At 74.2% G+C, this 55,934-nt stretch carries 51 protein-coding genes and 3 tRNA genes (1 of these 54 running past the window's edge); 24 read left to right on the plus strand and 30 right to left on the minus strand.

The window, feature by feature from the left end:
* Nucleotides 1-34: 34 nt before the first annotated feature.
* On the plus strand, nt 35-1,066 hold the full coding sequence (locus tag ACH9EU_RS14555; RefSeq protein WP_396414151.1) for a 6-phosphofructokinase: 1,032 nt from the start codon (nt 35-37) through the stop codon (nt 1,064-1,066).
* A 20-nt stretch (nt 1,067-1,086) separates the two neighbouring features.
* On the opposite strand, the gene ygfZ is transcribed toward ACH9EU_RS14555, so the two are convergent.
* The 3 genes from ygfZ to ACH9EU_RS14570 all read right to left on the minus strand — a co-directional run bounded on the left by ygfZ (nt 1,087) and on the right by ACH9EU_RS14570 (nt 3,509).
* Entirely contained in the window at nt 1,087-2,184 is a 1,098-nt protein-coding gene (gene ygfZ / locus ACH9EU_RS14560; protein ID WP_396414634.1) for a CAF17-like 4Fe-4S cluster assembly/insertion protein YgfZ, read from the minus strand.
* Nucleotides 2,185-2,187: 3 nt separating this feature from the next.
* The gene (locus ACH9EU_RS14565; RefSeq protein WP_396414635.1) at nt 2,188-2,787 is read right to left on the minus strand and encodes an FABP family protein; all 600 of its coding nucleotides are present in this window, start codon (nt 2,785-2,787) and stop codon (nt 2,188-2,190) included.
* 116 nt (nt 2,788-2,903) lie between these two features.
* Nucleotides 2,904-3,509, minus strand: a complete 606-nt coding sequence (locus ACH9EU_RS14570; RefSeq protein WP_396414636.1) for a hypothetical protein — start codon at nt 3,507-3,509, stop codon at nt 2,904-2,906.
* 160 nt (nt 3,510-3,669) lie between these two features.
* On the opposite strand from ACH9EU_RS14570, the gene ACH9EU_RS14575 reads away from it, so the two are divergent.
* From ACH9EU_RS14575 to ACH9EU_RS14615, 9 genes are all read left to right on the plus strand, one after another.
* Nucleotides 3,670-4,353: a winged helix-turn-helix domain-containing protein gene (locus ACH9EU_RS14575; protein WP_396414637.1), complete on the plus strand. Its 684-nt coding sequence runs from the start codon at nt 3,670-3,672 to the stop codon at nt 4,351-4,353.
* A gap of 43 nt (nt 4,354-4,396) precedes the next feature.
* A complete protein-coding gene (mshD, locus tag ACH9EU_RS14580) occupies nt 4,397-5,332 on the plus strand; it encodes a mycothiol synthase (RefSeq protein ID WP_396414638.1) in 936 nt (311 codons plus the stop codon).
* Nucleotides 5,333-5,363: 31 nt separating this feature from the next.
* Nucleotides 5,364-7,625, plus strand: a complete 2,262-nt coding sequence (locus ACH9EU_RS14585; RefSeq protein WP_396414639.1) for an RNA degradosome polyphosphate kinase — start codon at nt 5,364-5,366, stop codon at nt 7,623-7,625.
* A gap of 85 nt (nt 7,626-7,710) precedes the next feature.
* Entirely contained in the window at nt 7,711-8,694 is a 984-nt protein-coding gene (locus ACH9EU_RS14590; RefSeq protein ID WP_396414640.1) for an NUDIX hydrolase, read from the plus strand.
* Nucleotides 8,695-8,813: 119 nt separating this feature from the next.
* Complete coding sequence (locus ACH9EU_RS14595; protein WP_396414641.1) at nt 8,814-9,650, plus strand: thymidylate synthase; 837 nt, start codon at nt 8,814-8,816, stop codon at nt 9,648-9,650.
* The gene (locus ACH9EU_RS14600; protein WP_396414642.1) at nt 9,647-10,198 is read left to right on the plus strand and encodes a dihydrofolate reductase; all 552 of its coding nucleotides are present in this window, start codon (nt 9,647-9,649) and stop codon (nt 10,196-10,198) included. The genes ACH9EU_RS14595 and ACH9EU_RS14600 overlap by 4 nt, the downstream gene beginning before the upstream one ends.
* 125 nt (nt 10,199-10,323) lie before the next feature.
* Entirely contained in the window at nt 10,324-10,710 is a 387-nt protein-coding gene (locus ACH9EU_RS14605) for an N-acetyltransferase (protein WP_396414643.1), read from the plus strand.
* Nucleotides 10,711-10,719: 9 nt separating this feature from the next.
* On the plus strand, nt 10,720-11,862 hold the full coding sequence (gene asd, locus ACH9EU_RS14610) for an aspartate-semialdehyde dehydrogenase (protein ID WP_396414644.1): 1,143 nt from the start codon (nt 10,720-10,722) through the stop codon (nt 11,860-11,862).
* Between the two features lie 4 nt (nt 11,863-11,866).
* On the plus strand, nt 11,867-12,235 hold the full coding sequence (locus ACH9EU_RS14615) for a GntR family transcriptional regulator (RefSeq protein ID WP_396414645.1): 369 nt from the start codon (nt 11,867-11,869) through the stop codon (nt 12,233-12,235).
* A 21-nt stretch (nt 12,236-12,256) separates the two neighbouring features.
* Here ACH9EU_RS14615 and ACH9EU_RS14620 read toward each other — a convergent pair whose 3' ends face one another.
* The 8 genes from ACH9EU_RS14620 to ACH9EU_RS14655 form a co-directional block, all read right to left on the minus strand.
* Complete coding sequence (locus ACH9EU_RS14620) at nt 12,257-12,652, minus strand: PGPGW domain-containing protein (protein WP_396414646.1); 396 nt, start codon at nt 12,650-12,652, stop codon at nt 12,257-12,259.
* Nucleotides 12,653-12,661: 9 nt separating this feature from the next.
* Nucleotides 12,662-13,777, minus strand: a complete 1,116-nt coding sequence (locus ACH9EU_RS14625) for a UDP-N-acetylmuramate dehydrogenase (RefSeq protein ID WP_396414647.1) — start codon at nt 13,775-13,777, stop codon at nt 12,662-12,664.
* 70 nt (nt 13,778-13,847) lie between these two features.
* Nucleotides 13,848-14,327: a MaoC family dehydratase gene (locus tag ACH9EU_RS14630; RefSeq protein WP_396414694.1), complete on the minus strand. Its 480-nt coding sequence runs from the start codon at nt 14,325-14,327 to the stop codon at nt 13,848-13,850.
* Between the two features lie 2 nt (nt 14,328-14,329).
* On the minus strand, nt 14,330-14,779 hold the full coding sequence (locus ACH9EU_RS14635; protein ID WP_396414648.1) for an FAS1-like dehydratase domain-containing protein: 450 nt from the start codon (nt 14,777-14,779) through the stop codon (nt 14,330-14,332).
* 111 nt (nt 14,780-14,890) lie between these two features.
* A tRNA-Met gene (locus ACH9EU_RS14640) sits at nt 14,891-14,964 on the minus strand.
* 60 nt (nt 14,965-15,024) lie between these two features.
* Nucleotides 15,025-15,096, minus strand: a tRNA-Thr gene (locus ACH9EU_RS14645).
* Nucleotides 15,097-15,389: 293 nt separating this feature from the next.
* Nucleotides 15,390-17,261 carry a DEAD/DEAH box helicase gene (locus ACH9EU_RS14650; RefSeq protein ID WP_396414649.1) on the minus strand — a complete coding sequence of 624 codons (1,872 nt, stop codon included), beginning with the start codon at nt 17,259-17,261 and terminating at the stop codon, nt 15,390-15,392.
* A 238-nt stretch (nt 17,262-17,499) separates the two neighbouring features.
* The gene (locus ACH9EU_RS14655; RefSeq protein WP_396414650.1) at nt 17,500-18,882 is read right to left on the minus strand and encodes a DUF2079 domain-containing protein; all 1,383 of its coding nucleotides are present in this window, start codon (nt 18,880-18,882) and stop codon (nt 17,500-17,502) included.
* A 120-nt stretch (nt 18,883-19,002) separates the two neighbouring features.
* On the opposite strand from ACH9EU_RS14655, the gene ACH9EU_RS14660 reads away from it, so the two are divergent.
* Entirely contained in the window at nt 19,003-19,995 is a 993-nt protein-coding gene (locus ACH9EU_RS14660; RefSeq protein WP_396414651.1) for a DNA-3-methyladenine glycosylase family protein, read from the plus strand.
* Between the two features lie 52 nt (nt 19,996-20,047).
* A complete protein-coding gene (locus tag ACH9EU_RS14665; protein ID WP_396414652.1) occupies nt 20,048-20,767 on the plus strand; it encodes a VIT1/CCC1 transporter family protein in 720 nt (239 codons plus the stop codon).
* 94 nt (nt 20,768-20,861) lie between these two features.
* On the opposite strand, the gene ACH9EU_RS14670 is transcribed toward ACH9EU_RS14665, so the two are convergent.
* The 4 genes from ACH9EU_RS14670 to ACH9EU_RS14685 all read right to left on the minus strand — a co-directional run bounded on the left by ACH9EU_RS14670 (nt 20,862) and on the right by ACH9EU_RS14685 (nt 22,873).
* Complete coding sequence (locus ACH9EU_RS14670) at nt 20,862-21,239, minus strand: thioredoxin domain-containing protein (RefSeq protein ID WP_396414653.1); 378 nt, start codon at nt 21,237-21,239, stop codon at nt 20,862-20,864.
* Between the two features lie 102 nt (nt 21,240-21,341).
* Complete coding sequence (locus tag ACH9EU_RS14675) at nt 21,342-22,037, minus strand: class F sortase (RefSeq protein ID WP_396414654.1); 696 nt, start codon at nt 22,035-22,037, stop codon at nt 21,342-21,344.
* 339 nt (nt 22,038-22,376) lie between these two features.
* Nucleotides 22,377-22,458 (minus strand) — tRNA-Tyr (locus ACH9EU_RS14680).
* Nucleotides 22,459-22,564: 106 nt separating this feature from the next.
* Nucleotides 22,565-22,873: a hypothetical protein gene (locus ACH9EU_RS14685; RefSeq protein ID WP_396414655.1), complete on the minus strand. Its 309-nt coding sequence runs from the start codon at nt 22,871-22,873 to the stop codon at nt 22,565-22,567.
* 138 nt (nt 22,874-23,011) lie between these two features.
* On the opposite strand from ACH9EU_RS14685, the gene ACH9EU_RS14690 reads away from it, so the two are divergent.
* Entirely contained in the window at nt 23,012-23,503 is a 492-nt protein-coding gene (locus ACH9EU_RS14690; protein WP_188536264.1) for a YajQ family cyclic di-GMP-binding protein, read from the plus strand.
* A gap of 32 nt (nt 23,504-23,535) precedes the next feature.
* Here the strand turns inward: ACH9EU_RS14690 and ACH9EU_RS14695 are convergent, their stop codons facing one another.
* The 4 genes from ACH9EU_RS14695 to ACH9EU_RS14710 form a co-directional block, all read right to left on the minus strand.
* Entirely contained in the window at nt 23,536-24,852 is a 1,317-nt protein-coding gene (locus ACH9EU_RS14695; RefSeq protein WP_396414656.1) for a hypothetical protein, read from the minus strand.
* 75 nt (nt 24,853-24,927) lie between these two features.
* Nucleotides 24,928-25,428, minus strand: coding sequence for a hypothetical protein (locus ACH9EU_RS14700; RefSeq protein ID WP_396414657.1), 501 nt, complete (start codon nt 25,426-25,428; stop codon nt 24,928-24,930).
* Between the two features lie 216 nt (nt 25,429-25,644).
* Nucleotides 25,645-26,529 (minus strand): zinc metalloprotease HtpX, encoded by an 885-nt coding sequence (gene htpX, locus ACH9EU_RS14705; protein WP_396414658.1) that lies wholly within the window; start codon nt 26,527-26,529, stop codon nt 25,645-25,647.
* Between the two features lie 175 nt (nt 26,530-26,704).
* Nucleotides 26,705-28,432 (minus strand): zf-HC2 domain-containing protein, encoded by a 1,728-nt coding sequence (locus tag ACH9EU_RS14710; protein ID WP_396414659.1) that lies wholly within the window; start codon nt 28,430-28,432, stop codon nt 26,705-26,707.
* 298 nt (nt 28,433-28,730) lie between these two features.
* Between ACH9EU_RS14710 and ACH9EU_RS14715 the strand changes: the two genes are divergently transcribed.
* Nucleotides 28,731-29,213, plus strand: a complete 483-nt coding sequence (locus ACH9EU_RS14715) for a transcriptional repressor (protein ID WP_396414660.1) — start codon at nt 28,731-28,733, stop codon at nt 29,211-29,213.
* A gap of 6 nt (nt 29,214-29,219) precedes the next feature.
* On the opposite strand, the gene ACH9EU_RS14720 is transcribed toward ACH9EU_RS14715, so the two are convergent.
* A complete protein-coding gene (locus ACH9EU_RS14720; RefSeq protein WP_396414661.1) occupies nt 29,220-30,728 on the minus strand; it encodes an SseB family protein in 1,509 nt (502 codons plus the stop codon).
* 214 nt (nt 30,729-30,942) lie between these two features.
* On the opposite strand from ACH9EU_RS14720, the gene ACH9EU_RS14725 reads away from it, so the two are divergent.
* Nucleotides 30,943-32,229 (plus strand): DUF6882 domain-containing protein, encoded by a 1,287-nt coding sequence (locus ACH9EU_RS14725; protein ID WP_396414662.1) that lies wholly within the window; start codon nt 30,943-30,945, stop codon nt 32,227-32,229.
* Nucleotides 32,230-32,250: 21 nt separating this feature from the next.
* Complete coding sequence (rarD, locus tag ACH9EU_RS14730) at nt 32,251-33,183, plus strand: EamA family transporter RarD (RefSeq protein ID WP_396414663.1); 933 nt, start codon at nt 32,251-32,253, stop codon at nt 33,181-33,183.
* Between the two features lie 123 nt (nt 33,184-33,306).
* Here the strand turns inward: rarD and ACH9EU_RS14735 are convergent, their stop codons facing one another.
* From ACH9EU_RS14735 to ACH9EU_RS14755, 5 genes are all read right to left on the minus strand, one after another.
* Nucleotides 33,307-33,456: a methionine/alanine import family NSS transporter small subunit gene (locus tag ACH9EU_RS14735; RefSeq protein ID WP_396414664.1), complete on the minus strand. Its 150-nt coding sequence runs from the start codon at nt 33,454-33,456 to the stop codon at nt 33,307-33,309.
* On the minus strand, nt 33,453-35,225 hold the full coding sequence (locus ACH9EU_RS14740; protein WP_396414665.1) for a sodium-dependent transporter: 1,773 nt from the start codon (nt 35,223-35,225) through the stop codon (nt 33,453-33,455). Before ACH9EU_RS14740 ends, ACH9EU_RS14735 begins: the two co-directional genes overlap by 4 nt.
* 93 nt (nt 35,226-35,318) lie before the next feature.
* Nucleotides 35,319-36,386, minus strand: a complete 1,068-nt coding sequence (locus ACH9EU_RS14745) for a polyprenyl synthetase family protein (protein WP_396414666.1) — start codon at nt 36,384-36,386, stop codon at nt 35,319-35,321.
* An 11-nt stretch (nt 36,387-36,397) separates the two neighbouring features.
* Complete coding sequence (locus ACH9EU_RS14750) at nt 36,398-37,693, minus strand: geranylgeranyl reductase family protein (RefSeq protein WP_396414667.1); 1,296 nt, start codon at nt 37,691-37,693, stop codon at nt 36,398-36,400.
* Nucleotides 37,690-38,409 (minus strand): demethylmenaquinone methyltransferase, encoded by a 720-nt coding sequence (locus ACH9EU_RS14755; protein WP_396414668.1) that lies wholly within the window; start codon nt 38,407-38,409, stop codon nt 37,690-37,692. Before ACH9EU_RS14755 ends, ACH9EU_RS14750 begins: the two co-directional genes overlap by 4 nt.
* 76 nt (nt 38,410-38,485) lie before the next feature.
* Between ACH9EU_RS14755 and ACH9EU_RS14760 the strand changes: the two genes are divergently transcribed.
* The 4 genes from ACH9EU_RS14760 (at nt 38,486) to ACH9EU_RS14775 (ending at nt 43,315) form a co-directional block, all read left to right on the plus strand.
* Entirely contained in the window at nt 38,486-39,964 is a 1,479-nt protein-coding gene (locus tag ACH9EU_RS14760) for an isochorismate synthase (protein ID WP_396414669.1), read from the plus strand.
* A gap of 91 nt (nt 39,965-40,055) precedes the next feature.
* Nucleotides 40,056-40,850 carry an ABC transporter permease subunit gene (locus ACH9EU_RS14765; RefSeq protein WP_396414670.1) on the plus strand — a complete coding sequence of 265 codons (795 nt, stop codon included), beginning with the start codon at nt 40,056-40,058 and terminating at the stop codon, nt 40,848-40,850.
* A gap of 10 nt (nt 40,851-40,860) precedes the next feature.
* Nucleotides 40,861-41,667, plus strand: a complete 807-nt coding sequence (locus tag ACH9EU_RS14770) for an ATP-binding cassette domain-containing protein (RefSeq protein ID WP_396414671.1) — start codon at nt 40,861-40,863, stop codon at nt 41,665-41,667.
* A 262-nt stretch (nt 41,668-41,929) separates the two neighbouring features.
* The gene (locus ACH9EU_RS14775; RefSeq protein ID WP_396414672.1) at nt 41,930-43,315 is read left to right on the plus strand and encodes an MFS transporter; all 1,386 of its coding nucleotides are present in this window, start codon (nt 41,930-41,932) and stop codon (nt 43,313-43,315) included.
* A 269-nt stretch (nt 43,316-43,584) separates the two neighbouring features.
* On the opposite strand, the gene menD is transcribed toward ACH9EU_RS14775, so the two are convergent.
* From menD to ACH9EU_RS14790, 3 genes are all read right to left on the minus strand, one after another.
* On the minus strand, nt 43,585-45,288 hold the full coding sequence (gene menD, locus ACH9EU_RS14780) for a 2-succinyl-5-enolpyruvyl-6-hydroxy-3-cyclohexene-1-carboxylic-acid synthase (RefSeq protein WP_396414673.1): 1,704 nt from the start codon (nt 45,286-45,288) through the stop codon (nt 43,585-43,587).
* Between the two features lie 62 nt (nt 45,289-45,350).
* The gene (locus ACH9EU_RS14785; protein ID WP_396414674.1) at nt 45,351-47,549 is read right to left on the minus strand and encodes an alkaline phosphatase PhoX; all 2,199 of its coding nucleotides are present in this window, start codon (nt 47,547-47,549) and stop codon (nt 45,351-45,353) included.
* Between the two features lie 168 nt (nt 47,550-47,717).
* Entirely contained in the window at nt 47,718-48,716 is a 999-nt protein-coding gene (locus tag ACH9EU_RS14790) for an o-succinylbenzoate synthase (protein ID WP_396414675.1), read from the minus strand.
* Between the two features lie 187 nt (nt 48,717-48,903).
* Here ACH9EU_RS14790 and ACH9EU_RS14795 point away from each other — a divergent pair, with 187 nt between their 5' ends.
* The 3 genes from ACH9EU_RS14795 (at nt 48,904) to ACH9EU_RS14805 (ending at nt 52,691) form a co-directional block, all read left to right on the plus strand.
* On the plus strand, nt 48,904-50,022 hold the full coding sequence (locus ACH9EU_RS14795) for an NAD(P)-binding domain-containing protein (protein WP_396414676.1): 1,119 nt from the start codon (nt 48,904-48,906) through the stop codon (nt 50,020-50,022).
* A 38-nt stretch (nt 50,023-50,060) separates the two neighbouring features.
* The gene (locus ACH9EU_RS14800; protein ID WP_396414677.1) at nt 50,061-51,686 is read left to right on the plus strand and encodes a LuxR C-terminal-related transcriptional regulator; all 1,626 of its coding nucleotides are present in this window, start codon (nt 50,061-50,063) and stop codon (nt 51,684-51,686) included.
* Nucleotides 51,687-51,842: 156 nt separating this feature from the next.
* Nucleotides 51,843-52,691 carry a phosphatase PAP2 family protein gene (locus ACH9EU_RS14805; protein WP_396414678.1) on the plus strand — a complete coding sequence of 283 codons (849 nt, stop codon included), beginning with the start codon at nt 51,843-51,845 and terminating at the stop codon, nt 52,689-52,691.
* Here the strand turns inward: ACH9EU_RS14805 and ACH9EU_RS14810 are convergent.
* Entirely contained in the window at nt 52,624-53,517 is an 894-nt protein-coding gene (locus ACH9EU_RS14810; protein ID WP_396414679.1) for an MBL fold metallo-hydrolase, read from the minus strand. The genes ACH9EU_RS14805 and ACH9EU_RS14810 overlap by 68 nt on opposite strands.
* Before the next feature lie 40 nt (nt 53,518-53,557).
* On the opposite strand from ACH9EU_RS14810, the gene gluQRS reads away from it, so the two are divergent.
* Nucleotides 53,558-54,505 carry a tRNA glutamyl-Q(34) synthetase GluQRS gene (gene gluQRS, locus ACH9EU_RS14815; protein ID WP_396414680.1) on the plus strand — a complete coding sequence of 316 codons (948 nt, stop codon included), beginning with the start codon at nt 53,558-53,560 and terminating at the stop codon, nt 54,503-54,505.
* Here the strand turns inward: gluQRS and aceB are convergent.
* Nucleotides 54,481-55,934, minus strand: the 3' portion of a protein-coding gene (gene aceB, locus ACH9EU_RS14820; protein WP_396414695.1) for a malate synthase A. The gene runs 229 nt beyond the window's last position; only the last 1,454 of its 1,683 coding nucleotides appear in the window; its start codon lies off the right edge, out of view; its stop codon occupies nt 54,481-54,483. The two genes, gluQRS and aceB, sit on opposite strands and share 25 nt — an antisense overlap.

The following is a 55,934-nucleotide window of genomic DNA, read 5'->3' on the forward strand; positions in this document are numbered from 1 at the left end:
CCCTCACGCCTCGAGACCCCAGGAGACTGCACGGATGAAGATCGGACTGCTGACCAGCGGCGGGGACTGCCCCGGCCTCAACGCCGTGATCCGCGGGGCGGTGCTGCACGGGATCAAGACCTACGGCCACGAGTTCGTGGGCTTCCGCGACGGCTGGCGCGGGGTCGTGGACGGCGACATCATGGACCTGCCCCGCACCCGGGTCCGCGGCCTGGCCCGGGAGGGCGGGACCATCCTGGGCACCTCCCGCACCAACCCCTACGAGGGCCCCGGCGGCGGCCCCGAGAAGATCGCGGTCATGCTCGAGCGCCACCACATCGACGCGATCGTCGCCGTCGGCGGGGAGGGCACCCTGGCCGGGGCCAAGCGCCTGGCCGAGGCCGGGCTGCCCGTGGTCGGGGTCCCCAAGACCATCGACAACGACCTGCAGGCCACCGACTACACCTTCGGCTTCGACACCGCCGTGTCCATCGCCACCGACGCCATGGACCGGCTGCGCACCACCGGGGAGTCCCACCACCGGGCCATGGTCGCGGAGGTCATGGGCCGCCACGTCGGCTGGATCGCCCTGCACTCCGGGATGTCGGCCGGGGCCCACGCCGTGCTGATCCCCGAGCAGCAGGTCTCCATGGACCAGGTCTGCGCCTGGGTGAGCGAGGTCCACGACCGCGGCCGCTCCCCGCTGGTCGTCGTGGCCGAGGGCTTCATCCCCGAGGGCGCCGACGACGTCGTGGCCGGCAGGGGCACCGAGGCCTCCGGCCGGCCCCGCCTGGGCGGGGTCGGGGAGCACGTCACCGAGCAGATCGAGGCGCGCACCGGCATCGAGACCCGCAACACCATCCTGGGCCACATCCAGCGCGGCGGGGCCCCCACCGGCTTCGACCGGGTCCTGGCCACCCGCTACGGCCTGGCCGTGGTCGACCTCGTCCACGCCAAGCAGTGGGGGAAGATGGTCGCCATCCGCGGCACCGACATGGTCCGCGTCCCCTTCGAGGACGCCCTCGCCGGACTCAAGACCGTCCCCCAGCACCGCTGGGACGAGGCCAAGGTCCTCTTCGGCCGCTGACCGGGCCCCGGGGGCGTGCGCTAGCCGTGCGCCCCCCGGGGCCCGCGCAGGAAGCCCGAGCGCCGCCCGACGACCTGCCCGGCGTCCGGAGCGACGACGACCTGCTGCGCGGCGGCCCAGCGCTGCCCGTCCTCCGTGACGACGAGGTCGACCGCGGGGTCGACGGTGCGCTTGAGCACGGCCAGCGCGATCGGTCCCTGCTCGTGGTGCAGCTGCACGGAGGTCACCCGCCCGACGGTCCGCTCCCCCGCCACGACGTCCGCGCCCGGGGACGGCAGCGTGTGCTCCGAGCCGTCGAGGTCGAGCAGCGCCAGCCGGCGGGGCGGGTGGCCGAGGTTGTGCACGCGCGCCACCGTCTCCTGCCCCTTGTAGCACCCCTTCGCCAGGTGCACGGCGGTGCGCAGGAGGTCGAGCTCGTGCGGGATCGTCCGTTCGTCCGTCTCCGCGCCCCAGCGCGGACGCCACGCGGCGATCCGCAGGGCCTCCGCCGCCCACACGCCGGCGAGCGGCAGGTCACGGGTCACGGCGTCCAGGCGGTCGCGGGGCACCAGGTGCTCACACCACGTCCGCTCCTCCCCCGGGTGCGGGCCCTCGAGGGCGGCGTAGCTCCACCCGCCCGGGCCGATCTCCGGCCACGGGTCCCGCCAGACGACGGGGGCCTCGAGACCGGGCACGGGGCCCGCCGCGCCGAGCACGGCCCACTCGGCGGTGCGGTCGGCGACCTCCACGCGCAGGGCGAAGCGCATGGACTCCAGCCACGTGACCAGGGGCGCGGTCTCGCCGGCCTCGGTGACGAGCCAGGTCGTGACGCCGTCGTCGACGACGTGGGGGGCGGTCTCGATCCGCCCCTGCACGGACAGGAAGAGGGTCTCGGTGCTCGCGCCGGGCTCGAGGCCGGTGAGCACCTGGGAGGACAGCGTGGTGAGCCAGCTCAGGCGGTCCGGGCCGGTGACGGTCACGACGCCCTTGTGGGAGAGGTCCACGACGGTGCCCGGGGTGCGAACGAGAGCACGCTGCTCCCGCACGGGGTCCCCGTAGTGGGCGGCCACGCCGCGGTCGAGGCCGCCGGCCTCGACCGCCCCGGGCCGTGCGAGCAGGGGGGAGCGCTGGTCGGTCACGGGTCAGCCGATCTTCCGGAGCTGGGCGGAGGCGTGCGTCGCCAGGGGCCCCCCGAGGGCGGCCATGTCCCAGGCCCAGAAGAGGTCGCCGTGGACGAGGCCGTACATGCGGGTCGAGGAGCTGTACTCCTTGGCGCCGCGGGCGCGGACCACGGCGTCGGTGGAGAGGTCGATCCGGGGTCCCTTGATCTGCCCGACGTACAGCTCGGCGACACCACCGGGGTGGGTGAGCGTCACGAGCACGTCGAAGCCGCCGTCGGCGTTGCGCAGCCGTTCGACGTCCTCGGCGCCCTTGAGCACGGGCACGAGGTCCGGCGGGAGCATCCCGGGTCCCACGTCGCCGTCCTCGAGGGTGCGGTCGAGCTGCCAGAACCCCTGTTCCACGGTCGCCGGGCGCATCGGCTGCCCCTCCTCGTCGAGGAGCGTCGTGCTGGCCCGGTACTCCAGGAACGGCAGGCCGTTCTGCTCGAAGCTCACGCGCTGCCGGAAGGGCCGCTGCTCGACCTCTCCGTAGCCCATGAATCCGTCACCCTCCCACGTGCCCAGCAACCAGGCGAAGGGAACGAGCTCGGGGGTCAGATCGGAGGGGATCTCGATGGGCACGGAACTAGTGCTGGCCCTTGAAGAGGCCGAAGATCACCTTGAGGGAGATCCCGGCGATGAACAGGCCGGAGATTCCGAGCAGGACGAGGTAGAAGATCTCGAGTGCAAGCATGGTCCTAAACTACCACGGTGCTCACGAGGCGGGCCGTGAAGAGGGCGCCCACGCCGAGGAACGCCACCGGCGTCACGCCGAGGGCCACGACCCCGCGCAGCTGCGAGCGCTTCGGGGCCGCGGCGATGACCCGGGCGCCCACGAGGGCGACGACGGCGGCCACCACGGCACCGACCACCACGAGCACCCCGGGCTCGGGGCCCACGGCCTGGTAGTCGCCGGCCAGCGCGATCCACCCCGAGGAGCTGACGGCCGCGAGCACCCCGGCCGTGGAGGCGATCGTCGACTCGAGCCGCTGCTCCGCGCCCTCCCCCCGGACGAGCTCCGCGGCGAACACGACCATGAGGGCGACCCCCACGACCGCCGGCACCCACACGAGCCGCTGGCCGGGCAGGAGGTGGACGAGCAGGGCCGCGACCACGCCGGCGGCGCTCATGACGACGTTGTGCCGGTGCCGCGCCTCGATGCCGGTGGCGGCGGGCCATCCGAAGCCGATCACCACGGACATCACGACCGCCAGGAGCAGCGGCACGGGCCCCCCGGCCACGACGGCGGCCAGCGCGGCCACGAGGCTGAGCACGGCGCACGCGGCGATCATGGCGTATCTCATGGCGTTCGGGTTCCTGGACTCTCGGCGGTCGGGACCGGGCTCGGGCGGACACGAGCAACGATAGCGGCTCCCCCGCCGGCCGCGCCGGGACCGCGCGGGCGCCTCCGGGCCCCGACCTATACTGACAACTCAGCCCGTACCCGAGAGCGGAGAAGCACGCGTGTTCCAGATCCTGATGCTGACCGACGCGGGCGGACCCTCGGCGTCGGTGCTGCCGGCCCTGGACCTGCTCAACCACAAGGTGGCGGTCGCCCCGACCCGCACCGCGTCGGGCAGCCTCGAGGGGCGGGACCCGGACATCGTGCTCCTGGACGGGCGCAGCGAGCTCATCACCGCGCGCAACCTCGCGCAGCTGCTCACGACGAAGGGCCTCGCGGCCCCGCTGCTCATGGTGCTCACGGAGGGCGGGATGGCCGCGGTCTCGGCCAGCTGGATGGTCGACGACGTCGTGCTCGACACCGCCGGGCCGGCGGAGGTGGAGGCCCGGCTGCGCCTGGCCTCCTCCCGCACCGAGGAGGCGCCCGAGGACGACACGCGGATCCGCGCGGGCTCCGTGGTCATCGACGACGCGGCGTACTCGGCCCACGTCAACGGGCAGCCGCTGAACCTGACGTACAAGGAGTTCGAGCTGCTGAAGTTCCTGGCCCAGAACGCCGGGCGGGTCTTCACCCGCGCGCAGCTGCTGAGCGAGGTCTGGGGCTACGACTACTACGGGGGCACCCGCACCGTGGACGTCCACGTCCGGCGGCTGCGCGCCAAGCTCGGCGCCGACCACGAGCATCTGATCACCACGGTGCGTAACGTGGGCTACAGCTTCGCCACGAGCCGGGCGCGGGAGAGCTGAGAGGCCCACCGCACCGGCCCCCGCCCGTCCCGCAGGAGGTCCCATGTCCCCGTCCGCGCCGCACGACCTGGAACGCCCCGGCACCCCGCCGGTCGAGGAGATCATCGCCCTCGCCGCCCGCGCGGAGGTCGAGGACGGCGACCCGCCGTTCTCCGACCAGACGCTCGTGGACCTGCGGCGCCCCGACGGGCGGGTCCGCACCGTGCTCGTCCGCGCGGCCGGGGGCGCGCTCGCGGGGGCGGCAGTGCGGGTGCGCGGGTCCGGCGACGACGACGCGCACCTCGTGGAGCTCGTCGTGGACCCCGGTCACCGCCGCCGCGGCATCGGCTCGGCCCTGGCCGCCACCGTGGCCGGGGAGACCACCGGCGCGGTCCGGGCGTGGGCGCACGGCGGCCACCCGGGCGCGGCCGTGCTGGCCGCCCGGCACGGGCTGGCCCCCGTCCGCGAGCTGCACCGGCTGCTGCGCCCCCTGCGCGACGCCACGGACCTGCCGCTGCCGGCCGCGGTCCCCGCCGGCTTCGTGCTGCGCGCGTTCGAGCCGGGCCGCGACGAGCAGGAGTGGCTGCGGGTCAACGCGGCCGCGTTCGCCGACCACCCCGAGCAGGGCCGGATGACCCTCGAGGACCTCCGGGAGCGGGAGGCCGAGCCCTGGTTCGACCCCACGGGCTTCCTGCTGGCCGTCCGGGCGGAGGACCCGCGCACCGTGGCCGGCTTCCACTGGACCAAGGTCCACGCCGGGGACGGCGAGCGCGAGCCGATCGGGGAGGTCTACGCGGTGGGCGTGGCCCCCGAGCAGCAGGGCACCGGGCTCGGCCGCGCCCTGACCGCGGCCGGCGTGAACCACCTCGCGCGGCTGGGCCTGCCCGAGGTCATGCTCTATGTGGACGGGGACAACACGGCCGCCCTGAGGCTCTACGAGCGTCTCGGCTTCCGGCCGTGGCACCTCGACGTCATGTACGCCGGCACCCTCCCCGCCTGACCCTCCCCGGACCGCTACCGACAGGACCGCGATGACCACGCACCAGCAGGACACCCCGCCGGCCGACCCGGCGGCCGACGAGCCCGGCCCGGCGACCGGGCCGGTGGAGCTCGCCGCGCCGGAGGACGCCGCCCGGGGCCACGGGGACCGGGACCGGATCGACGACCCGGTCCCGGCGGCGCGCCAGGTCCTCGAGGGCGACCACGGCCCCGAGCGCTTCCTGGACCGGGAGGAGAGCTGGATCGCGTTCAACACCCGTGTGCTGGAGCTCGCGGAGGACCCGGACCTCTTCCTGCTCGAACGGGTCCACTTCCTGTCCATCGTGGCCTCGAACCTGGACGAGTTCTTCATGGTCCGCGTCGCGGGGCTCAAGCGGCGCATCGCCACGGGCATCGCCCGACCGGCCGCCTCGGGGAGCTCTCCCGCGGAGCAGATGGCGGCCATCGCCGTGGGCGCCCACGAGCTGCAGGAGCGCCACGCCCGGGCCTTCCACGACCTGGTGCGCCCGGAGCTGACCCGGGAGAACATCCACCTCGTGGGGTGGGACGACGTCGAGGACGAGGCGCGGGCACGGCTGACCCGGGACTTCCACGACCAGGTGTTCCCGATCCTGACGCCGCTGGCCGTGGACCCGGCCCACCCGTTCCCCTACATCTCCGGGCTGAGCCTCAACCTCGCGGTGATGGTGCGCAACCCGCAGTCGGGCAAGCGCCTGTTCGCCCGCGTCAAGGTTCCCGACCAGCTGCCCCGGCTCGTGTCGGTGGACGGCCCGCGGGTGCGGCCCGGGCCGAGCCGGGAGGCACGGTTCATCCCGCTCGAGGACGTCATCGCCCAGCACCTGGACGACCTGTTCCCCGGCATGGACGTCGAGGAGCACCAGGTGTTCCGCGTGACGCGCAACGAGGACCTGGAGGTCGAGGAGGACGACGCGGAGAACCTCCTCCAGGCCCTCGAGAAGGAGCTCCTGCGCCGCCGTTTCGGCCCGGCCGTCCGGCTCGAGGTCACGGACAGCATCAGCGGGGAGGTCCTCGACCTGCTCGTCTCCGAGCTGGGCATCGACGAGTCGGAGATCTACCGGCTGCCCGCGCCGCTGGACCTCCGGGGCCTGGGCGTCATCGCCGGCATCGACCGCCCCGAGCTCCACTACGCCCGGCACGTGGCCCACACCTCCCGGTACCTCAACGCCGCGGAGACCGCCAAGGCGGCGGACGTCTTCGCCGCGACCCGCGCCCGCGACGTCCTCCTGCACCACCCCTACGACTCGTTCGCCACGAGCGTGCAGGCCTTCCTCGAGCAGGCGGCCGCGGACCCCCGCGTCCAGGCCATCAAGCAGACGCTCTACCGCACCTCGGGCGACTCCCCCATCGTGGACGCCCTGATCGACGCCGCCGAGGCCGGCAAGCAGGTGCTCGCGCTCGTGGAGATCAAGGCGCGCTTCGACGAGCAGGCGAACATCTCCTGGGCCCGCAAGCTCGAGCAGGCCGGTGTGCACGTGGTCTACGGGATCGTGGGCCTGAAGACCCACTGCAAGCTCTCCCTCGTCGTCCGCCAGGAGGACCACGGGCTGCGCCGCTACGTCCACATCGGCACGGGCAACTACCACCCCTCGACCGCGCGGTACTACGAGGACCTGGGGCTGCTCACGTGCGCCCCGGAGGTGGGCGAGGACGTCTCCCGGCTGTTCAACCAGCTCTCCGGCTACGCCCCGAAGACCACGTTCCGGCGCCTGCTCGTGGCCCCGCGCTCGGTGCGCTCCGGGCTGGTCGACCTCGTCGAGGCGGAGATCCGCCACCACCGGGCGGGCCGGCCGGCGCGCGTCCAGGTCAAGTGCAACTCGATCGTCGACGAGGCCGTCATCGACGCCCTCTACCGGGCGTCCCAGGCCGGCGTGCCCGTCGACGTCGTGGTGCGCGGGATCTGCGCGCTGCGCCCCGGGGTGCCGGGACTGAGCGAGAACATCCGGGTGCGCTCGGTGCTGGGCCGGTTCCTGGAGCACTCCCGGGTCTTCGCGTTCTGCAACGCGGGCGACCCGGTGGTCTACATCGGCTCGGCCGACATGATGCACCGCAACCTGGACCGCCGCGTCGAGACCCTCGTGCGGATCACGGACCCCCGCCAGGCGCAGTCGCTCGTGCGGCTGCTCGGCCGCTACACCTCGGACGGCACGAGCAGCTGGCACCTGGACGCCGACGGCACGTGGACCCGTCACCACCGGGACGCCGAGGGCCTGCCGCTCGTGGACCTCCAGGACCACCTGCTGCGCAGCCGGGCCCTGGGGCGACCCACCGTCTGAGGCCGGTAGCATCGTGCACGGCGCAGGCCCCGGAGAAGGCGCCGCGCCCTCCCGAGCACCACGGACAGGGGACGAGGAAGGGACCATGCCCAGCACCGCCGAGAAGAGCCTCCCGACGACCGGTGAGCGGACCGGCGCCCACCGGCCCGCCGACGTCGTCGCGGCCGGGTGCCTGTGCTGGCGCCGCGGCAACGGTGCCCTGGAGGTGCTGCTCATCCACCGCCCGCGCTACGACGACTGGTCCTTCCCGAAGGGCAAGCAGGACGACGGCGAGACGCTGCCCGAGACGGCGCACCGGGAGGTGCGGGAGGAGACCGGGCTGACCCCGCGGCTGGGCGTCCCGCTGCCCACGATCCGCTACGAGGTCAAGGACGGGACCAAGGACGTCCGCTACTGGGCCGCGGAGTTCGGCCCGAACGCCCGGCCCCAGCCGGACGGGCGGGAGGTCGACGAGTACCGCTGGGTGTCCACGGACGAGGCCCGGGCGCTGCTCAGCAATCCCTCCGACCTGGAGCCCCTCGCGGCCCTCGTGGCCCTGCACGAGCGGGACGACCTCGCCACGCGTCCGGCCATCGTCGTCCGGCACGCTAAGGCCAAGCCCCGCTCCTCCTGGTCCCGCGCCGAGGGGGACCGCCCGCTCGCCGCGACCGGCAAGCGCCAGGCGCTGGCCGTGACGCGGCTGCTCCGGGCGTGGTCGCCGGAACGGGTGCTCACCTCGCCGTGGCTGCGCTGCCTGTCCACCGTGGTCCCGTACGCCCGGAAGGCCGGGGTCGGCGTGCGTGAGCGACCGCAGCTCACCGAGGCCTCCCACAAGCGCCACCCGAAGAAGGCCGCCGCCGTGGCGCAGACGATGTTCGACAAGGACGTCCCCGTGGCCCTGTGCACGCACCGCCCGGTGCTGCCCACCGTCATCAAGGTCATCGCCCGGCACGCCTCCCACGAGCTCACCGCTCTCCTCCCGGCGAAGGATCCGTACCTGTCCCCCGGCGAGATGATCGTGCTGCAGGTCTCCCGTCGCCACCGCGGCCGGGTGGTGTCCGTGGAGCTCGTGAAGCCCTTCGACGACTGACGCCGCCCGCGGCCCGCCCCGCGCGCACGGCCTCCCGCCGACCACCGCCGGTCCACCACCACCCCACCACGACCGCCCCGCCCTGACCGACCTGCCCCGACCGCCCCGAGGAGCTCCGCATGACCGCCCCCGACCCCACCCCGGTGCCGACTCCCTACGAGGACCTCCTGCGCGAGGTCCTCGAGGAGGGCGTGCACAAGGCCGACCGCACGGGCACCGGGACCCGGAGCCTGTTCGGCCGTCAGATCCGCTTCGACCTCGGCGCCTCCTTCCCCCTGCTGACCACCAAGCGGGTGCACTTCCGGTCGCTGGCGCTGGAGCTGCTGTGGTTCCTGCGCGGGGACTCCAACGTCCGGTGGCTGCAGGAGCGCGGGGTGACCATCTGGGACGAGTGGGCGGACGAGAACGGGGACCTCGGACCCGTCTACGGCGTGCAGTGGCGGGCCTGGCCCGTCCCCGGCGGCGGGGCGATCGACCAGATCGCGGACGTCGTGGAGCGGATCCGCACCGACCCGGACTCCCGCCGGCACGTGGTCACGGCCTGGAACCCCGCCGAGGTGGCGGAGATGGCGCTGCCGCCGTGCCACGCCCTGTTCCAGTTCTACGTCGAGCCGCGGGAGGACGGCCCGGGCCGGCTGTCGTGCCAGCTCTACCAGCGCTCCGCCGACATGTTCCTGGGCGTGCCCTTCAACATCGCCTCCTACGCCCTGCTCACCGTCATGGTGGCGCAGCAGACGGACCTCGAGCCCGGGGAGTTCGTGTGGACGGGGGGTGACTGCCACGTCTACGACAACCACGTGGCCCAGGTCCGGGAGCAGCTCTCGCGGGAGCCGTACCCGTACCCGCGGCTGAGGCTCGCGCGACGGCCGGCGTCGGTCTTCGACTACGAGTACGAGGACTTCGAGGTCCTCGACTACCGGCACCACCCCGCGATCAAGGCACCGGTGGCGGTGTGAGCGCCCGGGAGGCGGCCCGCGGCCCCGTCGTCGGGGCGATCTGGGCGCAGACCCAGGACGGCGTCATCGGCCGTGGCGGCACGATGCCCTGGTCCCTGCCCGAGGACCTCGCGTTCTTCCGCCGGACGACCACGGGGCACCCCGTCGTCATGGGGCGGCGGACGTGGGAGTCCTTCCCCCCGCGCTTCCGGCCGCTGCCCGGGCGCACCAACATCGTCATCACGTCCACCCCGGAGCGGGTGCTGCGCGACGCCGCCCCCGGGACCGTGCGCACCGCGTCGTCCTACGCGGAGGCCGTGGAGCTGGCCCGGTCGAGCCCCGGCGCCGAGCGCATCTGGGTGATCGGGGGAGGCACGGTCTACGAGCAGGCCCTCGCCGCCCCGGAGCACCCCGTCACGGAGGTTCTCGTGACGGTCATCGACCTCGACGTCGACGGGGACACCCACGCCCCGCGGCTCGAGGGCTCCTGGGCCACGGAACGGGTCGTGGAGCCGTCGGTGTCCCGCACGGGTCTGCGCTACCGCATCGACCGCCGGGTCCGCCGCTGACCCGGGCCGGCCAGCGGCCGAACCCCGCCGCGGACCCGCCGGTTCCGTCCGCCGGGGCCCTCCGGTAGCGTGATGCCCACCACTGCCCGCCGCACGGCCGGGGAGGACGAGCCAGGAGGACGACCGTGACCGCAGAGCACCCCGAGCCGCAGATCCGCGAGGACCCGCAGCTGCGCGTGGTCGAGAACACGGACCTGGACCGCTTCGAGCTGTGGAAGGGACAGCAGTTCGTCGGCTTCGAGGGCTTCCGCCGGCACGGCGACGCCACGGTCGAGCTGCTGCACACCATCATGGACGAGCAGTTCGGGCGACAGGGCTACGCCCGTACCCTCGTGACCCTGCTGCTGCGCCGGTTCCGGGAGGAAGAGGTCCTCGTGCGGCCCACGTGCCCCTACGTCCAGGGGTACCTGCACCGCTTCCCGCAGTACCAGGACGTCCTCGCCCCCGGCTGCGAGCTCCCACCGGCCGTGCCCGGGAAGCGGCGGCGCAGGGCCTTCCACCGTGCCCCGTAGACTGGGGGCATGACTTTTCGCTCGGGAGATCAGGTAGGGTTCGTCGGCTGGCGGGGCATGGTGGGCTCCGTGCTCATGCAGCGCATGCAGGAGGAGGGGGACTTCGAGGGCATCGACCCCGTGTTCTTCTCCACCTCCAGCGCCGGCCGTCCCGCGCCGGCCTTCGCCGGGGACGCCGGCACCCTGCAGGACGCCCACGACGTCGAGGCGCTCTGCAAGCTGCCCGTGATCGTCACCGCCCAGGGCGGGGACTACACCAAGGACGTGCACGGCAGGCTGCGCGCGGCCGGCTGGGACGGGCTGTGGATCGACGCGGCCTCGACCCTGCGCATGAACGAGGACGCGATCATCGTCCTGGACCCCGTGAACCGCGACGTCATCGACCGGGGCCTGGAGTCCGGCGTGAAGGACTTCGTGGGCGGCAACTGCACCGTCTCGTGCCTGCTCATGGGCCTGGGCGGGCTGTTCCGCAACGACCTCGTCGAGTGGGCGACGTCGATGAGCTACCAGGCCGCCTCCGGTGGCGGGGCACGGCACATGCGCGAGGTGCTCGCCCAGTTCGGCGCCCTGCACGGCGCCGTCGCCGACGAGCTCACCGACCCCGCCTCGGCGATCCTCGACATCGACCGGAAGGTCCTCGACGCCCAGCGCGGCGACGACCTCGACACCTCGATGTTCGGCGCGCCCCTGTCCGGATCCCTCATCCCCTGGATCGACGCGGATCTCGGCAACGGCCAGTCCCGCGAGGAGTGGAAGTCGGCCGCGGAGACGAACAAGATCCTCGGCCGCACGGACCGCTACGCCCAGGACTGGGTGCCCATGGACGGACTGTGCGTGCGCATCGCCACCATGCGCTCCCACTCCCAGGCGCTGACCATCAAGCTGCGGGAGGACCTCCCCGTGGAGGAGATCGAGCGGATCGTGGACGCCGACAACGAGTGGGCCACCGTGGTGCCGAACACCAAGGAGGACACCATGCGGGAGCTGACCCCCGTGGCGACCTCGGGGACCCTCGGCATCCCCGTCGGACGGATCCGCAAGCTGTCCATGGGGCCGGGCTACATCAGTGCCTTCACGATCGGCGACCAGCTGCTGTGGGGCGCGGCCGAGCCCCTGCGCCGCATGCTGCGCATCGCGACCGGCACCCTGTAGCGCCGTGGACGAGGTCCCGGCAGGGCTGACCGTCGACCCCGGCGACCCGCGGCCGCCGTACGAGCAGCTCAAGCAGCGCGTGCTGGGCGGCCGCGCGGACGGGTCCCTGCCCGCAGGAACACGCCTGCCCCCGGTCCGACGGCTCGCGGAGGCCCTCGGGCTCGCGGCCAACACCGTGGCGAAGGCCTACCGGGAGCTCGAGGCGGCCGGCGTGATCGAGACCCGTGGACGGCAGGGCAGCTTCGTGCGGGCCCCGGACCGGTCCGGGGAGCTCGCCGTGCAGGCCGCCCGGCGCTACGCCCGGGAGGTCGCGGACCTCGGCCTCACGGCCGAGCAGGCCCTCGAGCTCGTCGCCGCGCAGCTGCGCCGCTGAGGGCGGGGCGGCACCGGGGCGTCAGCCGTGCGGGGTGCGCAGGTGCCGGGGCCCGGGCAGCAGGTCCACGGGTCCCTGGAGGGCCCGCCGGTGGCGCCCCTCCGCGGTGCGGGCCAGCCACCAGCGCCACGCGCGCACGATCTGCTGCTTGACCCAGTGGTTGAGCCGGTGCGCCCAGTGGAACTCGGTGCCCCAGATGCCCAGCCCCAGGAAGATCGCGAGCCAGCCCGGTCCGGGCGTGACCAGCATGACCAGGCCCGCCAGGACGAACACCCCGCCGAGCACCGTCACGACGGTCTTGTAGGCAGCGAACAGCACCGGGTGGCCCCTCGACCAGACGCGCAACCGGCGCAGGGCCCGCCGCACCCGGCCCTGCGAGCTCTCCCCCTGGGCGATCTCCTCCTCGATCCCGCTCACGTCCGCCCCTCAGACCGAGGTGCCCACGATGACCGGCTCGGCCACGAGTTCCACGCCGTAGACGGCGGCGACCCCGTCGCGCACGGTGCGGGCCAGGGCCATGAGGTCCTCCGCGGAGGCGCCCCCGCGGTTCGTCAGGGCCAGCGTGTGCTTCGTGGACAGCGCCGCCCGGCCCCCGGCCACGGCGGCGCCGTCCAGGCCCAGGAGCTCGTTGCGGGTCCCGGGCAGCCCGAACCCCTTCGCGAAGCCCGCGTGGTCGATCAGCCACGCGGCGGAGAGCTTGACCCGGTCCGCGAGCGGGCGTCCCGCGACGTCGACCACCGGGAAGCGGGGGGCCTCGGCGGGCACGCGGCCCCCGAGCCCGTCCGCGGGCAGGATCGGGTTCGTGAAGAAGGACCCCGTGCTGTAGGTGTCCCGGTCGGCGGGGTCCAGCACCATGCCCTTGCCCGCGCGCAGGGCGAGCACCGTGTCCCGCACGCGGCCCAGCGGGGCGCGCCCGCCCACCTCGACGCCGAGCCGGCGGGCCAGCTCGCCGTAGCGCACGGGGGCGCTGTCGGCGCCCCGGCAGAGCCGGAACCGCACGGCCAGCACCACGTGCCGCGGCGAGCCGTCGACCGTGCCGCGCTTGAGCGCGGAGTCCCGGTAGGAGAACTCCAGCTCCTCCGGGGAGAAGGTGCGCACGCGCCCCTCGCGCCGGTCCCACGCGCGGACCAGCTCGATGGTCTGGGCGACCTCCTGACCGTAGGCGCCCACGTTCTGCACGGGGGTGGCGCCCGTGGTGCCGGGAATGCCGGAGAGCGCCTCGATGCCGGCCAGTCCGTCCGCCACGACCCGGGCCACGAGCTCGTCCCACGGGTGGCCCGCCTGGACCTCGAGAAGCACGCCGTCCGCGTCCTCGGCCAGGGTCCGCACACCCCGCGTGGCCACGTGCACGACGGTCCCGCCGAACCCGGCGTCGGCCGCGATGAGGTTCGAGCCGCCCCCGACGAGCAGCACGGGCCGGCCGGCGGCGTCGGCGCCGGCGACGGCGTCGACCACCGCCCGCTCGGTCTCCGCGCGCACGTAGTGGCGGGCGGGCCCGCCCACCGCGGCGGTGGTGAGGTCGGCCAGGCGAGGGGACGTCATGACGACCAGTTTATCGGCCGGTCCCCGGCCGCCGGCTCCGCTCGACGACACCGCGCGCACCGCCGGCTCCTCACGCGAGGTGCACCACGGCCTGGGCCTTGACCAGCACCTTCAGCGGCGCGGCGGTCGCCGGGTCCGCGTCCGGGGCCGACAGGTCGGGCGCGGTGACGGTGAGGTCCACTCGGGCGGTGCGCGCGGCGTCGTCGAGCGCGCCGATCCGCCCGGAGACCGTGAGGGCGGTGGAGGGCTCGACCTCGGTGCCGAAGCGGTTGGGCACGACGACCGGCTTGGTGAAGCGGGACTGGTAGTCGACCACGGCGGCGGGGTCGCCCACCCAGTCGGTCACGAGCTGCACCGCGGCGCCCATCGTGAGCATCCCGTGGGCGATGACGTCGGGCAGGTCCACGGAACGGGCGAACTGCTCGTTCCAGTGGATGGGGTTGAGGTCGCCGGAGGCCCCGGCGTAGCGGACGAGGTCCGCGCGGGAGAGCTCGACCCGGCGCTCCCCGATCTCCTGGCCCTTCTCGAGGCCGTCGAAGGCGATGGTCACGCTCACTGCTCCTCTCCTCTCACCAGCAGGGACGAGACGGTCGTGGCGACCTGTTCCCCGTCCACGGTGCTGATCTCGGCGCGGGAGGTCACCATGGCTCCCGAGCCCATGGCCCGCACCTGGTCGACGTGCAGCTCGGCGACGAGCTCGTCCCCGGCCACGATCGGGCGGTGGTGGGTGAAGCGCTGGTCGGCGTGGACCACGCGGGAGAAGTCGATCCCGGCCTCGGGGTCGGCGATCAGCGCGGCGTCGGCGCGCTGGGCCACGACGATCGCGAAGGTCGGCGGGGCCACGAGGTCCTCGTGGCCGAGGGCGCGTGCCGCCTCGACGTCGTGGTGGGCCGGGTGACCGGCCTGCACGGCACGGGCGAACTCGCGGATCGCCTCGCGGCCGACGCTGTAGGGCTCGGCCGGCGGGTAGGTCCGGCCGACCAGATCGGGGTTCACGGGCATGGCAGCTCCTGGCTGGACGGGCCGCTCGGGGGCGGCGGGAACCCGCCCAGTCTACGGCGGCCCCGGAACGACAGAAGCCCGTGACCGGCAAGGGTCACGGGCTTCACGCCGTAGCGGTGGACGGGCTCGATCCGTCGACCTCACGATTATGAGTCGTGCGCTCTAACCAGCTGAGCTACACCGCCGGGCTGATGCGACACCTCGGACACCGGCCGGTGGGCCGGACCGCGGGATCTCATCATGAGAGCCCCGACCGGGAATCGATCCCGGGACCTCCATCTTACCAAGATGGCGCTCTACCACTGAGCTATCGGGGCAACGACGAAGACTCTACCAGCAGGTTTCGGCAGAACCAAAATCGTCCGGAGGCTCCGGAACGGCCACCGGAGGGCTGCCGCGGACAGGTGCGTCCGCCCTGATCGGCCCGGGATTCCGGGGTGTCAGCCCCCCCCCTCCGGCGCGGTGTGGAGGTGAGGCACGCGGGCGGCCCCCGGGGTGGCCGGCGCTCCCGCGCGCGCCGCCCGTGCGAGCAGGACACAGGAGCAGGAGACAGCAGGGGACGAGCCGTGCGGCTCGCCCCCTCCCCCGGCCCGCGGACCGGGTCCCGGACTCAGTACTTCTTCTGGCGCGGCTTGCGGAACGGCTTGTCGCCGTCCCGGTCGCCGCGCGGGTACCCGGACTTCTTGCCCTGGTAGCCCTCCCCGCCCCGGGTGCCGCCGGCGCGGCGCGGACGGTCCTGGTAGGAGGAGGTGCTCCGCGGACGGGCCCGCCCGCCGGCACCCGGGCCGCTGTCGGCCTCCAGCTGGATGAGCTCGCCGTTGATGCGGGTCCCGGCGAGCCGGTCGAGCGTGGCGGCGGGCAGGTTCTCGGGCAGGCCCACGAGGGTGTGGGTCGAGCGGATGTCGATCGCGCCGATCTGCTGGCCGGTGAGCCCGCCCTCGTTGGTGAGCGCGCCCACGACGGAGCCGGGCGAGACCCGGTGGCGGTGGCCCACGGCCAGCCGGTAGGTGGTCATGCCCTTCTCCGTGCGCGGCTCCCGGCGCGGGCGGCCCTCGCCGTCCCGCTCGGGGCGGCCGCGCTCGCGGTCCCGGGCGCGCGCCTGGGGCTCCGGCAGCTCCTCCACGAAGAAGGGCCGCCCGTCCTGGGCCATGACGGCGATCGCGGCGGCGATCTCCACGGCGTCGACGTCGTGCTCGGCCTGGTACTGCTCCACGAGCTCACGGAACTGGGACAGGTCCTCGGACTCCATGGTGTCCGTGATCTGCTGCGCGAACTTGTCCTTGCGGGTCTGGTTCACGTCCTCCGTGGAGGGCATCCGCATGAGCTCCACGGGCTGGCGGGTGGCCTTCTCGATGGCCCGCAGCAGGTACTTCTCCCGCGGGGTCATGAAGAGGATGGCCTCGCCGGAGCGCCCGGCGCGGCCCGTGCGGCCGATGCGGTGCACGTAGGACTCGGTGTCGTGCGGGATGTCGTAGTTGACCACGAGCGAGATCCGCTCGACGTCGAGGCCCCGGGCCGCGACGTCCGTGGCCACGAGGATGTCCACCTTGCCCTCGCGCAGGGCCTCCACGGTGCGCTCGCGCATGTTCTGCGGGATGTCGCCGTTGATCGCGGCGGCCGCGTAGCCGCGGGCCTTGAGCCGGTCGGCGACCTCCTCGGTGGCGGCCTTGGTGCGCACGAAGACGATGACGCCGTCGTAGTCGCCGACCTCCAGGATCCGCGTCATGGCCTCCATCTTGTGGGAGCCCATGACCTGGAGGTACCGCTGCCGGGTGTTGGTGCCCGTGGTCGTCTTCCCCTTGACGGCGATCTCCTGCGGGTCGCGCAGGTACTGCTTGGCGATCTTGCGGATCGCCGGGGGCATGGTCGCGGAGAAGAGGGCGACCTGCTTCTCGGTGGGCGTCTGGGACAGGATCTCCTCGACGTCCTCGGCGAAGCCCATCCGCAGCATCTCGTCGGCCTCGTCGAGGACCACGTACTGCAGGCCGGAGAGGTCCAGGGACCCCTTCTTGAGGTGGTCGATCACGCGCCCCGGAGTGCCGACGACGACCTGGGCGCCGCGGCGCAGCCCGGCCAGCTGGGGGCCGTAGGGCGAGCCGCCGTAGACGGGCAGGACGGTGAAGTCCTCGAGGTGGCCGGCGTAGGTGGAGAAGGCCTCGGCGACCTGCAGCGCGAGCTCACGGGTGGGGGCGAGCACGAGCACCTGGGTGCTGCGGGAGACGCCGTTGACGTCGGCCAGCTCGGCCAGCCGGGACAGCGCCGGCACCGCGAAGGCCGCGGTCTTGCCGGTGCCCGTCTGGGCCAGGCCCACGACGTCGCGGCCCTCGAGCAGGACCGGGATCGTCGCGGCCTGGATGGGCGTGGGGTTCTCGTAGCCGACCTCGTCCAGGGTGGCGAGCACCCGGGGGTCGATGCCGAGCTCGGCGAAGGTGGTGGTGTGCTCCTCGGTGGAGCCGGGCGCGCCGGGGGTGTCGACGGTCATGGAGAAGTGCCTCGTTCTGTGCGGGTGGCGGGCCCGGAGCAGGTCCTGGGGCGTCGGCCACGGTCGTGGTGTCCGGACGTCCCTGCCAACCACTTGGCGCTCCGCGCGGGGCGGGAGCGTCGGACACGGCGCGGACGGGCCGCGGCCGGAGACGGTGCGCTGACGGCACCGCGTTGCACGAGAGAGTGAGGGAGTGACCGGATTCGGTCCTGCCAGTCTACCGCACGCGCCGGCGCGTTCAGCCCCCGCGACGTGCCACGACGAGGTGCGCCTCGTCACGCACCACGGTGTAGTCGGCGCCGTAGGCCTGCCGGGCCCACGCCGCGACGTCCTGGGGCGGGTTCCCGCCCCACGCGGCGCCGAGCCGGTCCACGACCACGTACTCGGGCGCGGGGTCCCCCCGCGTCCCCACCCAGTGCACCTGCGCCACCGGCACCAGCCGGTTCATCAGCGACAGGTCCGTGGCCACGCTCGCACCGGCGGGCACGGCCTCGACCGTCGCGGCCTTGGCCGCGGCCCGGGGGTCGGGACGGTAGGCGTCCGGGTCCGCGAGGCCGGCCAGGGGGCGGGCCGGCAGGAGCAGCAGCGCGACCCCGAGGGCCAGGACCGGGGCGGCGCGCGCCGCGGCGCGCACGCCCGGCCGGGACCCCTGGCGCAGCCGGAGCACGGCGTCGAGCAGGGCGAGGAGGACGATGGGCATGAGCACGGCGCTGTAGTGCCAGCCCGTCCCCCAGTAGCCGTGGTTCGGGGAGAGCATCCGCCACAGGAGCGTGGGCAGGGCGACGAGCGCCAGCGGGGACCGGAGCACCACCACCGCCCCCGTCAGCAGCAGCGTCAGCCAGGTCAGCGCCTTCTGCCCCGGGACCACGAGGCCCACCAGCGCCGCCACGGGGTCCGCGAGCGCGGCCCCGACGTCGAGGCGGTCCGCGTAGGCGAACCGGCCGTCGGCGCTGAGGGCCGGCAGGACCACCGTGACCGCGAGCGCCGACCAGGTCGCGCCCCACGCGGCCAGCCCGAGCCCCACGGCCACCGGACGGCGGCTCCCGCCCGCCTCGCGGTGCGCCCGCCACGCGAGGACCAGGCCGAGGACCGCGACCGTGACGCCGAGGTCCTCCTTGACGAACACGACGGGCGCGGCCCACAGCGCTGACGCGGTCCACCGGCCCTCGACCAGGTAGCCGAGGGCGAGGGCCAGCAGGGGCAGCGCGAAGGCGACCTCGTGGAACTGCACGGACACGGCCGCCTGCAGCCCGAAGCTCAGGCCGTAGGCGAGCCCCAGCGCCGCGCCGGGCCCGGCGCCGAGCGAGCGGACCGCGAACCGGGTGACCGCCCACGCGGAGACGGCCACGAGCACGTCCTGGACCACGAGCAGCGTCAGGGCGGAGGGGAACACGGCGTACACCGGCGCGAGGAGGACGAGGATCGGGTGGAAGTGGTCGCCCAGGAGGTTCGCGCCGTGGCCCTTGATGTGCACGACCGGCCCGTACCCGGCGGCGTAGGACTTCGCGAGCTGGGTGAAGATCCCCAGGTCCCAGGACGGCACCTCCCACCGGTGCCACTGCAGCAGCGACCACCACGTGTAGAGGACCAGCACCAGCAGCCCCACCGCCACGGGCAGCATTCGCTCCCGACCGGGGCGCGGGCGCGCGCGGCCGGACGGGGCGGTGCGGCGGAGTGCGGTGGAGGGCATCGGGCCTCGTGGCGGGGCGGAGCCGTCGGACAGGACTGCCATCATGGTCTCATGTCCACGACCACCTCCCCGCCCACCCGCCCGCGCCCGGCGGGGCCCGCGGACGCCGAGCTGGTGTGGGACCCCGCGGGCGCGCTGCACCTGGGCGAGACCCTCGGCGTCCTCGGCCGGGGCGGCGGCGACCCGGTGCTGCGGGTGCTCGCCCCGGACGTCGTGTGGCTCACCGCGCGGACGGCCACGGGGCCGGTGTCCGCCCGGTTCTCCCGCACCGGCCCGGGCACCCCCCTGCACCGTCCCGTGCTCGTGCGCGCGTGGGGGCCGGGCGCCGCGGAGTTCCTGGCCGAGGCCCCGCGCTGGGCCGGCGCCGAGGACTCCTGGGAGCGGTTCGAGGCCTCGGAGGCCTTTCGCGCGCTGCCGCACCGGCTGGCCGCGGCCCGGCACCACCACCCGGGCCTGCGGCTGCCCTCGACCGGTCGTGTGCTCGACCGCGCGGTGGTCTCGGTGCTCGAGCAGCGCGTCACCGTGCGCGAGGCCGTGGCCGCCCACCGCCGCCTGGTGCGCCGCCACGGCGAGCCCGCCCCCGGGCCCGCGCCGGCCGGGATGCGGGTGCCGCCGACCCCGGAGGCGTGGCGCCGGGTCCCGGCGTGGGAGTGGCACCGGGCGGGGGTCGACGGCGGCCGGGCGGCCACGGTCCGCCGGGTGGCCGAACGGGCCGGGGCGCTCGAGCGTCTCGGCCGGGGCCCGCTGGACGCCGGGCTGCACCGCGCCCTGCGCTCGGTCCCCGGGCTCGGCCCCTGGACGGTCGCGGAGATCGTCCAGTGCACGCACGGGGACCCGGACTCCGTGAGCGTCCTCGACTTCCACCTCGCGGACACGGTGTGCTGGTTCTTCGACCGGCGGCCCGGCGACGACCGGCGGATGCTCCAGCTGCTCGAGCCGTGGCGGGGCGACCGCCAGCGGGTGGTGCGGCTGCTGCGCGCCTCCGGGTTCCGCAAGCCCTCCTTCGCCCCGCGCCTGCGCCCGGAGGACCACCGGGCCCGGTGAGGACACGCTGTCCTTCCTGGCGGCAGGGCCCGCGCGGGCGTTCAATGGTGCCATGACCTCAGAACACGTCATGCACGAGCCGCACGGGACGGGCTACACCGAGCGGATGAACAAGCTGCGCGCCGGGGTCCTCGGCGCCAACGACGGCATCGTCTCGGTGGCCGCCGTGGTCGTCGGCGTCGCCGGGGCGACCTCGGACACCGGCGCGATCCTGATCGCGGGCGCCGCGGCCCTGCTCGGCGGGGCCCTGTCCATGGCCCAGGGCGAGTACGTCTCGGTGTCGAGCCAGTCCGACTCCCACCACGCCCTGATCGCCAAGGAGAAGCACGAGCTCGAGCAGATGCCCGAGGCCGAGCTCGCGGAGCTGGCGGAGATCTACGCCGCCAAGGGCCTGTCCCCCGAGACGGCCCGCCGGGTGGCGGTGGAGCTCACCGAGCACGACGCCCTGGCCGCGCACCTCGACGCGGAGCTGAGCATCGACCAGGAGGACATCGTCAGCCCCTGGAACGCCGCGGTCGCGTCCGCGCTGTCCTTCGTGGTGGGGGCGGCGCTGCCCCTGCTCGCGATCCTGCTCCCGCCGGAGGCCTGGCGGATCCCCGTGACCTTCGTGGCGGTGCTCGCGGCCCTCGCGCTGACCGGCTGGCTGGGCGCCCGGCTGGGCGACACGCCGCACCACGGACGCGCCGTCCTGCGCATGGTGGTGGGCGGCGCGCTGGCCCTGGCGGCCACGTTCGCGCTCGGCTCGCTGCTGGGCGTCAGCGGCGTGGTCTGAGCCGGACCCCACCGGAGGGCGATGCCGCACGAGGACGCGGCACGACGACGCCGGGCCCCGCCGTGTGGCGGGGCCCGGCGTCGTCGTCGTTCGGTCAGGCGTTCGGCGCGTCCTGGGAGTGCTTGGCGACCTCGGCGCGGACCTCCTCCATGTCGAGGCCCTTGACCGCGCTGATCACCTCGTCCAGGGCGGAGGCGGGCAGGGCGCCCGGCTGCGAGAACACGAGGATGCCCTCGCGGAAGGCCATGAGCGTGGGGATCGAGGAGATCTGCGCCGACTGGGCGAGCATCTGCTGGTCCTCCGTGTCGACCTTCCCGAAGACGATGTCGTCGTGCTTCTCCGAGGCGGCCTCGTAGGTCGGGGCGAACTGCTTGCACGGACCGCACCACTCGGCCCACCAGTCCAGCAGGACGATGTCGTTCTCGGCGATGGTCTGGCCCAGGGTGTCCTGGGTGATGTCAACGGTAGCCATGCCGTCCAGCCTAGAGGTCCGGGCCACCCCGCCGCACAGGATTTCACTCGTGGCTCAAGACCGCCCGCCGGCAGGAGGACGGGAGGGTCCCCGCACGGTCCGTCAGGAGGCCGGTGGCACGGGCGACGCCGTGAGCACCACGTTCTTGCCCCACAGGTCCTGGGCGTAGCAGCTGACGACGACCAGCCGGTCCGGCACCACGTGCCAGATCTCGCTGTCCTTGAGGGTGTCCTTGTCGTGGGTGACCACGGAGTCCACCACGTACTCCACCGTCCCCGTCCCGGTGCGCAGCTCGATCTCGCTGCCCACCAGTCCCGGGTCGCTCAGCCGGTTGAAGGGCGCCTCGCGGTCCTCCCAGCTGTGACCGGTGATGTAGGTGGTGTTCTGCGAGCCCTCCCCGGGCATGCCGTAGGGGGTGAGCCAGTAGCCGTCGAGGGTCTCGGGGGGCACGAGCAGCTGCGCGGCGTTCTCCTCGGCGCTGGGAGTGAGCGGCAGGACCGCGACGTCCACCGCCGCGTCCTCGACGACCATGCGCACCGGTGGTGCCGCCGGCGGCCGTCCGCCGGCCGTCCCCTCCGCGTCCGCGGCGCCGGACGCGACCGGGCCGGCCGTTCCCGTGGCCGTCGACGGAGCCGCGGAGCCCGGAGGGGAGGAGACCGGTGCGGAGGAGGTCGCCGGCCCGGGGTCACCGGAGAGCAGGATCCCGGACAGCACGGCCGCGGTCCCCGCCACCGCCAGCGCCAGGGGCGCACGCCGCCGGGGCGCGGCCCTCCGGGGCGACGGGGGTGGGGCGTCCATGGGCGGGACTCCTGCGGGATCGGTGGGGCGGTCGGCGCCGGGTGGGCCTCGCGACGACGTGCTGTGGTGTCGACGAGGAGGTCGCCGTGGCGCCGACGGCCGCTTCCCGGTCGGGTCGGAGGCCCGGGCGGGGCCGAGGTGACGCAACGCTGCTGTCGCCAGACGGTACAAGGACGCCGCGGCTGTTGACAATCGTCAACGGCCGGCGCCGCACCGGCCGCTCCCCCGGGTGCGGCGCAAGGGGAGCCGGCGAGGCCGGCCGCTCCGCCGGGTCCGGACAACGAACCGGACAACGAAGAAGTCCCGGTCGCAGGACCGGGACTTCTTCGTTGCGAGCTGTGGCAGATGAGGGATTCGAACCCCCGTAGGCTGTGCCAGCTGATTTACAGTCAGCCCCCTTTGGCCGCTCGGGTAATCTGCCGGGGTCTCACCACCGGTCCGTCCGGGCCGGAAGGTGCCGCCCCCGCGAGCGGGAGCACTTCAACAGTACAGAAGATCCCGCTCGATGCGAAATTCTCCCGGGGGCCTCACCGCTCGATCCGCAGGCGGACCTGCAGCAGGAAGTTCTTCGCCTGCTCCTCGGTCATCTCCCCGTGGGTGACGGCCTCCGCGAGCTCCTCGGCGACGCCGACCAGGCGCGCGGCGACGTCGGGGTCGAGCTCCTCGGGCGCGGAGACACCGGTCTCCGCGTGGGGCGGGGGTTCGGTCGCCGACGCGGGGATCAGCCCGACGCCCATCAGCAGGACGGCCGCCAGGGCGGTGGCCGCCACCGCCGTTCCGCGGCGGGCGAGCCCCGGTCCGGGCGCCACGTCGTCGTGGCCCTGGGATTTGCTCATGCCACCATCCTGGGAGCCCGACCTGAACGGACGCTTGACCTCAGATCACGAAACGATGACGGAGCCGTCCCACTAGACTGTGCCCCAGTCCGGCGGGTCGTGCGCGGCCCGCCCACCGGTCCCACCACAGGAGGCAGCATGGCCAGCGATTCCTCGTTCGACGTCGTCAGCAAGGTCGACAAGCAGGAGGTCTCCAACGCCCTCAACCAGGCGCAGAAGGAGATCGCCCAGCGCTACGACTTCAAGGGCGTGGGCGCGGAGATCGACTTCTCCGGCGAGAAGATCCTCATGAAGGCGAACTCGGAGGAGAGGGTGAACGCCGTTCTCGACGTGTTCCAGTCCAAGCTCGTCAAACGGGGCATCTCCCTGAAGTCCCTCGACGCCGGGGAGCCCTTCGCCTCCGGCAAGGAGTACCGGATCGAGGCCTCCGTCAAGGAGGGGATCGCGCAGGACCAGGCCAAGAAGATCACCAAGCTCATCCGCGACGAGGGGCCCAAGGGCGTGAAGGCCACCATCCAGGGCGACGAGCTCCGGGTCTCCTCGAAGTCCCGTGACGACCTGCAGGACGTCATCGCCCTGCTCAAGGGCTCGGACCTCGAGGTGGACCTGCAGTTCATCAACTACCGCTGACACGTACCGCCGGCACGGGGACGGTTCCGGGATCAGTCCCCGGCACCGTCCCCGTGCCAGCGCTCCATGTGGTGCGCGTGCGTGGGGAGGTATGCGCCGGGCCGGTAGTGCGCGTCGTAGAAGCCGGTGTCGAGGTGCACGGCCTGGACGTAGCCCGTGAGCACCATGGTCGTGAAGGTGTTCGGGAACCTGCCGTACGTGTCGTGGACGTACTGGGCGACCCCGGCCAGGCAGTCGACGAACTCCTCGGAGTAGGGCGTGACCCCCCGCTTGACCGCCTCGGCGTCGGCCCAGGCTCCCGGTGTGCCCGGGTCGTAGGCGCCCCCGGGCCCGAACTTGCGCTCCACGAAGATGTCCACGGCCTCGCGCATGTCGGACACGTACGGCGGGCACAGTCCCTCGAAGTGGCCGTCGAGGCCCACGGGATTGGGCAGGGTCCACCGGGGGTCGCGCACGAACCGGAAGCCGAGCCCGTCGATCCCCTGGTCCTGGAACGCGCCCAGGACGCTCCACCGGTTGAGCCCGTTGAAGTACAGCCCGCCCAGCCCCATCGCCTGCAGGGTGAGCACGATGTTGTGGCCCATGAAGGCGAGCTCGGCGACGTTCGCCTCGTAGGCCATCTGCTGGAGCACCGTCAACGGGATGCGCTTGCCCTCGTCGAGCAGGCCGCTGCGGACGAAGGGCGCAGGGTCGCCGGCCGGGCGCCCGGCCACGTCGTCGACCAGCACGTTGCCGTTGGCCAGGGCCATGGCCATGAACCCGAGCACCTGCTGGCTGGCGTCGGCCACGGGCAGGAACACGGTCGAGCCCGGCGCGTTCGCCATCCAGAGGTTCGGTTCCAGCATGTGCGGCGGAGCCGCGGGCAGGTCGAGCCGCCGCCCGGACAGCTGCACGGTGTGGGCGCGGACCAGCTCGACCATGGCGTCCTGGGCGTCGTCGCGGCTCCCCGTGCCCCCACCGGCGTGATCGGGAAGGAGGTCACGCGTGTTCGTCAGATACGTCCCCGAGTCATCGGTCGCGAAGAGCACCGGCGTACCGATGCCGGCGGCGGTCGGCGCCGTGCGTCCGGTGAACCGCTGCGTGTAGTGGGCGTGCTCGTCGGGGCGGTCGGGGCCGAAGGGGACGCCGAAGGACCACCCGGTGACCCCGGTTCCCGCCGCGACGAGGATCGAGCGTTCCCGCTCCGACAGGCCAAGGGGCTCGGCCTCCGATCTGTGGGCGAGGGGCCCCGAGGGGATCTCCATGCCCAGGCCGAAGCGGCGGGCACGGCGTCCTGCGATGGCGTCGAAGAGGGAGAAGTCGGTCAGTCCGGTCTGCATCGTGGCTCCCGCCCGGCTTGCGTCCAGCACGCAGCTCTCCTCGACCGTACGCCCGGAGGACGGACGGGTCCAGGGCCGTGGCGACGCCGGCCATGACGGCCGGGGCTACTTCCGCCGGCGGGCCGGCCAGGACGGACGCCACGAGCGCGCCGCGGCCGGCCAGGCCCGCGTCCCGGGCTCGTCCCAGTCGACGTCGCCGGCGTGCCGCCCGGCCTCCCCGACGTAGTCCAGTTCCCGCACGGAGAGCAGCGCCCCGGGTGCGTGGCCGTCGCTCTCGCAGCGGACCAGCACCACCATGCCCAGCTCGGCAGGCTCGTACGGCACGCAGAGCACCGATTCCCCCGCCCGCAGCCGCAGCCCGTGGTGGTCGGCGCGGACGCGGAACCGGATCAGGCGGGCGCCCGCCCGCCACGGAGGGTCCTCGACCGTGGGCTCGGGCGGGATCTCCTCGTCGGCCACGACCGCCGGCCGGGGCGGAACCACGTCCTCGGCCACGGACTCGGGCCGGAGCGCGGGCTCGGGCGGCAGCACGCACCCCGGGTCGCCCGGCGGCGCGGGCACAGCGGGAGGTATCCGGCTGAGGGGTGCCGTGGGGGGATCGGTCATGTGCAGACCTCCAGGGGTCGAGGTGTCGGGCTGGTTCAGGGCCGGGCACCGGTCAGGGGGCGCAGAGGCTGTCTGCCTCTCACGCTAGGGGTGAGTCGCCGGGGGCGTAAGGGGACGGGGGCTCTTCAGGGCGAGCTCCCGGTGTGGTCCCAGGGGCCGGGCGAGCGGCAGGGACGGGATCGTGGCAGCCGGACGCGGGCGCCGGTGGCGGACCCGTCAGCGCCGGCCGAGGCCGGCCATGCCCTCCAGCCGGGCCACGCGGTCCGCGGTCGGCGGGTGGGTGCGGAACAGGCCGGTGACCCCTCCGCTCCGGAACGGGTTGGCGATCATCAGGTGCGAGGTGTTGACGAGCTTCTGGTCGGCCGGGTTCAAGGGCCGCGCACTTGTGCCCAGCTCGATCTTGTGCAGCGCCGAGGCCAGGGCCAGGGGGTCGCCGGTGAGTTTCGCACCGTCCTCGTCGGCGTCGTACTCGCGGGTCCGGGAGACCGCCAGCTGGATCATGGTGGCGGCCACGGGCGCGAGGAACGCCATGAGCAGGCCCACCAGGGGGTTGCCACGCCCGTCGCCCCGGCCTCCTCCGAAGATCGCCGCGAACTGGAGGAACTGCGCCGCCGAGGTGATGACGCCCGCGACGGCCGCGGCGATGGAGGACGTGAGGATGTCCCGGTTGTAGACGTGCATCAGCTCGTGCCCCAGCACGCCCCGCAGCTCGCGTTCGTCGAGCATCTGGAGGATCCCCTCGGTCACGCAGACCGCGGAGTTCTCGGGGTTGCGGCCGGTCGCGAAGGCGTTCGGGCTCAGCGTCGGAGCGATGTACAGCCGTGGCATCGGCTGACGCGCCCGCTGCGAGAGCTCACGGACGATCCGGTAGTACCCCGGGGCCTGCTGCTCCGTGACCGGGATCGCGCGCATGGCACGGAGCGCGAGCTTGTCGCTGTTCCAGTAGCTGTAGGCGGTGGAGGCCAGCCCGATGAGCGCGAAGATCCAGATGAACGCGCTGCTCCCCGTCCCGCTGGCCACGACCCAGCCGATGGCGAGCAGGACCGCCCACAACCCGCCCAGCAGCATGACGGTCTTGAGGCCGTTGTTGTGGTGGTGCATGGCGGGCGCGGCTCCTTCTGGCAGGACGGGGTGTTCCGTTGGGCACAACCGCGCGGGCGCACGTCCTCTTCCCGGTCCGGGGCGCTCGCAGGCACTTCCCAGCCGGGGCCGGGGAACGGTGGCCGGCCGCTCCTGCGGTGGTTCCGGAGCGCCGGGCCGGGCACCCGGGCCGGGCTCAGGCGCCGGGCACCGGCTCCCCGGCCACCGGCGGCACGAGGTCCTCCGGTGAGAGCGGCACCGGCACGCCGGCCGGCGGGCTGCCCGGGAGCGCGCCGGGATCCGCGGCGGGCGGGAGCGGGCCCGGACCCGGGCTCGGCGCGTCGGGGACCTGCCCCGTCGTGTCCGGGGCCGGCGGTGCGGGGCTCTCCGTCACGGGAGCGCCGGTACCGGAACCCCCGGTCTGCGTGGACGGACCGTCCGGCGACCGCCCCGGGCGGCCGGGCGCCGGGGCGGTCGAGCCACCGCGGCCCGCCGACGTGGACCCGTCCGACGTGCCGCCGGCATCGCGGCCGCCCGTGCCGGAGCCTCCGGTGCCGGCTGCCGGAGTGCCGCCGGCACGGCTCGCGCCCGCCGGCGCGGTCGCGTCCCCCGGCGCCTCCGTCGACGGGGCCCCCGTCGTACCGCTGCTCCGGGCCCCCGTGCTCCCGGCCCCCGGAGCCGTCGTCGCGGCGGCCGCGGTCCCTCCTCCGGCCGCGTCGCCGGTCCGGTTCGCGGTGGCCCCGTCCTGTGCCGGGCTGCCGCCCGCGGTGAGGACCGCTCCGCCGCGCGAGCCCGCTCCCCGCGCCCGGGCGGCGGGCTCTGTCAGGGGTCCCGGCGAGGGCTCGGTGGTGGGCAGGGACAGCAGCCGCTCCGCCGGTCCGGCGTCCGCGTCGACGGCCGGACCGTCCTGACCACGGGCCGGGGACGTCGAGAGCGGGCCTGCCGTGGACGTCGGCCCGGGGCTCCCCGGGGCCGAGACGCTCTCCCCGCCGCGGGGGTCCGCGGCCTGCGGCCCGGCCTCACCCTGCCCCGTCACCGCGACCCCGGCCAGGGCCGCCGCGGCCGCCAGGGCGCCGGCGCCCACGAGCACCTGCCGCCCACGGCGTGAGACGGCCACGGCGGCCAGCGACCGGCCGGCGACATCGGCACGCGGCCCCGCCGTCATCCGCTCGGCGCTGGTCCGGCCGGCGGCTCGGACGAGGGCCGCGACCTCCTGGGCCTTGGCTCCCCAGGGGGACACGCCGGCGAGCGCGGGCAGGAGCCGGCCCCGCAGTCCCGCCTCGGTGTCCTGGAGGTACAGGTGGTCGGCGGCGCAGCGCGGGCAGTCGTCCAGGTGCTGCTGGACGCGGCGGAGCGGCTCGCCCGCCAGGGCGCCGCCCACGAAGGCGCCGAGATCCCCGGCGAGCGCCTCGCACCCCGCCGTGCCCGGCAGCTCGAGGCTCGCCCGCCGGTAGGCCGTGCGGAGCTCCGCACGGGCCTCCAGGTGCAGCGCGGTGGCCGCGGCGGTGGTGCGTCCGAGGATCTCCGCGACCCGGGCGGGCTCCAGTCCTTCGACGTCGGCGTGCCACAGCACGGCCTGCCGGTCGGCGGGGAGGCCCAGGAAGACCCCGGTGACCGCCTCCGCCGCCTGCGGGGACCGTGTCGCGGCACGCCCCACCACGTCGACCAGCCGGGCGCGCAGGAAGGCCCGGGGGGACTCCTCCGCCGAGAGGTCCGCGACGACCTGGTCCACGGCCGTCCCCGCGAGCTGCTCGGCGTCCTGGGGGGCCGGCGTGTGCAGACCGGCCACCGCCACGGCCGTGGGCCAGTGCCGGTCCCGGAGGTCCCGGAAGGCGTGCGGCTCCTGCGCCCGCACGGCGGCGAGCAGCTCCTCGTCGGTGCGTGGGGCGCGGTCCGTGGCCGTCGCGGGGGCTTGACGCGTCATGGGCTCTCCGTGGGTCTCGAGTCGGGTGGCAGCTGGGCGGTGCGGGTGAGCGCTGGAGCTCCCTCCCGCGGCCCCGGCCTGCCCGGCCGGGTCGACGGCGGCGGGCACGACGACGCGTCGCTCCTGCCACGGATCCCCCGATCCCCCGCCCCCATGCTAGGTCGCTCGGCGGAGCACGGCACGACGGCGCGTCACGAGCCGCAGTGCCCCGTCACACAGGCCGGACCGAGCCCGCCGGCCCGGACGCGGCGGGGCGCTCACTATTGTGAGTTCGTCATGATAACGCTACGGTAGGAGCATGGAGACATCGGAACGTCCCGCCGCGGACGCCGGCCGCACTGCCGCGTGGTCGGACCGGTTGCGCGCCCACGGCCGCCGCGTCACCAAGCAGCGACTGGCCGTGCTCGACGCCGTCTACCGCAATCCCCACTCCACCGCCGAGGCGGTCGTGGCCGAGGTCCGCGCCGTCCTGCCCACGATCACGGTCCAGTCCGTGTACGTCGTCCTGTCCGACCTCACGGCGGTCGGCATGCTGCGGAAGTTCGAGCCGCCGGCCTCGCCGGCCCTCTACGAGACGCGCACCGGTGACAACCACCACCACGCCTACTGCGTGCGCTGCGGGTCCGTCGCCGACGTCGACTGCGCCGTCGGCCAGGCGCCGTGCCTCGTGCCCTCGGAGCACCACGGGATGCAGCTCCTGGCCGCCGACGTCGTGTACCAGGGGATCTGCGCCGACTGCCTCGCCACCGCTCCCGCCGGGACCTCCCCCGAGAGCTCCTGACCGGGCTCAGCTCCCGCGCCGGTCCTCGTCGCCCGCGGTCCCCGGCCGGCTCCCGTCCTCGGCCCGGTCCGGCGTCCCGCCCCCGTCCGGGGTTCCGGCGCTCTGCCCGTCGCTCCCGCTCCCGGCGCCGCCCTCCTTCTTCTCCACGAGGGCCAGCAGGTCCCGCACCTGCTCCGCCGTGAGCGTGGCCACGGGGGCGTGGGCATTGACGCAGACCTTCGCGGCCCCGGCGTCGAGCGCGAACCGCAGCGCCTGGCGGGCCGGCGCCGAGCGCACCTCCAGGGTCGTGTCCAGGACGGCGACCTCGGCCGCGGACGTGAACAGCAGCAGGGTGTCGGGCCGGGCCCCCTCCTCCTGGGGCTTCGCGTACACCGGCACGGCCCGGCCGTCCTGGACGCGGGTGCCGAGAAGGAGCACCGCATCAGGGGCGAGCAGCCCGGCGAGCAGCTGCGACATGTTGTTCTCGAGCATCGCCGCCTTGACCACGTCGTTGTGCGGGGCGCGCATGGCCCACTCGACCTGCGGGCGGCCGATCCGGCAGCCCTGCCGAGCGGGGTCGATCACGAGGTGGTCGTACTGCGCCTCGTCGGCGACCATCTGCAGGATCTTGACGGCGGGCTGGCGCAGGAGCACGGGCTTCCCGCCCTCCGGGTGGTGCCGGTCGAACATCGCCTGCGCCTCCGCGGCCGAGGTGTACACCGCCAGCGACCTCGTCCCGTCCGGTTCCCGCAGGGTCTGCACGCGCACCTGGGAGCCGGGCCCCACGGTCTCGCCGTTCGGGCCGGCCTCCAGCGTGCTGTCGCTGATGTCCAGCAGCAGCGTGCCGGCCATGCACTGGCGCACGACCTCGATCATTCCCGTGTTGTCCGGGGCGGCCACGAACCGGTCGACGGCCGTCCGGACCGCGGGGTGCACCACGCCCTCGCGGTCCTGGCCGTCGCCGGCCCCGAGGTCGGTGCCCGCGGCAGGGTCGGCAGCGGTGGCAGGGCCGCCGGCGGCCCCGGGGTCGGCCACCGGCAGGTCGACGCCGTCCTGGACCGCGAGCTCCCGTGCCCACGCGGGGACCCGGTCCCGGGTGCGCGGGAACCGCTCGAGGTGGTCCAGCAGGTCCCGGCCCGAGTAGGGCCCCTCGGTCCCCCACTCGGCGGGCCTGCCCTCGAGGTCGAAGCGCCCGCCGATCCGGTGTGTCGGCTCGGGCCAGCCCTCCGCCAGGATGACGACCGTGGCGGTGAACCAGGTTCCGCGCCCCGGCACGTAGGAGAGCTCGCGCAGCCGCTCCACGACCGGCAGCACGGCGCTTCCCTCCTTGATGGGACCGGCGGTGCCGGGGAGCACCTCGTCGCCGCGGTGCTCGCGCACGCGCAGGTGCACCCGCCCGCCCTGGAACTTCAGGTCCACGACCGTCCGGTCCCAGCCCGGATCCGTGCGCAGGACCGACAGCACCCAGGAGCCGATCCTGCTCAGCAGCTCCTGCTGCTCGGGGCCGGGCGTCGGGGTGGCGGGGGTCTCGCTCATGCGGTGGCTCGTTCCCGGCCCGCGCGGGGCCTGTTCGGGTCGTCGTGGTCACGGGCGCGGGCGCCGGTCCGGACGGGGCGTCGCGCGGTCCCGCGGGGTCTCGCCGTCCACCCTACCGAAGGGCCGCCGGGGAGCGACCGGCCGGGCCCGGCGGCGCCGGGCACCCCGTCCGGCGTGACGCTCGGGGGCCCGTGATGGTTGCTAGCCTGGACGCATGACGAAAACGCTGCAGGATCTGATCGACGAGTCGATCTTCATCTCCACCGAGTACCAGGCCAGGCTGGCCGAGCTGACCCACGGCGCCGGCTGGGACGTCGACTTCTCCGCTCCCGCGTTCACCCTGCAGACCGAGCCGCCCACGACCCTCACCCCGTACCTGCTGGGCACGGAGTCCGCCTCCCGCGGTTCCTGGATCTGGTCCTGGCAGGAGCTGGGGCACTTCCCGGCCGTCGTGGTCGCCGCCGCGGTCCAGGCCCGCGAGGCCGGGGAACGCCTCGGCGTCCCCGAGCTGTCCACCGACGAGCTCCCCGTGGTCGAGGGCCTGGCCCGCCGGCTGACGCTCGCCGCCAAGGCCGTGACCGGGATCTACGCGCACTACCCGGCGACCGCCGGTGGGGGCGTCACGGCGTGGCTGCTGCTGGACGGTCCGGAGTTCGACCTGCCCGAGCTGACCGTGGAGCGGATGATGCGGGTCATCGCCGAGGCGCTGACCACGGACACCGCCGTGGACCACAACCTCGCGGTCGACTCCTACGCCAAGCTGCGCGGCGCCCACATCGAGTGGGACACGGAGGCCACGTGCGTCGTGACCGTCGGCGACGGCGCACAGCGCTTCTGGTTCGACGACCACCAGATCTCGGGCGTCGAGCCCGCCGAGGCGACCGTGGGCGCCGACGTCCTGGCGGGGCTCGTCGCCGACGCGCGGGACCGTGCTGCCGCGCTGCGGGGGGAGCGCGGGGCCGCCGAGGCCACGGCGGCCCGCGAGGCCGCCCAGCCGCGCCGGGTCGAGACCCCCGTCGCCGCGCCCCAGGAGCGCCCCGTGCCCGCCGAGGTGCCCGACGTCGTGGAGCCCGAGGAGGTCCCGGAGGAGCGCCCCGTGCCCGTCGAGGAGCCGCTGCAGCCGGTCCCGGCCCGCTACGAGGACACGGACCTGCCCTTCGACCAGGAGCCGTCCGAGGACCGCGACGTCCGTCCCGGCCGGGTGAGCACCACGGTCGTGCCCGGCCCCGAGCCGGTCCGGCCGGACGGCGAGGAGCGGGCGCCCGAGCGCCCCGCCGCGACGGCACGGCCGGCCGGGGAGCGCGCCGAGGAGCCCGAGGCCGTGGTCCCGCCGGCCGCCGCGCCGGCGCGGCCCGAGCCGGGGGCGCACCCAGCCCCGGAGCAGCGGGAGGTGTCCGAGGAGACCGCCGGTCAGGCCCCCGGCGAGACGGCCGAGGAGACCGCGGAGGAGGAGCAGGGCGAGCGGAAGAAGGGCTTCTTCAGCCGATTCTTCGGCCTCTGACCCCCGGCGGTACCCTCGAGCGTGACCGCATACAACACCGCGCCCGGCCCGGCTCCCGACGAGCAGTCGCGGACCCGGGCCGGTGTGCTGTCCGGCTTCGGCGCCTACGGCATCTGGGGACTGCTCCCCCTGTACTTCGTCGCCCTGGAGCCCGCCACCCCCACGGAGATCGTCGCGCTGCGCGTGCTCTTCTCGCTCGCGTTCTGCCTGATCCTGCTGGCCGCCACGGGCGGGCTCGGCCCTCTGGGGCGGGCCCTGCGCTCGCCCCGCACCCTCGCCGCGCTCACCCTGGCGGGCGTGCTGATCGGCGTCAACTGGTTCCTCTACACGGTCGCGACGACGACGGGCAACACGCTCGAGGCCTCCCTCGGCTACTTCATCAACCCGCTCGTGGCGATCCTGCTCGGCGTGGTGGTCCTCCGGGAGAAGATGCGCCCGCTGCAGTGGGCGGCCGTGGCGGTCGGCTTCGTCGCCGTCGTGGTGATGGCCGTCTTCTACGGCCAGGTGCCGTGGCTGTCCCTGGGACTGGCGTTCTCGTTCGGCTTCTACGGACTCGTCAAGAACAGGATGGGCGGGTCCTACCCGGCCATCGTGACCCTGACCGTCGAGACGATCGCGCTGGCACCGCTCGCGGCGTGGGTCGTGGCCGTCCTGTCCGCCGACGGCCGGCTGACCCTCGGCACGGAGGGCACGGGCCACCTCCTCCTGCTGCTCTCCGCGGGGGTCATCACCGCGGTGCCGCTGATCCTCTTCGGCATGGCCGCCACGCGGCTGCCGCTGAGCACGGTCGGCATGATCCAGTACGTCGCGCCCCTCGGGCAGTTCCTGCTGGCGGTGGTGGCCTTCGGGGAGCAGATGCCGCTCGTGCGCTGGATCGGCTTCGGCTTCGTGTGGATAGCGGTGGTCATGCTCGTGCTGGACGCGGCGCGGGCGCCCCGTGTCCGGCGCGCCTGAGCGGCCGGTGACCGGCACGGCCCCGGAGCACGACCGGCAGGGCCCGGAAGACCGGGCTCCGGAAGGCAGGGGACCCGGGACCGCGATCGCGGGGGTCCCGGGCCCCCTGCCGTTCCGGGCCGGTCAGGTGGTGCGGACGTAGTCGTCCGCGCCGAAGCCCTGGTCGTCGTCCGGATCCTCGGGGCTGCGCCGGAGGTGCAGGACGGCGGCGATGAATCCGCCCCACACCGTGCACACGGCGACGATGAGCATGATGATTGCTGGGGTGGTCATCGGTGGTCCTCCTCGGATCCGGACGGGGTGCTGAGGGTGCTCCAGGGCGCGGCCGGAGGCTCCGGCTCGGCGGCGTGCCGGCCCGGTGCGGCCGGGGCGGCGACCGTCCCCTCCTCGACGCTGCGGTAGGAGAAGTCCTGCCCCAGGGCGGGCGTTCGCAGCGCGGTCTCCGACCAGTGCGAGAGGTGCCGGTCCCCGCGCATCCGTTCCCGGTCCGTGAAGGCGTCCAGGATCGCCGGGGAAGGGCTGAGCTCCTGGCCGCGGGAGGCCGCCGGCCAGGGCAGGCGCGAGAGCAGGAGGGCGACCACCACGAGGGCGCCGGCCGTGCCCCACCCGAAGGTGTTGACGAACCAGGCGGGCATCCCGCCGTAGCCCTCCGCGATGGTCCGGGTCAGCGTGTCGATGAGGATGTAGCCGAGCACGATCGGGGTGAGACCGCCGACGACGACCATCCAGGTCCGGCCGAGCTTGAAGGAGGACACCGAATTGAGGTGGTCCCGCAGGGTCGGCAGGGCGGAGAACCCGGCGGTGAGCAGCATGATCGACACGAGCGCCGCGGCGACGATGCCGAACTGGTTCACGAAGTTGTCCGTGACGTCCAGGAGGTTGAGTCCCGTGGTCGTGGTGAACAGGGCGAGGGAGATCAGCGCCATGGGCACGACGACGAGCAGGACGGCCCCGCGCCGGCGCAGCCCCAGCTTGTCCTGGGCCGCGGCCACGACGACCTCGACGATCGAGACGAGCGAGGTGAACCCCGCGAAGGTCAGGGTCGCGAAGAACAGCACCCCGATCAGCGTCCCGAACGGCGCCTGCGAGATGATCGTGGGGAACGCGATGAAGGCGAGGCCGATGCCGGAGGTCGCGACCTCGTCGACGCCGGTGCCCGCGACGCCGGCCATGAACCCCAGCGCGGCGAAGACGCCGATGCCCGCGAGGATCTCGAAGCTCGAGTTGCCGAAGCCCACCACGAGCCCGGAGCTGGTCAGGTCCGTCTTGGGCCGCAGGTAGGACGAGTACGTGATCATGATGCCGAAGCCCACGGACAGCGAGAAGAAGATCTGGCCGTAGGCGGCGACCCACACCGAGGCGTCGCCGAGGGCTCCCCAGTTCGGGGTGAAGAAGGCGTTGAGCCCGTCCACGGCGCCCGGGAGGGTCAGGGCGATGACGACGATCGTGAGGAACATCACGACGAGCAGGGGGATGAGCACGAGGTTGACCCGGCCGATGCCCTTCGCGACGCCGAGCAGGAGCACCACGAGCAGCGCGAGCCAGGCGACGGCGGTCGCGGCCAGCACGGTGGGGACGAAGTCGAAGCCGACCGTGACCTCCTCGGACATCCGCAGGACGTCCGAGAGGAAGTAGGTCGCGGGGTCATCGCCCCACGCCTTGGTGAAGGAGAAGATCGTGTAGAGCATCGCGTAGCCGAGGATGACCGAGTAGTACACGGCGATGACGAAGCTGATGCCCATCTGCCACCAGCCGATCCACTCCGTCTTGGGGTGCAGGCGGCGGAAGGCCAGGGGCGCCGAGGCGCGGAACCGGTGCCCGATCCCGTACTCGAGCATCAGCAGCGGCAGGCCCGCGGTCAGCAGCGCCACGAGGTAGGGGATGAGGAACGCCCCACCGCCGTTCTCGTAGGCGATGTAGGGGAAGCGCCAGATGTTGCCGAGGCCCACGGCCGAGCCGATGGCCGCCAGGATGAACACCGTCCGGCTGGAGAACGCCTCGCGGGGCGCCGCGGTACGGCGTGGTGGGGACTGTGGAGTCATGGATCGTCCTCCGGTGGGGGAAGGGGTCTGCGGACGGCTACAGGCTAGCCCGTACGATCGCCTCGCCACACCGGGGACGGCGCGTCGCGCGGGTCAGGCCTCGCGGTGGACGACCGCGTGCGCGAACGCCGTGAGCGCCCGCTTGGCCACCGAGTCCGGCAGCGGCTCGAGCGAGGCGACCGCCTGGTCCGCCCAGTGCCTGGCCATCCGCCACGCCTCCTGGGTCGCGGGGTGCCCGGAGACGGCCGCCACGGCCCGCGCGAGGGCCTCGTCCGAGGCGAGGTCGGCGTCCAGCAGCTCGACGGCGCGCCGTGCGTCGGCGTCGCCGTCCTGCGCCATGCGCCGCAGCAGCAGCACGGGCAGCGTGGGGACGCCCTCGCGCAGGTCGGTGCCCGGTGACTTGCCGGAGACGTCGTCCTCCCCCGTCACGTCGATGACGTCGTCGGCGAGCTGGAAGGCGATGCCGACCTTCTCGCCGTAGTCGACCATCACGTCGACGACCTCCTGCCCGGCCCCGGCGAGGACCGTCCCGAAGTGGCCGCACGCCGCGATGAGCGAGCCGGTCTTGCCGGCGAGCACACCGAGGTAGTGCTCCAGGTGGTCCTCCCCGTCGGCGGGGCCGACCGTCTCGTGGAGCTGGCCCAGGACGAGGCGCTCGAACGTGTCGGCCTGGATCTTCAGGGCGCGCTGACCGAGGTCGGAGACCATCGAGGAGGCGCGGGCGAAGATGAGGTCGCCGGTGAGGATGGCCACCGAGTTGCCCCACACCGTCTGCGCCGTCGCGACGCCGCGGCGCAGCGGCGCGGAGTCCATGACGTCGTCGTGGTAGAGCGTGGCCAGGTGCGTGAGCTCCACGACCGCGGCCGCCTCGAGGACGGCGTCGTTGACGCCGCCGCCGATCTCCCCCGCGAGGACCGTCAGCAGCGGGCGCACGCGCTTGCCCCCGGCCTGCAGGAGGTGGCGGGACGTGACGTCGGCCAGCTGGTCGGCGCTGCGCACGGCCTCGTCGAGCCGTTCCTCGATCCGGGCGAGCGCCTGCAGCACGACCGGCCCCAGCCGGTCGTCGGAGGCGATGAGGTCGAAGCCGGCGGGCAGCTTGACCTGATCGGTGCCGGGGCCCGTGGCGGGGCCGCCGGCGCTCGGGGAGGAGGTTTCAGTCACGGTCCACCACTCTAGCGATTTTTCGGGGGACGGGTGTTGCCCGTGGGCGGCGTCAGGGCGTCCAGCAGGGCGACGACCCGGTCCTCCCACGTGCCGGGGGGCCGGTCGGAGAGCTCGGCCATCACGCGCACCACGAAGCGCATCAGCGGGGGCACGGCCATGCCGGTGCGGACGGCGGCCCGCATCACGGCGGGGCTGCCGATCAGCTGGGCGAGGATCCGGCCCTGCGTGAAGTGGGCTCCCCACTCCTGGCGGACCCGCCGGGGATAGCCGGCGAGCACGACCTCGCGCTGGGCGGGGCCGTGGGCGCGGGACGCCTCCACGACGTGCTCGGCGGCGTAGCGGGCGGACTCCATGGCGTTGGAGATCCCCTCCCCGTTGAACGGGGAGACGAGACCCGCGGCGTCACCGAGCAGGAGCATCCCCGGCACGTGGTGCGGCGTGCGGTTGAAGGCCATCGGGAGGGCAGCCCCGAGCACGCGGCCCCTGCGGTGCTCCTCGTCGAAGGTCCACTCGGGCGGCATCGACGCCGTCCAGTCGGAGAGCACCTTCCGGTAGTCCAGCCTCCCGAAGGCCGGGGAGGTGTCCAGGATCCCGAGGCCCACGTTGGCCGTGCCGTCCCCGACGCCGAAGACCCAGCCGTAGCCGGGCAGCAGCCTGCGGTGCGGGTCGTTGCCGTCGGTGAGCTCCAGCCAGCCCTCCATCCAGTCGAGCTCCGAGCGCGGGGACTCGTAGTAGGTGCGCACCGCCACGCCCAGCGGGCGGTCGTCGCGCTTGTGCAGGCCGGCCGAGACGGCGGCCCGGGCGGAGTTGCCGTCCGCCGCGAGCACGACGTCGGCACGGTGCTCCTCGGTGCCGCCCGTGCGCCGGCCGGACCCGTCGAGGACGTCGGCGCGGGCTCCGCAGATCCGCCCGGTGCCGTCGCGCAGCACCCCGGTCACGGCGCGGCGCTCCAGGACGCGGGCGCCGGCGGCCCGGGCGTGCTCGGCGAGGTGCTGGTCGAAGCCGAGCCGGGTGCGCACGAGCCCGTAGGACGGAAAGTCGCCGAGCTCCGGCCAGGGCACCTCCACGCTGCGCTCCCGGGCCACGAGCCGCAGGCCCCGGTTGCGGGCGTAGCCCAGCTCGGGCCCGTGCGGCAGCCCCATGAGCCGCATCTCCCGCACCGCGCGGGGGGTCAGCCCGTCCCCGCAGACCTTCTCCCGCGGGTACGAGGTCTTCTCGAGGACGGTCACCTCGATCCCGGCGGCCGCCAGCCAGTACCCGGCCGTGGCTCCCGCCGGCCCGCCGCCGAGGACGAGCGCCCTCATCCGGCGGCGGAGGCGGTGCTCGCGGCGGGCTTGACGGCGCGGTGCACCGCCACGATGCCGCCGGTGAGGTTGCGGTACTGCACCCCGGTCCACCCGGTCGCGGCGATCTGGGCGGCGAGGGTCTCCTGGTCCGGCCACGCCGCGATGGACTCGGCGAGGTAGCGGTAGGCCTCGGGGTTGGACGCCGCGCGGGCCGCGATGCCGGGCAGCGCCTTCATGAGGTACTCGGTGTACACCGTGCGCAGAGGGGCGAGGGTGGGGGTCGAGAACTCGCAGATCACGAGCCGCCCGCCGGGCCTGGTCACGCGCAGCATCTCCGCGAGCGCGCGGGGGTGGTCCTGGATGTTGCGCAGGCCGAAGGAGATGGTCACCGCGTCGAAGGACGCGTCGGCGAACGGCAGCTGCGTGGCGTCGGCCTGGACGAACTCGATGTCGGGCCGGCGGGCGCGGCCCACCTCGAGCATGCCGAGCGAGAGGTCCGCGGCGACGACGTCGACCCCGGCGTCCGCGTACGGCTCCGAGGACGTCCCCGTCCCCGCGGCGAGGTCCAGCACCTTCTCCCCCGGGACCGCGGCGACGGCCTCCGCGACGACCTTCCGCCAGCCCCGGGCCCGTCCCAGGGACAGGATGTCGTTGAGGACGTCGTAGCGGGGCGCCACGTCGTCGAACATGGCGGAGACTTCGTGCGGCTGCTTGGACAGGTCTGCTCGGTTCACCCGGCCATTGTCGCACCTTCCGCCGGAGCCCCCTCCCGGCCGGGGCGGTCCGTGCCGCGGCTTAGACTGGGGGGCGATGCCTTCCACCGCCCCCTCCGCCGCCCCGCCGGTCCCCGTGCTGCACGCCCTCACGGTGCCGCTCTTCCAGCTGGGCGCGGACCCGGGGGCGCCGCCGGACCTCCGGGCGCTGCTGGAGGGCCCCGACCTGCTCGCCTGGACGACCGGCGGCAGCGGCCTCGTGGGGCACGGCCGGGCCGCCCAGCACACGGTGCGCGGCGCCGACCGGTTCACGGCCGCGCGCGTGTGGTGGGACGACGTGGTCGCGGCGGCGGTCGTGGAGGACCGCGTCGGCGTGCCCGGCACCGGTCTCACGGCCTTCGGGGCGTTCACGTTCGCGGCGGACTCCGCGGCGGACTCCGGGCTCGTGGTGCCGGCGCTCACGGTGGGGCGCCGCGAGGACGCGGCATGGGCGAGCCTGGTGGTCCCCGCGCTCCCCGGGGCGCCGTTCGAGCTCACCGCCGACGACGTGGCGCGGGCCTGGACCCGTTGCTTCGGCCGCTCCCCCGGGCTCGGCGTGCCCTCCCGCCCGGCCGCGGACCCGGCCGCGGACCCGGCGGCGGTCCGGCTGTCCCCGGGCACCCTCGACGAGCAGGACTGGACCGACGCCGTGCGCGACGGCGTGGAGCGGATCCGCGCCGGGCGGCTCGAGAAGCTGGTGCTCGCCCGCGACGTCGTCGCCCGGACGGACGCCCCGCTCGACCCCGTGGCCGTGGTCCGGGAGCTCTCCCACCGCTACGAGCAGTGCTGGACCTACTGCGTCGGCTTCGGCGGGAGCGGCGCGGGCCGGCTCCTGGGGGCGACCCCGGAGATGCTCGTCCAGGTGCTCGACGGGGTCGCCCAGGCCCGCGTGCTGGCCGGAACGCTGGACCGCGACGCCGCCCCGAGCGGCGAGGACGCGCACGAGTACGCCGCGCGGGTGCTCGGGGAGTCGGAGAAGCAGCAGCACGAGCACGGGTTCGCGATCGACTCCCTCGTCGCCTCGCTCGCCCCCTACACCGACGCGGTGACCACCTCGCCCGAGCCCTTCATCCTCGAGCTGCCCAACGTCTGGCACCTCGCCTCCGACGTCACCGCGGTCCTGCGGGCCGGGCCCGCGGGCGACCCGCCGTCCTCGCTCGAGCTGGCCGAGGCGCTGCACCCGACCGCCGCCGTGTGCGGGACGCCGACGGCCGTGGCCGCCGCCACGATCCCCGAGCTCGAGGAGATGGACCGCGGGCTCTACGCGGGTCCCGTCGGCTGGCTCGACGCCTCGGGCAACGGGGACTGGGGCATCGCGCTGCGCGGCGCCGTGCAGGAGGACGAGCACACGGTGCGGCTCTTCGCGGGCTGCGGGATCGTGGCGGCCTCCGACCCGGAGGCCGAGCTCGCGGAGACGTGGGCCAAGCTCCGGCCCATGCTCCAGGCCCTGGGCCGGCCGGCCGCCGCCGTGCCCGGCCCGCCGGTGCCCGCGCCGGCCCCGTCGGCGCGCGGTCGCGAACGCACCGTATCCTGGTGAACCGACAGCGGACCGGGGTCACCACCCCGCGGTCCGGGCCCGCCCGGACGCCTCCGCCACCGACCTCCCGTACCACCCAGAACGGACCCCCATGGCCATGACCATGCACCAGAGAGCACGGCTCTCGCGCGGCATCCAGTACGCCGTCCTGATCCTCGTCGCGATCGTGCTGATCGCGGTCGCCGACTGGCCCCTCCTGGTCGAGAAGGTGTTCAACCCGGCCGTCGCGGCCCAGCAGTTCCCCGGCATCGTCGTCGTCGCCCTGAAGAACACCCTCATCTACACGCTGCTCGGCTTCGTGGTGGGTCTCTCCGGGGGCGTGGTGCTCGCCCTCATGAAGCTGTCCTCCGTGGCGCCCTACCGGTGGCTCGCCACGCTCTACATCGAGTTCTTCCGGGGCGTGCCCGCCCTGCTGGTCTTCCTGGCCTTCGGCTACGGCATCCCGCTGGCCTTCGGCTTCCGCTTCAACCACTACGTCACCGTGATGATCGCCCTGGGCCTGGTGGCCGCGGCCTACATCGCCGAGTCGCTGCGGGCCGGGCTGCAGGCCGTTCCGAGGGGCCAGTACGAGGCCGCCCGCTCCCTGGGCATGTCCCACTCACGGGCCATGGTCACGATCGTCATCCCGCAGGCCCTGCGGATCGTGCTCCCCCCGCTGACCAACGAGGTGATCCTGCTGACCAAGGACTCCTCCCTCGTCTACCTGCTCGGCATGGGCGTGGGCCAGTACGAGCTCACGAAGTACGGCCGCGAGGCCATCTCCGGCGCCGGTGCGGGCCTGACGCCGCTCGTGGTCGCGGGCGTGCTGTACCTCGTGATCACGGTGCCCCTGGGCATCCTGACCCGGCGCTTCGAGTCAACGACCGACCGCATCAAGACGTCCTAGGAGTCCGACGATGAGCACCGCATCCCCCCGCCCCGGTGGCGCCGACCGGCTCGCCGACGCCGCGTCCGTCGTCGTCGAGGACCTGCACAAGTCCTACGGGTCCCTCGACGTCCTCAAGGGCATCTCCCTCGGCGTCGAGGCCGGCCAGGTGGTCTGCCTGATCGGCCCGTCCGGCTCCGGCAAGTCGACGCTGCTGCGCTGCGTGAACCTCCTGGAGACGCCCCAGCGCGGCCGGATCACGATCGGCGACGTCGAGGTCACCGACCCGGAGGCCGACGTCGACCGCATCCGCCGGCACGTGGGCATGGTCTTCCAGCAGTTCAACCTCTTCCCGCACCTGAGCGCGCTCGAGAACTGCACCGTGGCCCAGGTCAAGGTGCTCAAGCGGGAGCGGGCCGAGGCCGAGCGGATCGCCCGTGCCAACCTCGAGCGCGTGGGGCTGGCCGAGAAGGCCGGGAGCCATCCCGGTCAGCTCTCCGGGGGCCAGCAGCAGCGCGTGGCCATCGCCCGGGCCCTGTCGATGAACCCGTCCCTGATGCTCTTCGACGAGCCCACGTCCGCGCTCGACCCCGAGACGGTGGGCGACGTCCTGGCAATCATGCGGGACCTGGCCGCCGAGGGCATGACGATGCTCGTCGTCACCCACGAGATGGAGTTCGCCCGTGACGTCGCCGACAAGGTCGTCTTCATGGACGGCGGCGTCGTCGTGGAGGAGGGCCCCGCCGCCGAGCTCATCGGCCGGCCGCGGGAGGCCCGCACCCAGGCCTTCCTGTCCCGTGTGCTCAACCCCACCCACGTCCGGGCCCCGGAGCACTGAGGCTCCGCGCGCCGGAGACCCGCCGTTGCCGGCCAGGGCCCGCCGTCGTCGGACGGCGGGCCCTGATTCATATCCGGAGACGCTGTGGTAAGACCCATTGATATGCTGAGGAGTTGAAAACCCCCCTGGCGTAGACCTGGGTATTCACCTCATATGACAGGGATCACAGGTCTGTCACGCTGGAACGAGCCCGGGGGGCGCACCACCGCTCTCCCCGCTTCCGCCCTTCCACCATGCTCTGACCAGAGAGGACCCGGGGACCATGTCACAACCACACCTCGACATCTCGGAGAACCCGCAGCTCGAGAAGAGAACGGCCGGCTTCGTGGCCTTCATCATCTTCACCGCGCTCCTGTTCGACGGATACGACCTCGTCATCTACGGCGTCGCCCTTCCCACCCTGCTCCAGGACCCCACGCAGATCGGCCCCCTCGATCCGGCCATGGCCGGGCTCGTGGGCTCCTACGCCCTGATCGGCGTGCTCCTGGGCTCGCTCCTGTGCGGGGCCATCGGCGACTTCTTCGGCCGCCGCCGGCTGCTCATCGCCGGAGTCGCCTGGTTCTCGATCGGCATGTTCATCACCGCCCTCACCCAGACCGTGTTCGCCTTCGGCGCCATGCGGTTCGTCACCGGCGTCGGGCTGGGCATCGTGATCGCCACCGCCGGCGCCACCATGGCGGAGTTCGCCCCCGGCGGCCGCCGCCAGTTCTACAACGGCATCGTCTACTCCGGCGTCCCCGCCGGCGGCGTGTTCGCCGCCCTCATGGGCATCGCCTTCCTGACGGACATCAGCTGGCGCGGACTGTTCATGATCGGCGCCCTGCCCCTCGTCCTGCTGGTGCCGCTCATGCTGTGGAAGCTGCCCGAGTCCCCCCGCTGGCTGCTGGCCCGCGGCCGCAGGGAGCAGGCCGAGGCCGTCTCCCGCAGGACCGGGATCCCGCTGCTCGAGGAGCAGGTCATCCAGAAGGTGGGCGCGGCTCCGCGCCGGACCGGCTACGCGGCCGTGTTCTCCAAGCAGTTCGCCCTGGCCTCCCTCCTCCTGGGCACGCTCTCCTTCTGCGGCCTTCTGCTCACCTACGGCCTGAACACCTGGCTCGCCGTGATCATGAACGGCTACGGACACGACATCAGCCCGCTCTACTTCGTCGTGGTGCTCAACGCCTCCGCGCTGGTCGGCGGCCTCCTGGCGTCCCGCCTGGCGGACCGGACCGGCCCCCAGCGGATGATCGCGACCACGTTCGCCCTGGCGGCCCTCGCCCTGATCCTCATGACGTTCAGCTTCCCGCTCCCCCTGCTGTTCACCTTCATCGGTGTGGCCGGCGTCGGCACGATCGGCACCCAGGTGCTGGTCTACGGCTTCCAGTCGAACTACTACACCACGAACGCCCGGGCCGCCGGCGTCGCCTTCTGCGCCAGCATGGGCCGGTTCGGCGGCATCTTCGGTCCGATCATCGGCGGCTGGCTCGCCGCGGCGGGGTTCGGGGGCCCGCAGGCGTTCTACGTCTTCGCCGGAGTGGCCCTGGTCGGTGCCGTGGTCACCCTCCTGGTCCCCCACCAGCGCAAGCTGGACGAGGCCGAGCACGAGGTCGAGGAGATGGCCCTGCACCACCGGCCCGACGAGCACCCCACGCCGAGCCCCCAGGGCTGACCCCGCTGGCCCCCGGCGAGGCCCCGTCCCCCACCCGGGGGCGGGGCCTCGCCGCGCGCCGGGACGGCCCCGCGCCGCCTCGACGTCGGGTCGCTGCCGGAAATCGTTCTTGTCGAGCGCCCGCGACGGGCCTAGAATGTGATGTACATCGCACAGCGATGCGACGGCCCGCCCGGACCGATCGCGTGTCCGTCCCTTCAGAGGACGTCGACGCCCCTCCTGTTCAGGAGCTGCCGGGCGGGCCGCCTCACTGCCCGCCCCGCTCCGGCTCAGCGCCCCGCGACCGCGGACCGCAACCGCGCGTGCAGGGCCCGCAGGTCCCGCCGGTCGGCGGGGACCTCCACGACCGAGCGGCCCCGCACCGGCCCGGCGAGCGCCCGCTGCAGGGCGGCGAGGTCCGCCGCCCGGTGGTGGGCCACCCCGTACCCCGCGCACAGGGCCTCGAGCCGGGCCTCGTGGGGGGTCCCGAAGAAGCGTTCCACGGTCGCCCGGTACTCCGCCTGCTCCCCCACCGCCCCGTGCTCCAGCGTCGTGAAGATCCCCCCGCCGCCGTCGTTGAGCACCACGACCTGCAGGTCCGGCTCCCGCTCCCCCGTGCCGAGCAGCAGGGACGAGGCGTCGTGGAGGAAGGTCAGGTCCCCCACGAAGGCCCGCACGGCCCGGTCCGCGCCGAGGGCCGCCCCGGTCGCCGTCGCGAGCGTCCCGTCGATCCCGGCGAGGCCCCGGTTGGCCAGCACCAGCGGCGCGGTGGGACCGGGCACGGCCGCGAGGTCGAGGTCCCGCACGGGGTTCGACGAGCCGGCCACGAGCACCGACCCGTCCCGCCGGCAGGCGTCCCACACCAGGGCGGCCGCGGCCGGTCCGCACAGGGGGTCCTCGGCCAGCACCCCGGCGACGGCCGCGTCCGCGGCGGCGCCCCGCTCCTGCCACTGCGCCAGCCAGCCCGGGGCACCGCGGCCGGTGAAGGCCGAGGCCTCGGCCCAGCTCCGCAGCACCCGTTCGCGCCGGCGCCCCGGCTCGTACCACGCGACGGGCAGGGGCTGGACGGCCGCGGTCAGCACGTCCGCACGGGCGAGCAGCGCCGCGACGGGCCGCGACAGCGTCGGGCGCCCGGCGAGCAGCACCCGTTCGACCTGCCCGCCGAGCGCGGTCCCGAGCAGCAGCCGGTAGGCGCCCACGGCATGCGGGCCGGTGCGCGCGTTCGACGAGGGCTCCGCGAGCAGCGGGAGCCCGCACTCCTCGGCGAAGCGGGCCGCCTCCGGGCCCGCGCCGTCGCCGGCGACCACCACGGCGCGGGAGCACCAGGCCTGCGGGCCGGGACCGTGGACGGGCCCGGCGGCCACGGCGCGCGGGCCGGGACCGGGGTCGCCGGGACGGCGCCCGGCCAGCCGGCCCGCCCAGGCGGCGAGCACGGGGCCGTCCTCCGGCGCGGGGTGCAACGGCTCCCGCAGGGCCACGTTGAGCTGGACCGGCCCGGCGGGCCGGGGTCCGTCCCCGGCGCGGCCGGCCAGCGCGGCGAGGGCGCCCGCGAGGCGGGCCGGCACGTCGTCGTCCCCGGGGAGGAGATCGACGACGGCGCGCACGTGGCCGCCGAAGATGCCCGGCTGACGGGTCGTCTGGTTCGCGCCGGTGCCGCGCAGCTCGGGGGGCCGGTCGGCGGAGACCACCACGAGCGGCACCTCGGCGTGGTCGGCCTCCATCACGGCCGGCAGCAGGTTGCCGACCGCCGAACCCGAGGTGGTGAGCACCCCGGCCGGGCGCCCCGTGGCCCGTGCGATGCCCAGGGCGGTGAAGCCCGCGCCCCGCTCGTCGACCCGCACATGGACCTCCAGGGCGCCCGCCGCCGCGGCGGCCGCCGCGGCGTAGGCCAGCGGCGCGGAGCGGGACCCGGGGGCGACGACGAGGTGGCGCATCCCCGCGCCGGCGAGCTCTTCGAGGACGGCGCGGGCGGTGTCGAGGGAGGGGGTGGTCACAGCAGACCAGCGTATCTCCCCGTCGGCGGACCGGGGCCCGGTCGTGCTGCTCGGTGCGACGCTCAGTAGGAGCGGGCCGCCGAGCGCGCGGCCGCCTTCGTCTCGGCCGTCGCCTTGCCGCGGTAGCCGCGGTAGCGGGGGCCGTGCTTGCCGTTCCTGCGGTGCCCGTGCTGGTGGTGCTCCCGCCCGGGACGGTCCGAGATCGCGCCGGGGAACTCCGGTTCCGTGCCGCGGCCCACGGTGAAGACCTGCACGACGGAGGGACGCGGGATCGACCACTCGCCGTCGCCCTGACGGGTCGGCACCACGTAGTCCGGGAAGTAGGAGCGCGGTTCCTCGAAGGACCCGTCCTCGCCGGGGTGCTGCACGGCCACGTACACCATGCCCTCGCGGTCGTGGATCACGGGGCCGCAGGTCTCGGCGTCCTGGGGGACGGCGAGGAACTGCTGGACGTTGCCGCGTTCACCGCCCTCGAGGCCCACCCGGAACAGCCCGTCGTTGCAGCCGATGGTGCCGGGCTGGCCGTCGGTGGAGATCCACAGCGTTCCCCGGGAGTCGAACGCGAGGTTGTCCGGGCAGGAGATCGGCGAGACCTTCTCGGCGGGGAAGCCGGAGAAGTACGTCGACGGGTCCTTCGCCGGGTCTCCCGCGACGATGAGGATGTTCCAGTCGAAAGCCACGGCGTCGGCGCGCAGGTCCCGCTCCGTGAGCTCGATGACGTGCCCGGCCCGGTTCTGCGTGCGGGGGTTCGACTCGTCGGGACCGGCCTTGCCGGCGGTGCCGCGCTGGGTGTTGTTGGTCAGCGCCACGTAGACCTTCCCGGTCCGCGGGGACGGCTCGACGTCCTCCGGGCGGTCCATCTTGGTGGCCCCGACGTTGTCCCCGGCCAGACGGGTGTACACCAGGACCTCGTCCACCGACATGCCCTCCACCGCCGACTCGCCGTCCACGACGAGTGGGAGCCACTCTCCGGAGCCGTCGAAGGCGCCGTCCGAGGGCAGGCGGCCCGAGCCGTCGATCTCGGCCTCGGTGTCGCCCGTGAACCTCGCGACGTACAGGTTGCCCTCGGAGAGCAGGGTCATGTTGTGCGCCCGGTCGCCCTCGACGTACTTCTTTGTCGAGACGAACTTGTAGAGGTAGTCGAAGCGCTCGTCGTCGCCCGAGTAGGCCACGACGGTGCCGTCCTCGGCCACGCGCACGGTGGCGCCCTCGTGTTTGAAGCGGCCCAGGTTCGTGTGCTTCACCGGCGTGGACGAGGGGTCCTGCGGGTCGATCTCCACGATCCAGCCGAAGCGGTTCGGCTCGTTCTCGTAGCCCGGCAGGGAGGAGTCGAAGCGAGGTTCTACCTCGTGCCAGCGCCGGCCCGGGGCCTCGGTGGAGATGCCGTACCGCTGCTGCTCCGCGGACCCGTTGCCCTGGAAGTACTGGTTGAAGTTCTCCTCGCCGGAGAGGACGGTGCCCCACGGGGTGGTGCCCCCGGCGCAGTTGTTCTGGGTCCCGAGCACCACGGTGCCGGTCGGGTCCTCCACCGTCTTCAGCAGGTCGGAGCCCGCGGCAGGGCCGTCCATCCTGAAGGCCGTGCTCAGGGTGATGCGCCGGTTGCGGGCGCCGCCGCGGACGTAGGACCAGGGCTGGCCGGCCTTCGTCCGCGTGATCTCGACCACCGACATGCCGTGCGCCGCCATGGCCACCCGCGCCACGCGCTCGAGGTCGCCCTGCTGCTCCGCCGGGAACATGGTGTTCTCGTTGGTGTACTCGTGGTTGCTCACGAGCACGCCCGTGCGCCCGCCCCGGTCCCGGAGGATGTCGAGGTAGTCACAGTTGTAGCCGAACTGCCGGGCCTGAGCCTCGGCGGTCTGGTTCATCGGGTCGAACTCCGGCGAGCCGGCGAAGAGCGGGTCGCCCCAGCGGATGATCGGCGACCAGTCGAAGCCCTCGGGGACGGTGACGTCGTCGACCGTGTTGGGCACGGGGGCGATCGGCGTGAAGGAGAGCCCCGAACGACCGCGGCCGTGGGCCTGGGCCGCCTCGGGGACGGCGCCGACGACGCCGACGGTCACGGCCGCGGCCGCGCCGAGACCGAGGGCCGCACGGCGGGACAGCGCCGCGCCGGCGATGTCCCGGAACCAGCCGTTGCCGGAGGTGTTGCACTCCGGCCCGGCGCAGGCGTTGCCGCACTTGAGCCGGCAGGTCAGCGGGCTGCGCTTGCCCCGGGCGTGCCCGAGCATGGGCAGGACGGTGCGCTGGGCGGTTTCGGTCATGGGTCTCCCCCTGGGGATCAGGTCCGCGGAACTCCGCGGCCGGGAACGGGTGCTCCGCCACTGCACCACCGCCGGGTGAGGTCACGGGAGCGCTCCGCTGAACCGCCGGTGAACGCGACGTGAGCGTGCGTCGACCGCGAGCGCCGGACCGGCACGCGCGGTCGACGCTCACCCGGCCGCGAGCGCGTGGACCCGGACCAGCCGGTCCAGCCACCACCTCCGCCGCTCGGCCGTCACCGCGTGGCGCTCGAGCAGCGCCGGGTCCGGAACGGCGTCCCGCAGCTCGATCACCCCGCCGGCCGGGCGGAGCGGCTCGCGCAGCACGTCGGCGCGCATCAGGGACAGGGTGCCGAGGCCGCACGCGTACGGCAGCTCCGGCAGGGCCGCGGCGAGCGCGAGCCCGGCCCTGATCCCCACCGAGGAGTCCAGCGCGGAGCTGACCACGGCGGGCAGCCCGGCCCGCGCAACGACCTCCAGGGCCCGGCGCACGCCGCCGAGGGGGGCCGCCTTGACGACGAGCAGGTCCGCGGCGCCTGCCCGGGCCACCGCCAGGGGGTCGGACTCCTTGCGCACGGACTCGTCCGCGGCGACCAGCACCGGCACGCCCCGTGCGGCCAGCCCCTCGCGGACGGCGGCGAGACCGGCGATCGTGGGCACGGGCTGCTCGGCGTAGGCGAGCCCGTACCGACCCAGCCGGTCCAGCGCCGAGAGCGCCGTGGGCACGTCCCACCCGCCGTTGGCGTCCACCCGCAGCTCGGCCTCCGGCAGCAGGGCCCGCACGGCCGCGACCCGGGCGTCGTCGTCGTCGAGGTCCTGACCCCGCTCGGCGACCTTGACCTTCACGGCCCCCACGTCCGACCCGAAACCGGCGAGGACCTCGTGGACCCGGTCCGCGGGGACGGCGGGCACGGTCGCGTTGACCGGGATCCGGGTGCGCCGGGGGGCGGGGTAGCCGTGCCACGCGGCGTCGACGGCGGCCCGCAGCCACGCGGCCGCCTCGGCGTCCCCGTACTCGGGGAACGGGCCGAACTCCGCCCACCCGGCCGGGCCGCGGAGCACGACGGTCTCCCGCACGTCGATCCCGCGGAAGCGCACGCGCAGCGGCAGGCCGACCACGTGGACGTCGGCGAGCAGGTCGTCGAGCTGGGGCAGCGGTGCGGCGTTCATGGCTCCCAGCCTAGGTTCTCCCCGTCCGGCCTCCGCCCGGAGGACCCCGCGCCGAACTCCCCACGGACGCCCATGGGCAGATCCACCCATGCCCCCCGCCGGCGGTTGCGCACACCGTCCGACGCGGGAGTCGCCCGGCCCCTCCTAGCCTGGTTCCATCGGCGGCGAATCCACGGAGGTTGTCATCATGAGCACCCAGCACATCGAGACGCTCGTCATCGGGGCGGGACAGGCCGGCCTCGCCACGGGGTACCACCTGCAGCGGCTCGGCCGGCCGTTCCTCGTCGTGGACGCCAACGACCGGGTGGGGGACGGCTGGCGGCGCCAGTGGGACACCCTGCGGCTCTACACGCCGGCCGGGTACGACGGGCTGCCCGGCCTTCCCTTCCCCGCCGAGCCCTGGTCCTTCCCGCACAAGGACGAGGTGGCCGACTACCTGGAGAGCTACGCCCTCCACTGGGACCTGCCCGTGCGGACGAGCACGAGGGTGGAGGACGTCACGGCCCGCCCCGGCGGCGGCTACTCCGTGACGATCGACGCGGGCACGCTGACCTGTGACAACGTGGTCGTCGCGACCGGCACGTTCGGCCGCACACCCCACGTCCCGGACTTCGCGGCCGACCTCGACCCGTCCATCATGCAGCTGCACTCCAGCGAGTACCGCCGCCCCGGTCAGCTCCGGCCCGGGAAGGTGCTCGTGGTCGGCGCCTCGCACTCGGGCACCGACATCGCCTACGAGGTCGCGCTCACCCACGAGACCGTCCTGTGCGGGCGTGACTGCGGCCAGCTGCCGTTCCGGCTCGAATCCCGCAGGGCCCGCCGGCTCGCCCCCGTGCTGGTGTTCACGGCGCGGCACGTCCTGACCCGCCGCACGCCGTTCGGCCGCAGGGGGATGGCCCACGTACGGGTGCACGGCGGTCCGATGCTCCGGGTCAAGCGGGAGGATCTGCTCGAGCGCGGGGTCGAGCGTGTCCTGGCACGGGTCACCGGAGTCTCCGAGGGCCTCCCTGTCGTGGACGGGCGGAAGCTCGAGGTGCAGAACGTCGTCTGGTGCACCGGCTTCCGGCAGAGGTTCGGCTGGCTCCCCGCGGACGTGCTGCAGGAGGACGGTTGGCCCAGGGAATACCGCGGGGTGGTCGACGGCGCTCCGGGCATGTACTTCTGCGGGCTGAGCTTCCAGTACGCCTTCAGCTCCATGCTGCTCCCGGGCGTCAGCCGTGACGCCCGGTACATCGCCCGGCGGATCGCGCGGAGCACGCCGGGTCCGTCACGTGCCGAGCGGCGCCCGGGCATCCTGCAGCACTGAGCGCTACCCTGGGGGCTCCGAGGGGAAGAGTGGTGCGCATGGGTGTGGTCGAGGACCTGGCCAGGGCGCGGGAGGCCTTCGAGCGCCGCGAGTGGGTCGCGGCGTTCGAAGGCCTCTCCGGGGCCGAGGGCGGCGCCGTGTCCGCCGACGACTTCGCCCGGCTGGCCACCACGGCGTACCTGCTGGGACGCAGGAACGACGCCATCCACGCCATGCAGCGTGCCTACAAGGCGCACCTGGACGCCGGCGAGACGCTGCCGGCGGTCCGGTGCGCCGCCTGGTTGGGCAGGGTGCTGCTCGGCAGCGGCGAGGGGGCGGTGGCCGGCGGCTGGATCGCGCGCGCCCAGCGCCTGCTGGCGGAGGTCGGCGGCGACGTGGTCGAACGAGGCCACGTCCTCAGCCCGGTGCTGCTCCGCCACATCGTCGCCCAGGAGTACCAGGAGGCGTACGCCGTGGCCCTCGAGATCACCGACCACGGTCGCCGCTTCGGCGACCCCGACCTGCTCTCCGAGGGACTGAACGCCCTGGGACGGTTGCAGATGTACTCCGGACACGTCCCCGAGGGGCTGGCCCTGCTCGACGAGGCGATGATCGGGATCTCCACCGGCGAGGTCTCGCCGATCATCGCCGGGGAGACCTACTGCTCGCTGGTCGAGGCCTGCCAGGAGGTCTCCGACTTCGCCCGGGCCGCCGAGTGGACCACCGCGTTGACGCACTGGATCGACGCGCAGCCCGGCCTCGTCCCCTTCACCGGTCAGTGCGCCGTCCACCGCGGTCAGATCCTGCGCCTGCGGGGCGCCTTCGCCGCGGCGGTCGAGGAGTTCGAGCTGTCGGTGGAGCGCTACGTGCTGGCGGGCACCCCGGCCCCGGCCGGCCTGGCCATGGACGAGTGCGGCGGCGTGCTGCGGATTCTCGGCGACCTCACCGCGGCCGAGGCGGCCTACGAGCGGGCCATCGGCTTCGGGCACGACCCCCAGCCCGGGCTGGCCCTGCTGTGGCTGGCGCGGGGCCGCCCGGCCGACGCCCTGGCCGCGATCCGGCGGCTGCTGGCCGAGCCCCGCGATCCGGTGCACCGCTCGCACCTGCTGCCCGCCGCCGTCGAGATCCTCCTGGCCGCGGGAGAGGCCGCCGAGGCGAGCGCGGTGAGCGAGGAGCTGTCGGCCGTCGCGGAATCGTTCGGCTGCCCCGGGCTGAAGGCGATGGCCCACCACGCCGCGGGTGGCGTCCTGCTGGCCACGGGGCGGCCCGCGGACGCGCTGTCCGCACTGCGCTCGGCGATGCACGCCTGGCAGAAGCTCGCGGCTCCGTACGAGACGGCCCGGTCACGCCTGCTCGTCGGCAGGGCCCTGCACGAGCTCGGCGACCGGCGGTCGGCCCTCGAGGAGCTCAACGCCGCGCGGCGCACGTTCCGGGAGCTCGGCGTGGGGCCGGCGGAGGCCGAGGCGGCGCGGATGCTGCGGCCCGCGCTGCCGGGGGGCCTCACGGAGCGGGAGGTGGAGGTCCTCCGGCTGGTGGCCACGGGCAGGACCAACTCCGAGATCGCGGCGGCGCTGGTGCTCAGCGAGAAGACCGTCGCCCGTCACCTGTCGAACATCTTCGCCAAGCTGGACGTGCCCACGCGCACCGCCGCCGCGGCCTTCGCCTTCGAGAACGGCCTGGTGTAGAACGCCCGCCCCGGGCACCCGGGCGTTCCCGGCCCGTCACCCGGTTCCTCCCGGCTCGTGCCGATCCGGACGTGGGATCATGGGGGTCCGCGCGCGGAGCCGCTCGGCCCCCCCCGTGGCCGGTGCCGTCCGCCCGACCGCCCGGCCAGGAGATCCATGACCACGACCGCCCACCGCCCCGCTCCCACCGTCGTCCAGGCACTCGTGCACGTGCTGGGGGCCGCGGCCATGTTCGGCGCCGCCTACCTCGTGGGAGCCGTGGCGCTGACCACGACGACCGGGCAGTGGCTCGACGAGCTGGCGTTCCAGCAGGCCAAGGGGGCGTTCCCGGACCTCTCCGTGCGGGCTCAGCAGCTCCTGGACCTCGTCCCCTGGGCGGTGGGCACGGCCTCGGCGCTGTGCCTGGCGGTGCTGGCCGTGCGCTCCCGCCGGCTCGTCCCCGTGGTGACCGGGGCGGCGGTCGTGGTGCTGTCGAACCTCACGGTCCAGCTGCTCAAGCGCGTGCTCCTGGAGAAGCCGGACCTCGGCGTCCAGGAGACCGCCGTGAACTCCTTCCCCTCGGGCCACACCGCCGCGGCCGCGGCCGCGGTCGCCGTGGTCCTGCTCGCGGCCCCGGCCCGGTCCCGGCCGGTGGTGGCCCTGCTCGGCGCGGGCGCGACGACCGCGACGGGCGTGGCCACGCTGCTCAACGGCTGGCATCGGCCCTCCGACGTCGTGGCGGCGCTGCTGGTCGTGGCCGGGTGGGCGGCCCTCGGTGGCCTCGTGCTGCGGGCCACCGGCCCCGTGGAGCGGCCCGTGCCCGGCGGGGGGCTCACGGCGGTGGCGGCGGTGCTCGGGGTCGGCGCCCTGCTCGCGGGGCTGCTTCCCCTGTGGGCCGCCCTCCAGGAGCTGGGCAGTGGCTACGCGGCCGCGGCCGGGTGCGCGGCGATCCTCGGCGTCAGTCTGCTCGTGGCCGCGGCACTGTCAGCGATGCAAAATCCCCGGCCGCACCGTCCTCGACCCTGATCCGCTCCAGCCGGTCGAGCAGGACCCTCGCAGCCCCCGGGTTGTAGGGCAGCCGGAACATCGAGGCCGTGACGGGCCGCACGCCGTGCGGTTCCGCCCCGGCCCGCTCGCTGGAGTCCACGCGTTCGATCGCGGCGCGCATGGTCCGCGCCTGCTGCCGCACGTAGCCGCGCTCCACGGGGACGCCGTGGCCGGGGACGTAGACCCGGTAGCGGTCGAGGGAGGCCAGGCTGTCGAGCGCGTCCACCCAGCCCCGCGGATAGGAGTCCTCGAAGCTCGGGTCGGCCCCCTCCTCCACGAGGTCCCCCGTGAAGACGACGTCGTCGACGCCCACGCACACGTCGTTGTCCGTGTGGCCGCGGCCCAGCGAGAAGAGCACCACGGAGCGCTCGCCCAGGTCCACGCGGGTCACCGAGGGGCGCCGCCCGGTGCCGGGCAGGTGCCGGTTGGGCACCACGATGCGGGTGTCCAGGCCCTCCGCCGCGGCCATCTCCGGCTCGTGCGTGCCCACGTACGAGCGCTGGAAGTCACCGTGCGCCAGGATGGCCTCGGCGCAGCCGCGGTGTCCCCAGAAGTCCTCGGCCCCGGCCCGCTGGAAGACCGCGTTGCCCATGAAGTGGTCGTAGTGGGCGTGGGTGTTCACGACCGCCAGGGGCAGGGAGGTCAGCGAGCGGACGGCCTCCAGGATCTCCCGGGCCTGGCGCGGCCCCGCGCCGGTGTCGATCACCAGGGCGCGGCGCGTCCCGAGCACGACACCGGAGTTGAGCCTCCAGTTGTCCGTGCTCACGGCGAAGACGCCGTCGCGGAGGGAATTGATGCGCGCCACCCGTCCAGCGTACCGACCGTCGCTGTCTATCCTGGCACCCATGACGACCTCCAGGTCACGCGGTGCGCGCGGCGGCGCCGGCCGGTATGCTCCCTCCCCCTCGGGGGACCTGCACCTCGGCAACCTCCGGACCGCGGTGCTCGCGTGGGTGCTCGCCCGCTCCACGGACCGCCGGTTCGTGCTCCGGATCGAGGACATCGACCGCGTCCGCCCGGGGGCGGCCGGGCGGCAGCTCGAGGACCTGGCCCGCCTCGGTCTCGACTGGGACGGGGAGCCGCTGCTGCAGTCCACCCGCGAGGCCGAGCACCGGGCCGTCGTCGGGCGCCTGACGGCGGCGGGCCTCACCTACGAGTGCTACTGCACCCGGCGTGAGATCCAGGCGGCCGCCGGCGCACCCCACGGGGCGCCCGGTGTCTACCCGGGCACGTGCCGGGAGCTGAGCGCGGCCGAGCGGTCGAGGCGTCGCCGGGACCGGCCTCCGGCCCTCCGGCTGCGCGCGGACGTGAGCAGTCTCACGGTGGCGGACCGCTGGGCGGGCGCCGTCGCCGGGGCCGTGGACGACTTCGTGCTGCTGCGCAACGACGGCCGCCCGTCCTACCAGCTCGCCGTGGTCCTGGACGACGCGCACCAGGGCGTGGACCAGGTGGTGCGCGGCGACGACCTCCTGCCCTCCACGCCCCGGCAGGCGCACCTCGCCGGGCTGCTCGGGCTGCCCGAGCCCGAGTGGGCGCACGTCCCCCTCGTGCTCAACCCCGAGGGGAAGCGCCTCGCGAAGCGGGACGGCGCCGTCACCCTCGCCGAGCTCGCGGCCGCCGGCCACGGTCCGGCCGAGGTCATGGGCTGGATCGGGCTCTCCCTCCGCCTGCCCGGGCGGGTCCGCACGGCACAGGACGTCCTCGCCGTCTTCGACGAGGACGTCCTGCCGCGCGAGCCCTGGCTCGTGGACCCGTCCCGCTGGACCGGTCAGCCGGCCGGGCGCACCTCCTGACGCCGGGGCTGCTCGTCCTCGGTGGCGTGCGGGTCCTCGGGCTCGGCCAGGAACCGTTCGTAGGCGGCGGTGGTGAGGAACTCCGGGAAGTCGTCCCCGAGGGCGACCTCCTCGAAGACCGACCGTGCGTCGTCGAACCGGTCGCCCTCGGCCCGCTCGATCCGGGCGAACTCCTCGTCCACGAGCTCGCCCACCCACTCCCGGGTGATCTCCTCGCCCCGATCCGTGATGGCACGGCTGTTCACCCACTGCCAGATCTGGGAGCGGGAGATCTCCGCCGTCGCCGCGTCCTCCATGAGGTTGTGGATGGCCACCGCACCGTTGCCGCGCAGCCAGGCCTCGATGTAGCGGATCCCCACCTCGATGTTGTTGCGGATCCCCTCCTCGGTGATCTTCCCCACGGCGGAGGCGATGTCGATCAGGGCCCTGTCGTCGGGCACGACGTCCTCGCGCCGCCGGTCGAGCTGGTTCGCCCTGCTGCCGAGCACCTCGTCGAAGACCTCGCGGCAGACGGGCACGAGGTCCGGGTGCGCCACCCATGAGCCGTCGAAGCCGTCGTCGGCCTCGCGCTGCTTGTCGGCACGGACCTTCTCCATGGCGACCCGGTTGACCTCCTCGTCCCGGCGGGACGGGATGAACGCGGCCATCCCGCCGATCGCCATGGCCTGGCGGCGGTGGCAGGCTCGCACGAGCTGCTCGGTGTAGGAGCGCATGAAGGGCTGGGTCATGGTCACCGCGCTCCGGTCCGGCAGGATGAACCGGGGGCCACGGGCGCGGAAGTTCTTGATGATCGAGAAGATGTAGTCCCAGCGCCCCGCGTTGAGGCCCGCCGCGTGCTCGCCGAGCTCCCAGAGGATCTCCTCCATCTCGAACGCGGCGGTGATCGTCTCAATCAGGACGGTGGCGCGCGTGCTGCCGCGGTCGATGCCCAGCACGGACTCCGCGCGGGTGAAGATGTCGTGCCACAGCCGGGCCTCGCGGTGGGACTCCGTCTTGGGCAGGTAGAAGTACGGGCCCAGACCGAGCTTCTTCAGCCGCCGCGCGTTGTGGAAGAAGTACAGGCCGAAGTCGACGATCGCGCCGGCGATCGGCTCGTCCCGCACGGACAGGTGCTGCTCGTCGAGGTGCCAGCCGCGGGGCCGGACCACGATGGTCGGGTTCTGCCGGGCGTCCTTGTTGTTCAGGGCGTACCTCTTGCCCTGGGCGGTGGTGAGCTCGATGGTGCCCTCGAGCGCGTCCATGAGGTTCAGCTGGTTGGTCACCACGTTCGTCCAGTGCGGCGTGTTGGCGTCCTCCATGTCCGCCAGCCACACCTTCGCCCCGGAGTTCAGGGCGTTGATGGTCATCTTCCGCTCCGTGGGTCCGGTGATCTCCACGCGGCGGTCCTCCAGCCCGGGCGGGGGCGGCGGAACCCGCCACGTGTCGTCCT

Origin of the sequence: Kocuria rhizosphaerae (assembly GCF_044462265.1) — a bacterium.
In the GTDB taxonomy this organism is placed as follows: Bacteria; Actinomycetota; Actinomycetes; order Actinomycetales; family Micrococcaceae; genus Kocuria; species Kocuria rhizosphaerae.

Coding starts and splice junctions, on each gene's coding strand:
- ACH9EU_RS14685 (WP_396414655.1), bottom strand. CDS start 22,873: ATGAGCAAATCCCAGGGCCACGACGACGTGGCGCCCGGACCGGGGCTC.
- ACH9EU_RS14760 (WP_396414669.1), top strand. CDS start 38,486: ATGCCTTCCACCGCCCCCTCCGCCGCCCCGCCGGTCCCCGTGCTGCAC.
- ACH9EU_RS14770 (WP_396414671.1), top strand. CDS start 40,861: ATGAGCACCGCATCCCCCCGCCCCGGTGGCGCCGACCGGCTCGCCGAC.
- ACH9EU_RS14660 (WP_396414651.1), top strand. CDS start 19,003: ATGTCCACGACCACCTCCCCGCCCACCCGCCCGCGCCCGGCGGGGCCC.
- ACH9EU_RS14585 (WP_396414639.1), top strand. CDS start 5,364: ATGACCACGCACCAGCAGGACACCCCGCCGGCCGACCCGGCGGCCGAC.
- ACH9EU_RS14790 (WP_396414675.1), bottom strand. CDS start 48,716: ATGAACGCCGCACCGCTGCCCCAGCTCGACGACCTGCTCGCCGACGTC.
- htpX (WP_396414658.1), bottom strand. CDS start 26,529: ATGCACCACCACAACAACGGCCTCAAGACCGTCATGCTGCTGGGCGGG.
- ACH9EU_RS14775 (WP_396414672.1), top strand. CDS start 41,930: ATGTCACAACCACACCTCGACATCTCGGAGAACCCGCAGCTCGAGAAG.
- ACH9EU_RS14590 (WP_396414640.1), top strand. CDS start 7,711: ATGCCCAGCACCGCCGAGAAGAGCCTCCCGACGACCGGTGAGCGGACC.
- ACH9EU_RS14785 (WP_396414674.1), bottom strand. CDS start 47,549: ATGACCGAAACCGCCCAGCGCACCGTCCTGCCCATGCTCGGGCACGCC.
- ACH9EU_RS14715 (WP_396414660.1), top strand. CDS start 28,731: ATGGAGACATCGGAACGTCCCGCCGCGGACGCCGGCCGCACTGCCGCG.
- ACH9EU_RS14750 (WP_396414667.1), bottom strand. CDS start 37,693: ATGAGGGCGCTCGTCCTCGGCGGCGGGCCGGCGGGAGCCACGGCCGGG.
- ACH9EU_RS14700 (WP_396414657.1), bottom strand. CDS start 25,428: ATGACCGATCCCCCCACGGCACCCCTCAGCCGGATACCTCCCGCTGTG.
- mshD (WP_396414638.1), top strand. CDS start 4,397: ATGTCCCCGTCCGCGCCGCACGACCTGGAACGCCCCGGCACCCCGCCG.
- ACH9EU_RS14735 (WP_396414664.1), bottom strand. CDS start 33,456: ATGACCACCCCAGCAATCATCATGCTCATCGTCGCCGTGTGCACGGTG.
- ACH9EU_RS14795 (WP_396414676.1), top strand. CDS start 48,904: ATGAGCACCCAGCACATCGAGACGCTCGTCATCGGGGCGGGACAGGCC.
- ACH9EU_RS14740 (WP_396414665.1), bottom strand. CDS start 35,225: ATGACTCCACAGTCCCCACCACGCCGTACCGCGGCGCCCCGCGAGGCG.
- ACH9EU_RS14635 (WP_396414648.1), bottom strand. CDS start 14,779: ATGCCCGTGAACCCCGATCTGGTCGGCCGGACCTACCCGCCGGCCGAG.
- ACH9EU_RS14595 (WP_396414641.1), top strand. CDS start 8,814: ATGACCGCCCCCGACCCCACCCCGGTGCCGACTCCCTACGAGGACCTC.
- ACH9EU_RS14625 (WP_396414647.1), bottom strand. CDS start 13,777: ATGACGTCCCCTCGCCTGGCCGACCTCACCACCGCCGCGGTGGGCGGG.
- ACH9EU_RS14655 (WP_396414650.1), bottom strand. CDS start 18,882: ATGCTGCCCGTGGCGGTGGGGCTGCTGGTGCTGGTCCTCTACACGTGG.
- ACH9EU_RS14650 (WP_396414649.1), bottom strand. CDS start 17,261: ATGACCGTCGACACCCCCGGCGCGCCCGGCTCCACCGAGGAGCACACC.
- ACH9EU_RS14555 (WP_396414151.1), top strand. CDS start 35: ATGAAGATCGGACTGCTGACCAGCGGCGGGGACTGCCCCGGCCTCAAC.
- ACH9EU_RS14670 (WP_396414653.1), bottom strand. CDS start 21,239: ATGGCTACCGTTGACATCACCCAGGACACCCTGGGCCAGACCATCGCC.
- ACH9EU_RS14710 (WP_396414659.1), bottom strand. CDS start 28,432: ATGACGCGTCAAGCCCCCGCGACGGCCACGGACCGCGCCCCACGCACC.
- ACH9EU_RS14800 (WP_396414677.1), top strand. CDS start 50,061: ATGGGTGTGGTCGAGGACCTGGCCAGGGCGCGGGAGGCCTTCGAGCGC.
- ACH9EU_RS14720 (WP_396414661.1), bottom strand. CDS start 30,728: ATGAGCGAGACCCCCGCCACCCCGACGCCCGGCCCCGAGCAGCAGGAG.
- ACH9EU_RS14765 (WP_396414670.1), top strand. CDS start 40,056: ATGGCCATGACCATGCACCAGAGAGCACGGCTCTCGCGCGGCATCCAG.
- ACH9EU_RS14690 (WP_188536264.1), top strand. CDS start 23,012: ATGGCCAGCGATTCCTCGTTCGACGTCGTCAGCAAGGTCGACAAGCAG.
- ACH9EU_RS14725 (WP_396414662.1), top strand. CDS start 30,943: ATGACGAAAACGCTGCAGGATCTGATCGACGAGTCGATCTTCATCTCC.
- asd (WP_396414644.1), top strand. CDS start 10,720: ATGACTTTTCGCTCGGGAGATCAGGTAGGGTTCGTCGGCTGGCGGGGC.
- gluQRS (WP_396414680.1), top strand. CDS start 53,558: ATGACGACCTCCAGGTCACGCGGTGCGCGCGGCGGCGCCGGCCGGTAT.
- ACH9EU_RS14675 (WP_396414654.1), bottom strand. CDS start 22,037: ATGGACGCCCCACCCCCGTCGCCCCGGAGGGCCGCGCCCCGGCGGCGT.
- ACH9EU_RS14570 (WP_396414636.1), bottom strand. CDS start 3,509: ATGAGATACGCCATGATCGCCGCGTGCGCCGTGCTCAGCCTCGTGGCC.
- ACH9EU_RS14665 (WP_396414652.1), top strand. CDS start 20,048: ATGACCTCAGAACACGTCATGCACGAGCCGCACGGGACGGGCTACACC.
- ACH9EU_RS14805 (WP_396414678.1), top strand. CDS start 51,843: ATGACCACGACCGCCCACCGCCCCGCTCCCACCGTCGTCCAGGCACTC.